The sequence below is a fragment of the Streptomyces sp. NPDC058000 genome (assembly GCF_042886435.1).
GTDB lineage: Bacteria > Actinomycetota > Actinomycetes > Streptomycetales > Streptomycetaceae > Streptomyces.
This window is the reverse complement of record NZ_JBHVQS010000009.1, coordinates 169,398-224,918: the sequence shown is the minus strand read 5'-3', so window position 1 is coordinate 224,918 and position 55,521 is coordinate 169,398. Positions and strand designations below refer to the sequence as shown.

General features: G+C 70.8%; 54 protein-coding genes, 1 tRNA gene and 2 pseudogenes (1 of these 57 cut by a window edge). 28 read left to right on the top strand and 29 right to left on the bottom strand.

Annotated features, from left to right (window positions below):
• Positions 1–100: 100 nt before the first annotated feature.
• On the bottom strand, positions 101–799 hold the full coding sequence (locus tag ACFVT2_RS12825) for a response regulator (protein WP_390015966.1): 699 nt from the start codon (positions 797–799) through the stop codon (positions 101–103).
• A gap of 188 nt (positions 800–987) precedes the next feature.
• Here ACFVT2_RS12825 and ACFVT2_RS12820 point away from each other — a divergent pair, with 188 nt between their 5' ends.
• Positions 988–1,563: a hypothetical protein gene (locus ACFVT2_RS12820; RefSeq protein ID WP_390015963.1), complete on the top strand. Its 576-nt coding sequence runs from the start codon at positions 988–990 to the stop codon at positions 1,561–1,563.
• 21 nt (positions 1,564–1,584) lie between these two features.
• On the opposite strand, the gene ACFVT2_RS12815 is transcribed toward ACFVT2_RS12820, so the two are convergent.
• The 3 genes from ACFVT2_RS12815 to ACFVT2_RS12805 form a co-directional block, all read right to left on the bottom strand.
• A complete protein-coding gene (locus ACFVT2_RS12815; RefSeq protein ID WP_390015960.1) occupies positions 1,585–2,232 on the bottom strand; it encodes a CBS domain-containing protein in 648 nt (215 codons plus the stop codon).
• A 90-nt stretch (positions 2,233–2,322) separates the two neighbouring features.
• Positions 2,323–2,994 carry a CBS domain-containing protein gene (locus ACFVT2_RS12810; protein WP_390015957.1) on the bottom strand — a complete coding sequence of 224 codons (672 nt, stop codon included), beginning with the start codon at positions 2,992–2,994 and terminating at the stop codon, positions 2,323–2,325.
• A 174-nt stretch (positions 2,995–3,168) separates the two neighbouring features.
• Positions 3,169–3,852, bottom strand: a complete 684-nt coding sequence (locus tag ACFVT2_RS12805; protein ID WP_390015954.1) for a CBS domain-containing protein — start codon at positions 3,850–3,852, stop codon at positions 3,169–3,171.
• Positions 3,853–4,066: 214 nt separating this feature from the next.
• Between ACFVT2_RS12805 and ppk2 the strand changes: the two genes are divergently transcribed.
• The 4 genes from ppk2 to xylB all read left to right on the top strand — a co-directional run bounded on the left by ppk2 (position 4,067) and on the right by xylB (position 8,356).
• On the top strand, positions 4,067–4,894 hold the full coding sequence (gene ppk2 / locus ACFVT2_RS12800; protein WP_390015951.1) for a polyphosphate kinase 2: 828 nt from the start codon (positions 4,067–4,069) through the stop codon (positions 4,892–4,894).
• Between the two features lie 147 nt (positions 4,895–5,041).
• Positions 5,042–5,848: a DeoR/GlpR family DNA-binding transcription regulator gene (locus ACFVT2_RS12795; protein ID WP_390016017.1), complete on the top strand. Its 807-nt coding sequence runs from the start codon at positions 5,042–5,044 to the stop codon at positions 5,846–5,848.
• Positions 5,849–5,910: 62 nt separating this feature from the next.
• Positions 5,911–6,909, top strand: a complete 999-nt coding sequence (locus tag ACFVT2_RS12790) for a zinc-dependent alcohol dehydrogenase family protein (RefSeq protein WP_390015948.1) — start codon at positions 5,911–5,913, stop codon at positions 6,907–6,909.
• 43 nt (positions 6,910–6,952) lie between these two features.
• On the top strand, positions 6,953–8,356 hold the full coding sequence (gene xylB, locus ACFVT2_RS12785; RefSeq protein WP_390015945.1) for a xylulokinase: 1,404 nt from the start codon (positions 6,953–6,955) through the stop codon (positions 8,354–8,356).
• 55 nt (positions 8,357–8,411) lie between these two features.
• On the opposite strand, the gene ACFVT2_RS12780 is transcribed toward xylB, so the two are convergent.
• Positions 8,412–9,656 carry an MFS transporter gene (locus tag ACFVT2_RS12780; protein ID WP_390015943.1) on the bottom strand — a complete coding sequence of 415 codons (1,245 nt, stop codon included), beginning with the start codon at positions 9,654–9,656 and terminating at the stop codon, positions 8,412–8,414.
• Positions 9,657–9,780: 124 nt separating this feature from the next.
• Here ACFVT2_RS12780 and ACFVT2_RS12775 point away from each other — a divergent pair, with 124 nt between their 5' ends.
• The gene (locus ACFVT2_RS12775; RefSeq protein ID WP_390015940.1) at positions 9,781–10,716 is read left to right on the top strand and encodes a LysR family transcriptional regulator; all 936 of its coding nucleotides are present in this window, start codon (positions 9,781–9,783) and stop codon (positions 10,714–10,716) included.
• Positions 10,717–10,846: 130 nt separating this feature from the next.
• Here the strand turns inward: ACFVT2_RS12775 and ACFVT2_RS12770 are convergent, their stop codons facing one another.
• Positions 10,847–11,026 (bottom strand): DUF6126 family protein, encoded by a 180-nt coding sequence (locus tag ACFVT2_RS12770; protein WP_390015938.1) that lies wholly within the window; start codon positions 11,024–11,026, stop codon positions 10,847–10,849.
• Between the two features lie 424 nt (positions 11,027–11,450).
• On the opposite strand from ACFVT2_RS12770, the gene ACFVT2_RS12765 reads away from it, so the two are divergent.
• The 4 genes from ACFVT2_RS12765 (at position 11,451) to ACFVT2_RS12750 (ending at position 13,438) form a co-directional block, all read left to right on the top strand.
• Positions 11,451–11,837, top strand: coding sequence for an ArsR/SmtB family transcription factor (locus ACFVT2_RS12765; protein ID WP_390015935.1), 387 nt, complete (start codon positions 11,451–11,453; stop codon positions 11,835–11,837).
• Positions 11,837–12,262, top strand: a complete 426-nt coding sequence (locus ACFVT2_RS12760) for an ATP-binding protein (protein WP_390015932.1) — start codon at positions 11,837–11,839, stop codon at positions 12,260–12,262. Before ACFVT2_RS12765 ends, ACFVT2_RS12760 begins: the two co-directional genes overlap by 1 nt.
• 33 nt (positions 12,263–12,295) lie before the next feature.
• Positions 12,296–12,712, top strand: a complete 417-nt coding sequence (locus ACFVT2_RS12755) for an STAS domain-containing protein (RefSeq protein WP_390015930.1) — start codon at positions 12,296–12,298, stop codon at positions 12,710–12,712.
• Between the two features lie 375 nt (positions 12,713–13,087).
• Entirely contained in the window at positions 13,088–13,438 is a 351-nt protein-coding gene (locus tag ACFVT2_RS12750; protein WP_390015927.1) for an ArsR/SmtB family transcription factor, read from the top strand.
• A 261-nt stretch (positions 13,439–13,699) separates the two neighbouring features.
• On the opposite strand, the gene ACFVT2_RS12745 is transcribed toward ACFVT2_RS12750, so the two are convergent.
• Positions 13,700–14,023: a putative quinol monooxygenase gene (locus ACFVT2_RS12745; protein WP_390015924.1), complete on the bottom strand. Its 324-nt coding sequence runs from the start codon at positions 14,021–14,023 to the stop codon at positions 13,700–13,702.
• A 105-nt stretch (positions 14,024–14,128) separates the two neighbouring features.
• Here ACFVT2_RS12745 and ACFVT2_RS12740 point away from each other — a divergent pair, with 105 nt between their 5' ends.
• Complete coding sequence (locus ACFVT2_RS12740) at positions 14,129–14,452, top strand: ArsR/SmtB family transcription factor (RefSeq protein ID WP_390015922.1); 324 nt, start codon at positions 14,129–14,131, stop codon at positions 14,450–14,452.
• Between the two features lie 123 nt (positions 14,453–14,575).
• Here ACFVT2_RS12740 and ACFVT2_RS12735 read toward each other — a convergent pair whose 3' ends face one another.
• Complete coding sequence (locus ACFVT2_RS12735; RefSeq protein WP_390015920.1) at positions 14,576–15,097, bottom strand: DUF4232 domain-containing protein; 522 nt, start codon at positions 15,095–15,097, stop codon at positions 14,576–14,578.
• A 435-nt stretch (positions 15,098–15,532) separates the two neighbouring features.
• Between ACFVT2_RS12735 and ACFVT2_RS12730 the strand changes: the two genes are divergently transcribed.
• Positions 15,533–15,940: a RidA family protein gene (locus tag ACFVT2_RS12730; RefSeq protein ID WP_390015917.1), complete on the top strand. Its 408-nt coding sequence runs from the start codon at positions 15,533–15,535 to the stop codon at positions 15,938–15,940.
• Positions 15,941–15,990: 50 nt separating this feature from the next.
• Here the strand turns inward: ACFVT2_RS12730 and ACFVT2_RS12725 are convergent, their stop codons facing one another.
• The 3 genes from ACFVT2_RS12725 to ACFVT2_RS12715 all read right to left on the bottom strand — a co-directional run bounded on the left by ACFVT2_RS12725 (position 15,991) and on the right by ACFVT2_RS12715 (position 18,284).
• Positions 15,991–16,872: a GNAT family N-acetyltransferase gene (locus tag ACFVT2_RS12725; RefSeq protein WP_390015914.1), complete on the bottom strand. Its 882-nt coding sequence runs from the start codon at positions 16,870–16,872 to the stop codon at positions 15,991–15,993.
• A 290-nt stretch (positions 16,873–17,162) separates the two neighbouring features.
• The gene (locus tag ACFVT2_RS12720; RefSeq protein WP_390015910.1) at positions 17,163–17,702 is read right to left on the bottom strand and encodes a GNAT family N-acetyltransferase; all 540 of its coding nucleotides are present in this window, start codon (positions 17,700–17,702) and stop codon (positions 17,163–17,165) included.
• A 105-nt stretch (positions 17,703–17,807) separates the two neighbouring features.
• Complete coding sequence (locus ACFVT2_RS12715; RefSeq protein WP_390015907.1) at positions 17,808–18,284, bottom strand: MarR family winged helix-turn-helix transcriptional regulator; 477 nt, start codon at positions 18,282–18,284, stop codon at positions 17,808–17,810.
• A 41-nt stretch (positions 18,285–18,325) separates the two neighbouring features.
• On the opposite strand from ACFVT2_RS12715, the gene ACFVT2_RS12710 reads away from it, so the two are divergent.
• Positions 18,326–19,249, top strand: a complete 924-nt coding sequence (locus ACFVT2_RS12710; RefSeq protein WP_390015905.1) for an alpha/beta hydrolase — start codon at positions 18,326–18,328, stop codon at positions 19,247–19,249.
• Between the two features lie 206 nt (positions 19,250–19,455).
• On the opposite strand, the gene ACFVT2_RS12705 is transcribed toward ACFVT2_RS12710, so the two are convergent.
• A complete protein-coding gene (locus ACFVT2_RS12705) occupies positions 19,456–20,769 on the bottom strand; it encodes an acyltransferase family protein (protein WP_390015902.1) in 1,314 nt (437 codons plus the stop codon).
• A gap of 328 nt (positions 20,770–21,097) precedes the next feature.
• Between ACFVT2_RS12705 and ACFVT2_RS12700 the strand changes: the two genes are divergently transcribed.
• Positions 21,098–21,979 (top strand): alpha/beta fold hydrolase, encoded by an 882-nt coding sequence (locus ACFVT2_RS12700; RefSeq protein WP_390015899.1) that lies wholly within the window; start codon positions 21,098–21,100, stop codon positions 21,977–21,979.
• 188 nt (positions 21,980–22,167) lie between these two features.
• Here ACFVT2_RS12700 and ACFVT2_RS12695 read toward each other — a convergent pair whose 3' ends face one another.
• Positions 22,168–22,854 carry a class I SAM-dependent methyltransferase gene (locus ACFVT2_RS12695; protein WP_390015897.1) on the bottom strand — a complete coding sequence of 229 codons (687 nt, stop codon included), beginning with the start codon at positions 22,852–22,854 and terminating at the stop codon, positions 22,168–22,170.
• 348 nt (positions 22,855–23,202) lie between these two features.
• The gene (locus tag ACFVT2_RS12690) at positions 23,203–24,516 is read right to left on the bottom strand and encodes an MFS transporter (RefSeq protein ID WP_390015894.1); all 1,314 of its coding nucleotides are present in this window, start codon (positions 24,514–24,516) and stop codon (positions 23,203–23,205) included.
• 201 nt (positions 24,517–24,717) lie between these two features.
• On the opposite strand from ACFVT2_RS12690, the gene ACFVT2_RS12685 reads away from it, so the two are divergent.
• On the top strand, positions 24,718–25,080 hold the full coding sequence (locus ACFVT2_RS12685; RefSeq protein ID WP_390016015.1) for an ArsR/SmtB family transcription factor: 363 nt from the start codon (positions 24,718–24,720) through the stop codon (positions 25,078–25,080).
• Between the two features lie 269 nt (positions 25,081–25,349).
• On the opposite strand, the gene ACFVT2_RS12680 is transcribed toward ACFVT2_RS12685, so the two are convergent.
• The gene (locus tag ACFVT2_RS12680) at positions 25,350–25,763 is read right to left on the bottom strand and encodes a nuclear transport factor 2 family protein (protein WP_390015891.1); all 414 of its coding nucleotides are present in this window, start codon (positions 25,761–25,763) and stop codon (positions 25,350–25,352) included.
• Positions 25,764–26,111: 348 nt separating this feature from the next.
• Here ACFVT2_RS12680 and ACFVT2_RS12675 point away from each other — a divergent pair.
• From ACFVT2_RS12675 to ACFVT2_RS12650, 6 genes and pseudogenes are all read left to right on the top strand, one after another.
• Positions 26,112–26,185: transfer RNA gene (locus ACFVT2_RS12675), tRNA-Met, on the top strand.
• Positions 26,186–26,377: 192 nt separating this feature from the next.
• Complete coding sequence (locus ACFVT2_RS12670) at positions 26,378–26,665, top strand: hypothetical protein (protein ID WP_390015888.1); 288 nt, start codon at positions 26,378–26,380, stop codon at positions 26,663–26,665.
• 455 nt (positions 26,666–27,120) lie between these two features.
• On the top strand, positions 27,121–27,252 hold the full coding sequence (locus ACFVT2_RS12665; RefSeq protein ID WP_390015886.1) for a hypothetical protein: 132 nt from the start codon (positions 27,121–27,123) through the stop codon (positions 27,250–27,252).
• Positions 27,253–27,311: 59 nt separating this feature from the next.
• The gene (locus ACFVT2_RS12660; RefSeq protein WP_390015883.1) at positions 27,312–28,427 is read left to right on the top strand and encodes a methyltransferase domain-containing protein; all 1,116 of its coding nucleotides are present in this window, start codon (positions 27,312–27,314) and stop codon (positions 28,425–28,427) included.
• 274 nt (positions 28,428–28,701) lie between these two features.
• Positions 28,702–29,904 (top strand): NAD(P)/FAD-dependent oxidoreductase, encoded by a 1,203-nt coding sequence (locus ACFVT2_RS12655; RefSeq protein ID WP_390015880.1) that lies wholly within the window; start codon positions 28,702–28,704, stop codon positions 29,902–29,904.
• A 121-nt stretch (positions 29,905–30,025) separates the two neighbouring features.
• Positions 30,026–30,355, top strand: a pseudogene (locus ACFVT2_RS12650) (RNA polymerase subunit sigma-24); the annotation flags it as partial.
• Positions 30,356–30,444: 89 nt separating this feature from the next.
• Here the strand turns inward: ACFVT2_RS12650 and ACFVT2_RS12645 are convergent.
• The 10 genes and pseudogenes from ACFVT2_RS12645 to ACFVT2_RS12600 all read right to left on the bottom strand — a co-directional run bounded on the left by ACFVT2_RS12645 (position 30,445) and on the right by ACFVT2_RS12600 (position 41,455).
• A complete protein-coding gene (locus ACFVT2_RS12645; protein WP_390015878.1) occupies positions 30,445–31,554 on the bottom strand; it encodes a polyprenyl synthetase family protein in 1,110 nt (369 codons plus the stop codon).
• Between the two features lie 75 nt (positions 31,555–31,629).
• Positions 31,630–34,248 (bottom strand): MDR family MFS transporter, encoded by a 2,619-nt coding sequence (locus ACFVT2_RS12640; RefSeq protein WP_390015875.1) that lies wholly within the window; start codon positions 34,246–34,248, stop codon positions 31,630–31,632.
• Between the two features lie 235 nt (positions 34,249–34,483).
• A pseudogene (locus tag ACFVT2_RS12635) lies at positions 34,484–35,059 on the bottom strand (sigma-70 family RNA polymerase sigma factor); the annotation flags it as partial.
• Between the two features lie 17 nt (positions 35,060–35,076).
• Complete coding sequence (locus tag ACFVT2_RS12630) at positions 35,077–35,655, bottom strand: carboxymuconolactone decarboxylase family protein (protein ID WP_390015872.1); 579 nt, start codon at positions 35,653–35,655, stop codon at positions 35,077–35,079.
• Positions 35,656–35,847: 192 nt separating this feature from the next.
• Entirely contained in the window at positions 35,848–37,341 is a 1,494-nt protein-coding gene (locus ACFVT2_RS12625; RefSeq protein WP_390015870.1) for an MFS transporter, read from the bottom strand.
• A 220-nt stretch (positions 37,342–37,561) separates the two neighbouring features.
• Positions 37,562–38,116: a DUF3291 domain-containing protein gene (locus tag ACFVT2_RS12620; RefSeq protein WP_390015868.1), complete on the bottom strand. Its 555-nt coding sequence runs from the start codon at positions 38,114–38,116 to the stop codon at positions 37,562–37,564.
• 32 nt (positions 38,117–38,148) lie between these two features.
• On the bottom strand, positions 38,149–38,883 hold the full coding sequence (locus ACFVT2_RS12615; protein WP_390015866.1) for a helix-turn-helix transcriptional regulator: 735 nt from the start codon (positions 38,881–38,883) through the stop codon (positions 38,149–38,151).
• Between the two features lie 232 nt (positions 38,884–39,115).
• On the bottom strand, positions 39,116–40,051 hold the full coding sequence (locus tag ACFVT2_RS12610; RefSeq protein ID WP_390015864.1) for an immunity 49 family protein: 936 nt from the start codon (positions 40,049–40,051) through the stop codon (positions 39,116–39,118).
• 88 nt (positions 40,052–40,139) lie between these two features.
• Positions 40,140–40,394, bottom strand: a complete 255-nt coding sequence (locus tag ACFVT2_RS12605; RefSeq protein WP_390015862.1) for a hypothetical protein — start codon at positions 40,392–40,394, stop codon at positions 40,140–40,142.
• A gap of 113 nt (positions 40,395–40,507) precedes the next feature.
• Positions 40,508–41,455, bottom strand: a complete 948-nt coding sequence (locus tag ACFVT2_RS12600) for a LysR substrate-binding domain-containing protein (protein ID WP_390015859.1) — start codon at positions 41,453–41,455, stop codon at positions 40,508–40,510.
• Positions 41,456–41,550: 95 nt separating this feature from the next.
• Between ACFVT2_RS12600 and ACFVT2_RS12595 the strand changes: the two genes are divergently transcribed.
• From ACFVT2_RS12595 to ACFVT2_RS12585, 3 genes are all read left to right on the top strand, one after another.
• Positions 41,551–42,645, top strand: a complete 1,095-nt coding sequence (locus tag ACFVT2_RS12595; RefSeq protein ID WP_390015856.1) for a YeiH family protein — start codon at positions 41,551–41,553, stop codon at positions 42,643–42,645.
• A gap of 294 nt (positions 42,646–42,939) precedes the next feature.
• Positions 42,940–43,311, top strand: a complete 372-nt coding sequence (locus tag ACFVT2_RS12590; protein WP_390015854.1) for a YciI family protein — start codon at positions 42,940–42,942, stop codon at positions 43,309–43,311.
• On the top strand, positions 43,308–44,522 hold the full coding sequence (locus ACFVT2_RS12585; protein ID WP_390015851.1) for an RNA polymerase sigma factor: 1,215 nt from the start codon (positions 43,308–43,310) through the stop codon (positions 44,520–44,522). The genes ACFVT2_RS12590 and ACFVT2_RS12585 overlap by 4 nt, the downstream gene beginning before the upstream one ends.
• 63 nt (positions 44,523–44,585) lie before the next feature.
• Here the strand turns inward: ACFVT2_RS12585 and ACFVT2_RS12580 are convergent, their stop codons facing one another.
• The gene (locus ACFVT2_RS12580) at positions 44,586–45,362 is read right to left on the bottom strand and encodes a class I SAM-dependent methyltransferase (protein ID WP_390015847.1); all 777 of its coding nucleotides are present in this window, start codon (positions 45,360–45,362) and stop codon (positions 44,586–44,588) included.
• Positions 45,363–46,127: 765 nt separating this feature from the next.
• On the opposite strand from ACFVT2_RS12580, the gene ACFVT2_RS12575 reads away from it, so the two are divergent.
• Positions 46,128–50,408, top strand: a complete 4,281-nt coding sequence (locus tag ACFVT2_RS12575) for a molybdopterin-dependent oxidoreductase (RefSeq protein WP_390015844.1) — start codon at positions 46,128–46,130, stop codon at positions 50,406–50,408.
• Positions 50,409–50,437: 29 nt separating this feature from the next.
• Here ACFVT2_RS12575 and ACFVT2_RS12570 read toward each other — a convergent pair whose 3' ends face one another.
• Both ACFVT2_RS12570 and ACFVT2_RS12565 read right to left on the bottom strand, forming a co-directional pair.
• Positions 50,438–51,886 carry a sensor histidine kinase gene (locus ACFVT2_RS12570; RefSeq protein WP_390015841.1) on the bottom strand — a complete coding sequence of 483 codons (1,449 nt, stop codon included), beginning with the start codon at positions 51,884–51,886 and terminating at the stop codon, positions 50,438–50,440.
• Positions 51,883–52,623 carry a response regulator transcription factor gene (locus tag ACFVT2_RS12565; RefSeq protein WP_390015839.1) on the bottom strand — a complete coding sequence of 247 codons (741 nt, stop codon included), beginning with the start codon at positions 52,621–52,623 and terminating at the stop codon, positions 51,883–51,885. Before ACFVT2_RS12565 ends, ACFVT2_RS12570 begins: the two co-directional genes overlap by 4 nt.
• Before the next feature lie 144 nt (positions 52,624–52,767).
• On the opposite strand from ACFVT2_RS12565, the gene ACFVT2_RS12560 reads away from it, so the two are divergent.
• The 3 genes from ACFVT2_RS12560 to ACFVT2_RS12550 are packed head-to-tail and all read left to right on the top strand — an operon-like array spanning position 52,768 to position 55,333.
• The gene (locus ACFVT2_RS12560; RefSeq protein ID WP_390015836.1) at positions 52,768–54,129 is read left to right on the top strand and encodes a ferric reductase-like transmembrane domain-containing protein; all 1,362 of its coding nucleotides are present in this window, start codon (positions 52,768–52,770) and stop codon (positions 54,127–54,129) included.
• A 9-nt stretch (positions 54,130–54,138) separates the two neighbouring features.
• Positions 54,139–54,579 (top strand): FMN-binding protein, encoded by a 441-nt coding sequence (locus ACFVT2_RS12555; RefSeq protein ID WP_390015833.1) that lies wholly within the window; start codon positions 54,139–54,141, stop codon positions 54,577–54,579.
• Between the two features lie 34 nt (positions 54,580–54,613).
• Entirely contained in the window at positions 54,614–55,333 is a 720-nt protein-coding gene (locus tag ACFVT2_RS12550) for an FAD:protein FMN transferase (protein ID WP_390016013.1), read from the top strand.
• A gap of 77 nt (positions 55,334–55,410) precedes the next feature.
• Here the strand turns inward: ACFVT2_RS12550 and ACFVT2_RS12545 are convergent, their stop codons facing one another.
• Positions 55,411–55,521, bottom strand: partial view of a hypothetical protein gene (locus tag ACFVT2_RS12545; protein WP_390015831.1) — the 3' end only. Its footprint extends 1,053 nt past the window's final position; the window shows 111 of its 1,164 coding nt (coding positions 1,054–1,164); the start codon falls outside the window, past its right edge; its stop codon occupies positions 55,411–55,413.

The following is a 55,521-nucleotide window of genomic DNA, read 5'->3' as shown; positions in this document are numbered from 1 at the left end:
GAGGCGTCGCCCGCGTGCCGGCTCGTTGCCTGAGCCGTCGCAGTCGCCCGCGTGCCGCCGCCTGGCCCGAGCCGTCGTCGCCGGATCCGGGAGGGCGTCCCTAGGGGGCCCGTTGCGTGCCGGTCCCCACGCCGCGCTGTGTGGCCAGTACCGCCGCCTGGATGCGGCGCTCGACGCCGAGTTTGGCCAGTAGGCGGGAGATGTGGTTCTTGACGGTTTTCTCGGACAGATAGAGTCGCGCGCCGATCTGACGATTCGTCAGCCCTTCCCCGATCAGTTCGAGGATCTCCCGCTCCCGCGCCGACAGCCCGGACAGCGCGTCCTCCTCGGGCCGGGTGTCGTCCTCCTCGCCCCGCAGCCGGCGCATCAGCCGCGCCGTGGTCGCCGGGTCGAGCATCGAACGCCCCGTCGCGACGGTGCGCACCGCGGCGACCAGGTCCGCCCCCTTGATCTCCTTGAGGACGTATCCGGAGGCGCCGGACATGATCGCGTCGAGCAGCGCGTCGTCGTCATCGAACGAGGTGAGGATCAGGCAGGCCACCCCCGGCAGCCGCGAGCGCAGCTCACGGCAGACGGAGACCCCGTCGCCGTCCGGAAGGCGAACGTCGAGCACTGCCACGTCGGGCCGCAGCGCGGGTCCCCGGGCCAGCGCGTGGTCGGCCGTCCCGGCGTCGCCCACCACCTCGATGTCGGGCTCCGCATCGAGCAGGTCCTGTACGCCGCGTCGGACGACCTCGTGGTCGTCGACCAGGAACACCCGGATCGGCCGCCGCGGTGAGAAGGTACCCGTCTCGCTCATGAGGCCCTCCGTTCCGTGAAACCGGGCCCCCGCTCCATCGTGGCTCCGCCCGAGGTGGTGTGCCAGGGCCGAACGGTCCCGGCCCGGTTCCGCCGAGCGCATACCGGCCCCCGTTCCGGGACCGTTCGGCCCTCTCCCGCCGCGGCCCGGGATGACACGCTCGGGGCAGCAGCGGAAAGGGGTGCGCGATGCCTCTGCTGAAGCCTCACCCGCCGTGGCGGCGCGACTCCATGCGGCGGGGCACGGACGTGGCGCAGTCCTGGATGACGCTGATCGCCGGGCTGCTGATCGTCGTGGGAGCGCCGACCGTCGGGGTGACGGCCGGCCGTGCCGTCGCGACGGCGGCCCAACAGCAGCGCGCGGAGTGGCACCGCGTCACCGCCGTGGTGACCCAACAGCCGCCCGCCCGCCTCAGTTTCGACACCGGGGGCGGCGCTGGTGGCCGGGTGCACACGACGGTGCGGTGGGTGGCCCCGGACCACAGGGCGCGGACGGGTGAAGCGGCCGTGCCGCCCGGCGTGCACGTCGGAGATCGGACGCCGGTGTGGTTGGACCGGCACGGAGCGCTGGTACGGGACCCCAGTACACCGGCGGACACCATGGCCATGAGCGTGGCAGCCGGCACCGTGGCCGCGTGCGGCGCCGGTCTGCTGGTCTTCGGTGCGGACAGGGCCGGCGGCCACCTGCTGGATCGCAGGCGCTCGGCCCAGTGGGAGCAGGAGTGGGCGGCACTGGACGCGGAACGACGGCACCACCGTCAGTGACCGTACGGAGGCCCGCGGCAGTCAGGGCAGCGGGTCGCCGCGGCCCGCGGTCCCCCCGGGTCCCCCGTACGCGCCCTCGTACCGGTGGGTGAGTCGGCTGACGACGGCGGTGACTCCGTCGATCTGCCGGGTCATCCGCACCAGGACGGCCACCTGGCCACTGCTGTCCAGGCATCCTGCGAGCGTCACCACGCCGTCGTGGACGGCGACGTCGATGCTCCGTGGCCCCAGCCACATCATCCGCACCACGATCTCGTCGATGACCTCGTCCCGGATCTCGTCGTCGGAGCGGGCGAAGAGCCGGAGCACATCGCGCCGGGTGAGCATGCCGACGAGGCGGGCCTCCTCGTCCACGACCGGGAGCCGCTCGATGCCGTACGAGGTCATCAGGCGGGCGGCCCGGATGACCGAGTCGTCGGCGCGGACGGTACGGGCCGGAGCGGACATCAGGGCCTGCGCGCAGCGGTCCGGGGAACTGTCTCCGGTACGCCGCGCCCGTTCCAGGTCCGTCGCGGAGACGACCCCGATCACCTTGTCGTCGGCGTCGACCACCGGCACGCCGTTGATGCCGAACTCGGCCATCCACCGCACCATTTCGGCCACCGACGTCCCGCCGTACGCGCGGACGACGTCGCCGGTCATGACGGCCCCGACCCGTCGGCGCTTCATCTCGGTTCCCTTCTCCACGCGGTGTGCCGACCCTCGCCGGTCCCGCGAGGTGCGCCGTACGCCCGCGTTCCGCGCAACCGGGCCGCCGCCTCAGCCGGCCACCGTGCGCCGCTCCCCCGCCGGAACGATATGGACGTCGAACGTCACGTCCACCACGCCCTCCACCGCCCGCACCAGACGGGCCGCGACGGGCAGCAGCGCGCTGGCGCGGATCGGTCCGTGCAGTGTCACCACGCCGTCCACGACGCGCACTTCGACTGTCCCGGGCGTACCGGTGAACAGCCGGTCGACGATCTCCGTCCGCACCTCCGCCGCCAGTTCCTCGTCGGAGCGCAGGAAGACCTTCAGCAGGTCCGCGCGGCTGACGATGCCCTCCAACATGCCGCGACTGTCGACCACAGGCAGTCGCTTGACGGACTTGCGCACCATCGTCCGCGCCGCCTGGGCGAGGGTGTCGCCGGCGTGCACGGTCAGCGCCGGGGCGCTCATCACGTCACCCGCGGTCAGTCCGCCGGCCTTGCGCAGATCGTCCAGCCGCTGCTGCTCCACCCGTTCCGGTACCGCGTTCCGGAACTCCTCCTTGGGCAGCAGATCGGCCTCGGAGACGACGCCGATCACCCGTCCCTCCCCTGCGAGCACCGGCAGGGCACTGACCTTCCACTGCTCCATGATGGCGACGATCTCCTTGAAGCCGGCCCCTTGACCGACGGCGACCACCGTCTGGGTCATCACCTCGCCGACGGTGTGCGGGTTGTGCGTCATGACGCCTCCTCCCCACGGCTGCGGTCGTCCCGGGGCCGTGACACCTTCAGCGTGCGGTCGCCCGCCCGCCCCCGGCAGGGGCCGTCCGGCCCTACCTCCCGCCGATCGGCCGGGGCGCCCACCGCAGAGGCCACAGGGGCCACAGAACGAACACAGTCACGGAGGTCACGCAGGTCACGGAATCGACCCCTGCGCAGGCGGAACGACAGGCACCGACGCAACGCCCGTCACGTCGTACTCCACGTCGACCACCCCCTCGATGCTGCGCACCAGACGTGCCACCACAGGCACCAACGACCGGTCACGCAGGTGCCCGCTCAGTGTGACCACCCCGTCCGCGACCACGACGTGCAAGTCCTTCGTCGGCACGGCGAAGAGCTTCGCGAGCACCCCCCGCACCTCTTGCGCGAGGTCGTCATCGGACCGCAGGAACACCTTCAGCAGATCGGCACGGCTGACGATGCCCACCAGCAGCCCGCCGCCGTCCACGACCGGCAGCCGTTTGACCGATGCCTGTGCCATCGTGCGCGCTGCCTGGGCCAACGTGGCGTCGCTGTGCACCGTCACCGCGGGGCTGGTCATCAGCTCCCCGGCGGTCACGGCCTCCGCCCGGCGCACGTCATCGACCAACCGCAACCGCTCAAGTACGTCCGCCTCCGCCTCCCGGAACCCCTCCTTGGGCAGCAGATCGGCCTCGGACACCACGCCGACCACCCGCCGCTCGGCCGAGACCACCGGCAGGGCGCTCACATGCCACCGCCGCAGGGTCTCGACGATCTTCTTGAAGCCGGCCGCCCGGTCGACGGCCGCCACGGGCTGCGTCATGACGTCGCTGACGCGGTGCGGGGTGTTCGGCATGGTGGCGGGCCTCCTCGGGAGCAGCTCCGCGCCGCACGGTCGTCGGGTGGCCGAACGGCGCGCCCGGTCGGGCAGCACTCCCCAGCCTGCGTCCCGGCACGCCGGTCGGAAAGGGCCGTCCGGCCCCACATCGGATGAGGACACCGACCCGCCGGCGCCCCCATTCGGCCCCCACGCCCGCCCGCACCGGCCCAGGACTCCGTACCGTCGACGCATGGCGGACGACCACGGAGGCAGGAGTCGGGTACCCGGGAGCCTGTCGAAGGCACGGTACGAGCGCGAGCTGTACCGCCTCCAGACGGAGCTGGTGAAGCTCCAGGAGTGGGTCCGCGCCGAGGGCGCCCGGCTCGTCGTGGTCTTCGAGGGGCGCGACGCGGCCGGCAAGGGCAGCACCATCAAGCGCGTCACCGCCCCCCTCAACCCCAGGGTGGCGCGCATCGTCGCGCTCCCCCGGCCCACCGAACGCGAGCGCACCCAGTGGTACTTCCAACGCTATGTGGAGCATCTGCCCGCGGCGGGCGAGATCGTGCTGTTCGACCGCAGCTGGTACAACCGGGCCGGCGTCGAGCGGGTCATGGGATTCTGCACACCCACCGAGTACCAACGCTTCCTCCACCAGTGCCCGGTCTTCGAGCGCATGCTGGTCGAGGACGGCATCCTGTTGCGCAAATACTGGTTCTCGGTCAGCGACGACGTGCAGGAACAGCGCTTCCGTCAGCGCCTGGACGACCCCACCCGCCGCTGGAAACTCTCCCCGATCGACCTCGAATCACTGACCCGTTGGGAAGACTACTCACGGGCCAAGGACGACATGTTCGTCCACACCGACCTCCGCGAGGCACCGTGGTACGTCGTCGAGAGCGACGACAAACGCCGAGCCCGCCTCAACATGATCGCCCACCTGCTGTCGACGGTGCCGTACCGCGACGTCACCCCGCCCGTTCTCGAACTACCGCCCCGCCCACCGAGCACCGGCTACCGACGACCACCACGCGACCTGCAGACCTACGTTGCCGACCATTGCGCCGACCTGGAGACGTGAAGCGGGGGCGAGGGAACGCCGGAGCGCAGTGGCCATCAGGCCAGCGATCTCACAGATAATTTCAAGAGCTTCACATAAAGTGTGTGATGTCTTAGGGTGAGGGCACGGCGGAGAGGCCGCTGCGGAAACGAACGGGGCGTGCCCACGATGCGAGCGAGTCGCGGCTCCGAGGCCGAGGTGGAGGAGCGCCGGCAGGCGGTCCTGCGCCACGTCGCCCAGGAAGGCGAGATCCGGATCGCCGATCTCGCCGAGCGGATGCGCGTCAGCGTGATGACCATGCACCGGGACCTGGACAACCTCCACGAGCGGCAGTTGCTGCGCAAGGGCCGCGGAGTGGCGACGGCCTTCTCCAACGTCACGATGGAGAGCGCGCTGCGCTTCCGGGAGAACGCCAACGTCGCGCTCAAGACCGCCATCGCGGACGCGCTCGTGGCGGAGGTCTCCCCCGGTGACACGGTGCTGATCGACTGCGGCTCCACGCTCTTCCCGCTCGCCCGCCGGCTCACCTCCGTCGAAGGGCTCCGCGTGATCACCAACTCGCTGCGGGTCACCTCCCTCCTGGCCGGCTCCCCGGCCGAGGTCACGCTGCTCGGCGACCGCTACTACGAGGACTTCGAGTCCTGCGCCGGACCGCAGTCCCGCCGTCAACTCCAGGACATCCGGGCCACCATCGCCTTCGTCACCGCCACCTCGGTCCGCGACGGCCGGCTCTACCACCCGGTACGCGCATACGCCGAGACCAAGCAGGCGTATCTCCAGGCCGCCGACCGCGCCGTACTCGCCGTCGACCACAGCAAGTTCGGCCGCACCGCCACCTACCCGTACGGCGACGTCAGCGGCTACGACCTGCTCGTCACCGACGCCGACACCCCGGAGCGCGAACTGAAGCCCGTCCGGGACCTCGGCGTCGAGGTCCGCACCGTCGACGTCTGCACCGACGTCTCCCAGAGCTGAGCCGATTCGAACCGCGGCTCACCCCCGCCCCCGGCGCATCCCCCGAGAGAGGCCCCGAGTCCATGCGTGCTGTCGTCATCCACACCCCCGGGCACTACGAGGTCACCACCGTCGACGATCCCGCCCCCGGCCCCGGCGAGGTCGTCGTCGCGCCCGCCGCGGTGGGCATCTGCGGCACCGATGTGCACATCGTCCAGGGGGAGTTCGCCCCCACCCCGTACCCGATCATCCCCGGCCATGAGTTCACCGGCGAGGTCGTCGCGCTGGGCGCGGGCGTGACCGGAGTGCGCACCGGGGAGCAGGTCGCCGTCGACCCGTCACTGTTCTGCGGGGCCTGCCACTACTGCGCGAACGGCCACGGCAACCTCTGCGAGAACTGGGGCGCGATCGGGGACACCGTGGACGGCGCGATGGCGGAGTACGTCAAGGTGCCGGCCGCCAACTGCTACCCGCTGCCGGAGAACGTCGACGTCACGCACGGCACGCTGATCGAGCCGCTGTCGTGCGCGGTGCGCGGATTCGACGTCCTGCCGCGCCGCCTCGGCGACCACTACCTCGTCTACGGCGCCGGCACCATGGGCCTGATGATGCTCCAGCTCGCCAAGGCCGCCGGCGCGGCGTCCCTCTCGGTCGTCGACATCAACAAGGACCGGCTGGAGATCGCCGAACGACTGGGCGCGGACGCCACCGCGACGGACGCGCCCTCCCTGAACCGGCCGCAGGGCTGGGAGACCGTCATCGACTGCACCGGTGTCATCCCCGTCATCGAGGACGGTCTCACCCGGGTCCGGCGCGGGGGCACCTTCCAGCAGTTCGGCGTCGCGCCGTCCGCCGCCACGGCGTCCTTCTCGCCGTTCCGGGTCTACAACGACGAGATCACCATCGTCGGATCGATGGCCGTCCTGCACAGCTTCGGCCGCGCCGTCGACCTGATGGCCAAGGGCGTCATCGACGCCGACACGATGATCACCCACCGCTACCCCCTGGACGAATTCGGCACCGCCCTCCGGACGTTCCGCAACGGCTCCGGCCGCAAGATCCAGCTCCGTCCGCAGCCCTGAACTCCCCTACCCCCCCGTCTCGTTGTACGGAAGCGACTTCGTCATGCCCACAGTTGCCGGGGTGGACTCCTCTACCCAGTCCTGCAAGGTCGTCGTCTGCGACGCCGGCACCGGAGAGATCCTGCACCGCGGCCGCGCCACCCACCCCGAGGGCACCGAAGTCGCCCCCGAGACCTGGTGGCAGGCGCTCCTCGAAGCCGGCGACGGCCTCCTGGAACACGTGGATGCCGTCGCGGTCGCGGGGCAGCAGCACGGCCTGGTGGCCCTGGACGCGGCGGGGCAGCCGGTGCGCGACGCCCTGCTGTGGAACGACACCCGCTCCGCGCGGGCCGCGGCGGATCTCGTCGCTGACCTCGGCGGGCCGGAGAAGTGGGCCGAGGCGGTCGGCACCGTACCGGTCGCGGCCCTCACCATCGCCAAACTGCGCTGGCTGGCCGAGCACGAACCGCGGCACGCGGACCGCACCGCGCGGGTGCTGCTACCGCACGACTGGCTGACCTGGCAGCTGTGCGGCGGGCCCGGGACGCGCGTCGAACCGGTCACCGACCGCGGCGACGCCTCGGGTACGGGCTACTGGTCCCCGGCCGAGGGCGCCTACCGCCCCGACCTCCTCGCCCTCGCCTTCGGCGGCCGCACTCCCGAACTGCCCCGCGTGCTCGGCCCGTACGAGGCCGCTGGCCGCACCCCGAACGGCGCCCTCGTGGCGGCGGGGACCGGCGACAACATGGGCGCGGCCCTGGGACTGGGCATCCAACCGGGCGACGTCGTCGTCTCGTTGGGCACCAGTGGCACGGCCTTCGCCCACTCCGCGCACCCCACCGGCGACCCCACCGGCGCGGTCGCCGGTTACGCCGACGCCACCGGCCACTTCCTGCCGCTGGTCTGCACCCTCAACGCCGCCCGGGTCCTCAGCTCCACCGCCCGCATGCTCGGCATCGCACTCGACGACCTCGGCCCCCTCGCCCGGGCGGCCGAGCCCGGCGCCGGCGGCCTGGTGCTCCTCCCCTACCTGGGTGGCGAGCGCACCCCCAACCTCCCCGAGGCCGCGGGCAGTCTGATGGGCATGCGCAAGGCGAACATGCACCCGCCGAACCTCGCCCGGGCTGCCGTCGAGGGCATGCTGTGCAATATGGCCGACGCCCTCGACCGGCTGCGTGCCCAGGGCGTCAGCGCCGGGCGCGTCCTCGTCATCGGAGGGGCCGCCAAGTCACCCGTGGTCGGTGAGATCGCCGCCGAGATCTTCGGCGTCCCCGTCACCGTGCCCGAACCCGAGGAGTACGTCGCCCTGGGCGCGGCCCGCCAGGCTGCCTGGGCACTGGCCGGTACACCCGAGCCACCACACTGGCCGCTCGCCGCAGCGCGCCGGATTCCCGCTCCGGCCGACCGCACCACCGGCCGCCGCATCCGCGAGGGCTACGCGCAGGCCCGGTCGCTGGTCTACGGATAGGCCCGGGACGGGAGTCCGGGGCCGACTTCGGGGAACGGTGTCGAGCCGCGGTGTGTCAGGTGAGGCTCGTGGCCTGTTCCCGGGCCTTCTGGGGCGCGTTCTCGCGGCGCGGGAGCAGCAGCGGGGTGGCCAGGAGGAGGACTCCGGCGGCGGCGATCGCGGTGCGGGGGCTGGTGAGGGCGGCCAGCAGACCCCACGCGGCGGTCAGGGCCGCGATGGTGGCGCTGCTGCTGACCGACCACGCGGACAGGGTGCGGGCGACCCGGTCCGCCGGTGTCTGGTCGAGCCGGTAGGTGGCCAGCACCGGGTTGAACACGCCACAGCAGGTCACCAGGCCGAGTTGGAGGGCGATGACGAGCGCGATCCCGGGAACACCGGGCCGGACGAACGCCAATCCCACCGGCCAGCACGCGCGCAGCGCACCGGCGGTGACGATCACCTTGTGCCGCCCGAACCGCGCCACGAGCGGGCGTGCCAGGCGTGAGCCGATGAGTCCGCCGATGCACGGCGTCGCGAACGCGAGACCGTACTGCCAAGGTGTGAACCCGAGGCGGCCCAGCATGAGTACGGCGAGCAGCGGCTCGGAGGCCATGATCAGACCGTTGCCCACGATCGCGTTGAAGAACAGCGGGCGCAGCCCGGGGTGGGTGAGGATGGAGCGCCATCCGGCGAACAGATCGCCTGCCCGCAGCCGCGGCGCGCCGGTCCGCACGGGGTGCGGTTCCGTCCCGCCGATGGCACGGATGCCCAGCGCCGAGAGCAGGTAGCTGACCGCATCGGCCACCACGGTCGTCATCGGGCCGAACATCCCGATCGCGGCCCCGCCGAGCGGTGGTCCGACCACGGTCGAGGTCCACATCGTGGACTCGAACCGGCCGTTCGCGACGAGCAGGTCCTCCGGCGGCACGAGCGCCTTCAGATACGCACCGCTGGCCGCGTTGAAGGCGATGTTGGCCGCGGCGACGACGACGGAGACGACGAGGAGCTGGGCGACGCTGAGCCAGCCGAGCGCGAACGCCGCGGGGACGCTCAGCAACGCTGCGAACCGGGCCAGATCCATCGCCACCATGACCGGCCGCTTACGGCGGAACTCCACCCACGGTCCGAGCGGCACCGCCACCACGGCCCCCACCGCCCGCCCCGCGGCGGACAGCGCCGCCACCTGGGCCGGCCCGGAGTGCAGCACGACGATCGCGATCAGGGGAAACGCACCGAACCCGAGCCATGTGCCGTACGAACTGACCGCATACGCCGACCACAGCCACCGGAACTGCCTGCCCAGCCCCCGCCTACGTGTCATACCCAACACACCTCACGCCGATCCGAACAACCACACGCTGACCCCCGGCATCAAAGCGGGTAGGGGTGGCAAGCTCAAACAACCGATCGGCCAGGAAAGCACAACCTTTCGTTGTGTCGTTACCATGGTCGGCGTGGATCTTGATGCTGTGCGCACCTTCATGGCTGTCGCGGACGCGGGGCGGTTCCAGGACGCTGCCGCCGAACTGTCGATCACCCAGCAGGCCGTCTCCAAACGCATCGCCACGCTGGAGAAGATCCTCGGCGTGCGGCTGTTCACCCGCGCCCCGCGTGGAGCGAAGCTCACCATCGACGGGCAGGCGTTCCTGCCGCACGCCCGCGACCTCGTACGGGCCGAAGCGCGGGCAGTCGCCTCCGTGTCTCCCGGCCGCCGCGCGTTGCGCGTCGACGTGATCGGCCGGCGGCTCGCTCCGGCGTCCCTGATGCGCGACTTCCATCGCGCGCACCCCGAGGTCGAGCTCGATGTCGTGACCCTCTTCGATGCCGACGCGGCCATCAACGCCATCCGGTCCGGCACCATCGACGCGTCCTTCCGCGCCGTCACCATGCCCGGCCGGCAGCTCCCCGACGACATCAGGGCCGCCCGGGTCTTCGACGAGCCCATCCAGCTCCTCACCGGACCGGCCCACGAGTTCGCCGCCGTCCGCGCGGTCACGCCCGCCGAACTCGTCGGGCACCGGATCTGGATGCCCGGTCTCGTCCCCGGAACCGAATGGGGTGCCTACTACGGTGACCTCGCCGCCGCGTTCTCGCTCACCATCGAGATCACCGGCCCCGACTTCGGCACCGAGCCCCTGCTGGACACCATCGCCGACTCCCGGTCACTGGCGACCTTCGTCGGCGAGCAGACACGCCTCGTCTGGCCCGCCGACCACGGCCTGCGACGCATCGCCGTGCGCGACCCGGCACCGGTCTACCCGCATTCACTGGTATGGCACCGCGACAACCCGCACCCGGCGCTTGCCGCACTCCGCGACCACTTCCGCTCCGAGCAGTGCGACCGCTCCGACACCGAGACCTGGACACCGACCTGGGCATAGCGGTCAGGACCACGGCGTTGCCCGGCACCAACAACATCGTGGGCCGAGAACACGTCCGGCCTCCGGCGACGCCACCCCCGTCCGTGTCCCGTGCCTGGCGCGCCGCACGTCCCCTCCGCTCGCCGGCCGGCTACTTGCCGGCGTGGCTGCCGACGTAGAACAGCAGCGCCAGGAAGCCCAGCAGAAGGTGGCTGCCGGCGATGTAGATGAACACCCGCCAGGACGCGCCCCGCTCCTTCCGCTCTTCGGACATCCCGCCCCCGAAGGACGGTGTGGACGGTGACTGGTTGTTGGCCGGTGCGTCAGGCACGACTGCACTCCTGAGTGCTTCTGGTATCCGGTGTCTGGATTCGATGGTCTGGCATGCGGGGCAGACGTGGCACGGCGAGAACCGGTCCGTCTGGATCACGACGCCCTCACCAACGTCGGGCATGACGAGCGCCGTTGGACCAGGGAATCTTCGTGACCAGCCGGCGGCTTCACCGGAATCCGCCACACCGCCCGCGGGAACTCGGCTACATCGCTGCCCACTTTCCTCCCCCCCCGCCCATCGGACCTCCACGCGCGCATACACGCACGAATGATTGACTATCGCGGCAACTAGTAAATGCTGAATTGCAAAATTTCGCAATTGCCTAGATTCTGTTTCCGTTCGGCTGTGCCCGTACACGGCCGTGGGCACAGCCTTGCGCGCGTGCCCCGAGCGGGCTGCGGTCGGGGAAGTCTGAGGGGTTATGTCTGTTCCGCTGTACCAGGCCAAGGCCGAGTTCTTCCGGATGCTCGGGCACCCCGTGCGGATACGGGTGCTGGAGCTGCTCCAGGACGGACCGAAACCCGTACGGGACCTGCTCGCGCAGATCGAGGTGGAGCCCTCGGGCCTGTCCCAGCAGCTGGCCGTGTTGCGCCGCTCCAGGATCGTCACCTCGACGCGGGAGGGTTCCACGGTCGTCTACGAGTTGGCCGGCGGGGACGTCGCCGACCTGCTGAAGGCCGCGCGTCGGATCCTGACCGAGATGCTGGCCGGGCAGAACGAACTGCTGGCCGAGTTGCGGCATGCCGGGAGCGCGGCCGGGCCGGCGCCCGCGGTGATCGGCTCGCGTCTCACCGGTACGGAGGCGTGATGCTCACACCGTTGGAAACGTTGCCCTACCGGCACGTGCTCACGCTGCCCAGCGAACCGTCCGCCGTCCGGATCGCGCGCGAGACCGCCGAGCTGGCACTGACCGGATGGGGCATTTCGCTGCGCCACCCCACGGTGGACCCGGCGCTGCTGATCCTGAGCGAACTGGTCACCAACAGCATCCGGCACGCCGCCGAGCTTTCCCCGCAGGTCACCGTGGTCTACGCGGCCAGCCGGGACTGTCTGGTATTCGCCGTCCACGACTCCCACCCCCACCAGCCCTCGCTGTACGGGCCCGTCGCCGGCACCGATGGGGGCGGGCTCGCCACGGTGATGGAACTCGTCCTCGGCCTGGGCGGCACGGCCGTCGTACGTGCGGATTCCCCGGTCGGTGGGAAGGGTATTTGGATCACCCTCCCGCTCTGACCCCGACAGACCGGCCGCACAAAGGAGTTCACCGTGACCATCGAATGGCGTTACACCGTCGAGGAAGACCTCGGCATCCTGTCGGTCGCCGGACATCTGGGCCCGGACGCAGCCCGTCGGTTCACCGGCGCGGTCGGCTGGGTACTGGCCCGGGGCACCGGCCCGGTCATCGTCGACCTGAGCGAACTGCGCGGTTGGTCGGGCGAGGGGCAGCAGGCCATCGCCGACGCCGCGCGCCGTCTCACCGAGGCGGGCCGCAGCATGGAACTGGCGGCGATCCCCGCCGACGGCTCCCTCGTCCCGGCCGGCGACTGCCCGCCCATTCCGGTCCACGCCGACCTGAACACCGCGCTCGCCACCCACGGTGCGCCACAGCCCAACGGACACGGGACGGAACGCCACGAGTGGCGCACCAGCGGATGGCCGGCCGGGACGGAGCAGCGCGCATAGCGGCAGGTCGGGCGGCGAAGGGTAACGGTCACGGCCGTCCCGAACAACGGCCGCGGAACGGCACATGGGGGGCGCAGGCGACCTGCGAACCAGGCGGCACCACTACCGCACCGCAAGGTGACGCCTGCGCATTCCGCCTCCCTCCCCTTCCTCCCCACTCACACGCTCAGCCATTGCCCACATTCGTAATTGCCGGCGTCTTCATTGCCGGGGTCTTCGATGCTGGATACAGCGGCGCGGTTCTCCGGTGCGGATTCGGTTCGACCCGGTTCCGCAGGCGAGGATGGTCCGCATGTTCTTGACGAGTGGGTGGATGCGATGCGCCGGGATCCGGCCGGTGGGGCTGTGCTGCCGTATCGGGGAGGCGACGGCGCGATGAGTACGCCGCTGTACCGGCTGAAGGCCGAGTTCTTCAAAACTCTCGGCCACCCCGTACGCATCCGTGTCCTGGAGCTGCTGAGCGAGCGCGAGCACGCGGTGGCCGAAATGCTGCCGGAGGTGGGCGTCGAACCCGCCAACCTCTCCCAGCAGTTGGCCGTGCTCCGCAGGATGAACCTGGTCACGACCCGCAAGCAGGGCTCGACCGTGTACTACTCGCTGACCAGCCCGCACGTCGCCGAGCTGCTGAGGGTGGCCCGCACCATCCTGTCGGGAGTCCTGGCCGGACAGGCCGAACTCCTCGCCGACCTCCAGGCTGCACAGGAGGAGGGGAATTCGCCGTCGTAGCAGGCAGGCTCGAACAGTGGAGCATCAGGAAAGTGGGGTAACGCCGTCCGTGGGGTGGCCTGTTGGCCAAGGACACTGACAGGAGCGAGCGGCCGCTGAACCACCCCCAAGCGGTCCAGGAACCGACAGGTGCACCCACGCGGCCTGCCTGCCACGCGGCGCTCTGGAGGTCCGGGCCGGCAGGCCGCTCGCCGCCGGTCACGGCGTCGTCAGCGGCCTCGGCGGTGGCGTCTTCGGCGGCGCCGACGGGGCCTCGCCGGCTTACGCGCGGTCCGCCCTTCCCTCGTAGGGGCTGTGCATCGTGAGGTACCGGATCTCCAGGTCGCGCTCCAGGTACTCCATGCGCCGCTCCCAGAAGTCGCGGAGGTGAGGGAGGGTCAGGTGAGCGTCCAGGTCGTGCTGGCTCCGCCATGCCTCGTAGAAGACGAACACGCCTGGCTCGTCACGGTCCTCATGGAAGTGGTATTCGAGGCAGCCGGGTTCCTGTCGCGTCGGTTCGACGAACGAGAGCAGGAGCTGCCGCAGATCCTCCACGCGCTCGGGCTTGGGTCGGGCGGTGCCGACGAGGGTGAACGGCTGATGCATGAGCGACTTTCCTTCCATGGCACATAGGTATGACTTGCGTCGTACCTAAGGGACGCTAACGGCACACCAAGGTACGATGCAAGCCGTACCTTGGAGGTGGTGGTGATGCCCGACGACGAGGGGCACCCCGGACGTGCGGAGATCGAGCTCGGCAACGTGCTGTCCGCGCTGGCCGACCCGCTGCGGCGGCGCGTCGTGCGGGAACTGGCAGCCGGGCCCGACGGCGAGGAACGCACCTGCAGTTCCTTCGCGCTGCCGGTCAGCAAGGCGACGGTCACCCACCACTTCCGCACACTCCGCGAGGCGGGCCTGATCCGCCAGGTCAACCGGGGCAACAGCCGGATGGCGACCCTCCGCCGGACCGACATCGAGCAGCGGTTCCCCGGCCTGCTGGCACTACTGACGGCCGAAGCCACCAAGGACGCATGACCGCGCACACCCCACCCGCACGCCTCCCTTTGGCTCAACCCCGGGGCCCGTTGCATGTCGGGCCGGTCAGGTCAGATCGGTCGGTGCTCTGCGGGATGCCGCCGAGGCGTGCGGGGAGGGCGGTCAGGCGCCGGGCCGGACCGGACCGATGACGGTGCCGGCGTCGACGGTGAGGTGACCGTAGGCGGTGGACTCACCGGGGATCACACCTCCGGGAGCCTTGAGGGTGAAGGCCGCCTCGTCGGCGGGAGCGCCGCCGGCACTGTTGGGAACCTGGATGTCGAAGTGCACCGGGTGGCCCGGGCCGAAGTTCACCGCCGTGCGCTGCGGGCCGTACCGCCCGGCGGTGACCCCGTTCAGAGAACCGTGGCGGTAGAACCGCACGTCGGTCGGCGACCCCGCCAGCTCGCACGGTTCGTACCCGGGCGCCGCGGTCAGGGTGACCCGGTAATGGTGATGCCCCGCGCTGGCAGGACCCGCAGTGATCTTCGCGGTGTGGTTCGCCGGACGGCATGCGGAGGGAACCTGATCGCCGGGCGTCGTGGTCACGGCCGTCGTTGACGACGCCTGCGCCGCTCCCCCTCCCGCGGCACCCACCAACACGACAGCGGCAACGGTGACGATGATCTTCCGAGTGGTACGCAACGCGAACACTCCCTTCCTGCTCGGCGGTCCACGGTGTTCCGCCAAAACCCTGGTCGCCCCCATTCCTCCCCTTCAGCCGGACCGACAAATGTCCTGAAACCGTCACGACTACGCCAACCACCCCTCCCCCACGGCAGAGACGTCTCCGCGTCGATGAGGTTCGGCACCTGTACCTCCTGGGGTGCTCGTGTACCGGTGGGTCCGGTCGCACATTGCGTCAACTGTCGCCCGCAAGGCCCGGGAGAAGATCTCCCGGGCCGACGAGTCCGCGCGGGTCAGGTCTGCTTCACCCTTGGGCAAGCCCTCCAACTGCTTGGTCACCATGGGGTTCCCCAGTCACCGAAAAGTGCGTTCTTCCATGTCAGCAGAGGCTCTCTTACCGTTCCTGAGTAACCACAAGAGACCACTGACTCTCACGACAAGGAGGCAGGCAGCATGGCCATCACTCTGGTGAACCCCAGCGGATTGCCCAAGATCGACGTCTACCGGCAGGTGTCGATCGCATCCGGGTCGAAGCTGATCTTCATCGCCGGGCAGGTCGCCTGGGACGCCGAGGGGACCACGGTCGGCGCGGGCGACCTCACCGCGCAGGTCGAACAGTGCTACCTCAACATCGGCACCGCCCTGGCCGAGGCCGGTGGCTCCTTCGACGACGTGGCGAAACTGACCTTCTACGTTGTCGACTGGACCCCCGACAGGATGCCCCTGCTCCTGGAAGGAATCTCCCGGGCGGCCGTGAGGCTGGGCGTTACTCCGGTCCCGCCGGCCACGCTGCTGGGCGTAGCGGCACTGGACGTCCCCGACCATCTCGTCGAGATCGAAGCCACCGCGGTCCTCGACTGAACAGCTGGCCGGACCTGGGTGAGGACCAAGTCCGGCCCGCCCTTTCGTCTTTACAGATCGAGCTGGTACAGCAGCTCCTCGTGCGTCGGCGTGTAGCCGAGGCCGTCGTTGATGTGTCTCATGTGCGTGTTGTTGTCGGCGGTGTCGGTCAGGAGGCCGGCGAGGTCCGGACAGCGGGTCCGGGCCTGGCTGATCGACTCGGCCTTCATCCACAGTCCGAGGCCGTGACCGCGGTGCTCGGGCAGCACGGCGGTGCCGTAGTGCTGGCCGTCGCCCTTGCCCTTGCCAGGCACGACCAGTTCTGTGAATCCGGCGATCGAACCGTCGGACGTGTCGATGGCAACGACCGTGTGCAGGTGGTCTCCGCGCTCCTCGACGCTACGGGACACGGCCCGAACCCGGTCCACGTCCCAGGTCATGGTGCCGTAGTCGGTGTCGTCCATCGGCATGTCGTCCATGGCGCGGCGCGAGGCGGCGAACGTTTCGGCGAGTTCGTCGGGGACGGTCCCGCGCCACGACGCCAGCCGGTAGCCGGGACGCGCCCGCTCAACGATCCGCGCGAGCGCGGCGACGTCCACATCGGCCAACGCCAGGCGGGTGTACCTGAAGGTGAGGGCTTTGCGAAAGCCCCGGGCCGACAGGAAGCCTGCGCCGGGTGACCCGGCCTCGGTCTGCGCGATGACGGCGCGTCGGGCGTCGTCCCGGGCGGCCGCCACGGCGACGTCGAGGAGTCGGGAGCCGATGCGTCCCCGTCGCTCCACCGGGTGGACGTGGAGGGCCAGTTCGGCGAGGTAATCCTGTCCACCATCGGTGAACAGACGCAGGAACGCCGACCCGACGGGGCTGCCGGCGGCGTCGGATGCCAGCCAGGCGAGGCGCCGACTGTACGGGCTGCTGTCGGGGTCGGTCAGTGGGGTGATGCGCAGGGACAAGGCGTCTCCGTCGTGAGGAGGTGGATGCAGTCAGCGGTCGAGATCAGCTGCTGGACAGTCCTGCGCATGTGCTCTACACCTCCTTGTTGACGGCGCCGGTCGGGAACGACGCGGCGGCCGAAAACGTAACGGTTCCGCCAGCCCTTCGCAATGGGTTAACGGGGGTGGTGGGGGTCTGCGGTGTCTGCAGCGAACCGCTCACCGCAGGGGCAGGGGCAGGCGGGTGGGGGCGCGACCGCCAGTACTCTGCCCTCGACGAGGAGCGCGGGCCGTGGATCAGGCGGAGAAGGTCAGTTGCTCGCATCACGGGTGATGCGGTACAGCACGTTGGGACGCAATGGTCCTTCGGGCGCGGTGGGGTCGTCGAAGTCGTCGGCCGGGTCCCGGGTCATGCCGATTCGGCGCATCACCGCCTGTGAACGGAGGTTGGTGGCCGTTGTCACGGCGAGGATCTCGGGAAGCCCAAGGGTGTTGAAGCCGTAGGCCAGGACTGTCAGCGCGGCCTCGGTGGCGTAGCCCTGGCCCCAGGCCGAGCGGGCGAGCCGCCAGCCGATCTCCACTCCCGTGAACGGCATGTCGTCATCCACCCGGTCCAAGCCCGCGAAGCCGATGAACTCGCCCGTGGCCTGCACCTCAACCGCCCACCACCCATAGCCTCGCTGGTCGAACTCGGCCTGGAAACGCGCCACGGAGGCGTCGCTCTGTTCACGGGTGAGCAGGTCGCCCAGGTGCTCTCGAACCTCGGGATCGGCATTCATCGCCGCCCATGGTGCAAGGTCGGAGTCGCGCCATCGACGAAGGTTGAGGCGATCGGTACGCAGTTCGGCCATGCTGCCCAGCCAACGTGACCTCGGGCCTCGGGGCAACCGCTTTCCGTCCTCCTCGGCCGGTCGCGGCGGCCTGTTGCCGGGTTTTCCGACCGGTACGCATGCCAGTCACCCTGTGGGCAGGCCGATCTGGTCGCGTTCGAGCGCGGACCGCAGTGCCGAGAGTGCCTGGGCAGCGGCCGGTCCCGAGGAACTGCCGAGGGCGCCTCCGACCAGCTCGGCCAGTCCATCGGTGAAGGTGCCCTCCGCCGCATCGACGAGCCGCAAGCCGGCATCGGTCAGGGCGAGCAGTGATGATCGGCGATCCGATGGATTCGGTTGCCGCATGACCCATCCCTGCTTCTCCAGGCGGTCGACGCCTTTGCTGGTCGCCCCGATTCCGACGGCGAACTCGGTGGCGAGGTCCGCCACCCGGGCCCCGGGGTGGTCGCGCAGGAAGCGCAGGAACTCGAACTGCGAGGTGACGATCCCGTGTTGCTCGCGAAGGCGGTCGTTCAAGGCGTTGTAGAGGCGCGTCTCGCACCGGACGAGGTCGGCGAAGAAGCCCGGGAGGTCGACCGGGTCACTGTTTGATTTAGATGCCACGGCATATAGTGTACCGGCATGTACTTACCGTGGAGGCGACAATGAGCAGGGAACAGCGCGCGAAGATCGACGCGATGGTGCGGCAGCCCCGACCCGAGGGCCCTCAATCGGTGGAGGCAATCCGCGCGGGATTCAGCGCGATGATGGCCGAAATGATCGTTCCGACGGGGATCCGCACGGGCGCTACGGCGCTCGGCGACCGACCCGCGGTGCTCGTCGAGCCCGCCGACGACCCGAGAGCCGGGACGATCCTGTACTTCCACGGCGGCGGCTTCGTGTTCGGCTCACCCGAAACGGCGATGTCGCTGACGGGGAACCTGGTGACCAAGACCGGGTTCAGGGCTTTCTCCCTGGACTACCGGCTTGCCCCCGAGCACCCGTTCCCGGCCGCGATCGACGACGCGCTGAGCGCCTACCGCGCACTTCTCGACAGCGGCGAAGAGCCGTCGGCGATCGCGTTCGCCGGGGACTCAGCCGGTGGCGGCCTCACCATCACCACCTGCCTTGCCGCCCGCGACGCGGGCCTGCCGCTGCCCGCCGCGATCGTGGCGTTCTCCCCCGGACTCGACACGACCCGGACGGGCGAGAGCATGGACACCAAGGCGGGCGCCGATCCGTTCTTCACACGCGAGTCCCTGGAACACACCGGGGCCATGTACCTCGCGGGGCGGGACCCGCACCACCCCATGCTCAGCCCCGCCACCCTCGCCGACCTGACCGGATTCCCCCCGATGCTCCTACAGGCGGGTACCAACGAAGTGCTCCTGGACGATTCCACGCGGATGGCCGCGCGCGCGAGGGCGGCCGGAGTGGACGTCATCCTCGACATCACCGCCGACGTACCGCACGTGTTCCAGTCGTTCACCGGCGTCCTGGACGAAGCCGACCAGGCACTGGATCGCGCGGCCCTCTTCCTCAGCCAGCACATCCGCACCCGGAACACGGCGCACACGCCAGCCACGTAGAGCCGCCCAACAGCCTCACCCGGCTACGACCTCTCTCCCCCCGAGCTTCGGCTCATCGTTCCTCTTCCAGACGGCCCGAGGTCTCGACCACGTTGGTTGGGACCTCGGGCGAGGACGGCGCCGCCGACGGCCGGGGCGGCACGGTCGCACGAGGTCGACCCCGGTCAGCTTGGCGCTCGCGCGGTCACGGGGCGGCACCGCTCGGTTCACGCGTCGGTTCGGACACTGCCGGTGTCCCGTTCCGTGACCGGTCCCGCGGTCTGTCCCGCGGGTGCGGGCAACTGCCGCCAGGGGCCGGCCTGTTCGCGCTGATTCCGCACCGTTGTGGCCGCCGATCGTTGCTGAGGGCTCATTCCGCGTGCGAGCTGGCGTCGCAGCACGCGGCCGAGGGGGCCATCGACCAAGTGGTAGACGACAGCCGAAAGCAGCAGGGAAAACGTGACTGCCACAGCCATCGACGGGAGGACGCCGAGCACGGGGACCTTCTGCAGCAACCCCTTGGCCACGGGTATGCCGATGCTCTGGTGCACCAGGTAGAAGGGGTAGGTGAGCGCGCCGGCGGTCACCAGCCACCGCCACCGCAGTCGGGCGAGCGGACCGAATCCCGCGAGCGCGAGAACGGCGAGGAAGAAGGTCAGCACCGCGGCACAGACGGCCCAGGAGAGCGCGCCCCCTTCAGCGGGCCGCACGGCGTGGGCGGCCACCCGGTCGTTGAGGACCGTGAGTTCGTAGCACCAGGCGAATCCGGCCAGCAGCCACAGCACGAGGTTCTGTCCGAACCGGTGCATCAAGTAGAGCGCTATTCCGGTGACGAAGAGGCCCGCGTACTGGCTGACGAAGAACTCGTCGAGTACGGCCGAGTCGAGTTCGCGGGCGGCGACCGCGAGAGTGAGCCAGGTCCCGCAGAAGGCGATCATGCGGCGATAGGTGAGCCCGAAGAACAACATGACCGCCATCAGCAGGTAGAAGCGGGCCTCCACCCAGAGTGTCCAGGCGACTCCCTCGATCAACTGGAGTCCCAGCGGCCCCGGGACCATCGTCAGGTTCCCCAGGACCGTTCGGAGGTCGATCGGCGTGGCTGCCTGAAGATGACCGAGCCGGGCGATCAGGACCAGGCCGACGGCCATCAGCACTGCGCACCAATACGACGGGAACAGCCGGGAGACGCGGGAGACGACGAACTGCACGGGGGTGCGTCCCCAGCAGCTCATACAGATCACGAATCCACTGATCATGAAGAAGAACTCCACGCCCAGCCAGCCGTAGCGGCTGATCTCGTGCAGCGCCGGAGCGAATTGCCTCGGGTCGTTGTCACCCCAGAAGCGAGGGGTCGTCGTGCCCAGGTAGTGGAAGGCGGCCACCGCGACGGCGGCCACGAGGCGCAGTCCGTCGATGGCGGCCAGCCGCGTCCTCCCGACCGGCCCGCTCGACTTCCCCTTCCGCTCGCCCCTCCGACCTGCGGGAACCTCGTCGAGGCCGGGTCTCTGTCGGACGGAAAGGGTCGAACTGTCTTTGCGCACGGTGGGTTCTCCAGACCGGGTGGCAAGGGTCGCCGAGCAACGGACCCGCCGACTATGATCTGCATGTATACACGCAACGTATAGAGGGGTGGCAAGCCGGGCCCTCAGTTCAGCGCGATGGCGAGGGACATGGCGCCGGGCGAACCAGCTCTGCGGCAGGGGTGGCGCGAAGTCCGGTTCGTCCGCGCCGCGTTCGCGGTCCCGACCCTCACCCGGCGCGGACTGATGGCCACAAGCCCCTGCTGCGCGCGTCGCTGCCACAGCTCCCCGACGGGCGACACGAGTAATCCCGATGCGGTCCGGCAGCCGATCATGACAGGCTCCGCGTATGCCGCTCGTTGACGTGTCACCCGGAGTAACCCTCGCTTACGAGGGCTTCGGTGATCCCGGTGACCCCGCCGTTCTGCTCGTGGTGGGTTTCGGCGCCCAGATGCTCTCCTGGCACGAGGACTTCTGCCGCGCGCTGGCAGATCGCGGCCGCTACGTGATTCGGTACGACAACCGCGACTGTGGACTGTCCACCAAGTTCGACGACCACCCCGTCGACGTGGGCCGGTTCATCACCGCCGTGAGCTCGGGAGACCTTCCTTCCGCCCTCGCGATGGTGCCTTACAGGTTGCCGGACATGGCCGCCGACGGCCTGTGCCTGCTCACCGCGCTCGGTATCGCACGAGCCCACGTGGTCGGAGCCTCGATGGGCGGAATGATCGCCCAGACGATGGCCATCACCCAGCCGGAGCGGGTACTGACCCTGACGTCGATGATGTCCTCGACCGGCGAGAACGCATACGGCCAGTCCAGTCCGGAAGCCCAGGCAGTGTTGTTCGCCCCGAAGCCGGCGGACCGCGCGGGATACATCGCGGCGGCGGACCGGGACCTGGTGTGGGCCTCCAAGCGCTACGGCGACCCCGCGGTCCTTCGCGAACTGGCTTCTCACAGCTACGACCGTGCCTACTACCCCGCCGGGGTCGGGCGTCAGCTCGGAGCGATGGTCCTCAGCGGCTCACGCGCGGACGCACTCCAAGAGCTCCAGGTACCGACCTTGGTGATCCACGGCCTGGATGACACGCTGATCGACCCCAGCGGTGGGCAACGCACCGCGGACCTGGTGCCCGGAGCCGAGCTCCTGCTGATCCCCGACATGGGACACGACCGCCCGCGCGAGCTCTGGCCCGAGATCATCGATGCCGTGGAGGCCCACACCAGCTGAGCGTCTACGACGGCGAGACGACGCTCCGCTCCCATTACCGTGCCGTGATCTCCCGGTTGCTCTGATCACCCTGGTCGCCCTCGTCGCCCTCGTCGCTCCGATCTCCCTGATCTCCCTGTTGGGCGTCGTCCACCTCGCCATCTGCCCGTGGACGTACCCGATGCTGATCGGGGTGGAGGTCGGCGACGTCAGCGTTCGGCGAGCGGTGTCCAAGTCGCCCGCGCTGCCGGCGTGTTGGTGTCGGCTGCACCGAGCTGAAGACCGAGATAGGTCCAGGCCACTCCCGGGCGTCCGTGCGGGTCCTCGCGCTCTGCGAGATGAACGACGCCCAGCCCGCACTTCCCGGCGAGGTCGATGGTCTCCTGTGCGGAGACCGGAAACATGCGGCGGCCGGCCGGGACCGGGCCGTGGCGCAGGGAGAGAATCACTCGCCCCCCGGGTTCGAGCAGACTGACCAGGCGGGCCATGGCCGAGGCGCGCTGCCGTTCGTCGAGGTGCATCCAGACCGCAGTCAACAGGATGAGGCCGAAGCGACGCTGCCGTACGCCCAGGACCGGCAGCTCGGGGAGCGCGTCATCGACCCATTCGATCTCCTGGTCGGCGTGGATGCGCTGACCCAACGAGCGGAGCTCGGCGGTGGGTTCGACGGCGACGACCCGGTGTCCCCGGAGAGCCAGAGCCGCCGCGTCCCGCCCGCTGCCCGCCCCGATGTCCAGGACCGAGCTCGGCCGGGAGGGGAACAGATGCAGGACCTCGCGGTGCACCTCGGCGAAGGTCACGCTCTCGTACTGCTCGGCCAGTGCCTCGGCCGCCTCACCGTATCCGGCGGTGCTGGCCCGTACACGCAGCCGCTCGCCGACCGTTTCACTGTTCACGACACCGCACCCTATGACTGATCCGCCTCCATGACCATGACGAGGCTCAGTTGCCTGGCTGGACTTCCTGCCGCGCAGGCCATGTATGCCAAGTAGGCCGCGCAGGCCGAACCTTCACAGCATCCGGCGATTCCCTCACCCGCCGCCCGCCCGCCTGACTGGCTGGCCGCCTGGCCGCCTGGGTGACTGGGTGACTGGGTGACTGGGTGACTGGCCAAGGATCGCTGCCGGCTGGAGGGTTCACGCGGCGAGCAGTGCCGTCAAACTCCCGTCTGCCTCGCGGCGCCTCCCAGGTCACGCTGGGAGGCGCCCCGGGCACGCATCTCGCTGGGTTTTCGACGCCCGGTCCTAGCCGCGCGGCTCGCCGCCCCGTACCGCGACCAGCGCCGCGCCTGCCACGGCCAGGGCGGCGACCGCGAGGCCGAAGGCGGTGGCGGCCGCCGGCAGGCCGATGGCGTCACCGAGGAAGCCGTCGGCGACGGGGAGGACGCCGGCGAGGAGGTAACCCCCCGCGTTCATGGCCGCGTTGGCCTCCGCGCGGCGGGCGGCCGGCACCTCACGACTGAGCAGGGTGAGTCCGCCCAGCTGACCGGCGCCCTGGCCCGCGCCGGCCAGCACCGCCGCGGCGACCAGGGGGGCGAGCGAGACGGTGTGGACGGCGGTGATCAGCGCCAGGGTGGCGGCGACGGTGGCCGCACCGGAGATCAGCAGGACGGTGCGGACGGCCATCCGCCGCAGCGCGAACTGCACGCCGGTGGCGGACAGGAACATCGTCAGCGCCATCCCGCCCGCCAGTACCCGGTTCGTGGTACCCAGCAGGCCGGTGAGCAGCGACGGCCCGAGCGACAGCACGAAGGAGGTGGCGCTGATGCCCGGAGCGAACGCAGCCAGCCCGAGGACGAGATGACGCCGGTTGGCCTTGGGTACGGCAGGCAGCCGTACCCAGGAGCCGGACGCGGCGGCGCCGGATCCGCGGTCCCGCCGGGGCAGCGGCATCCTGGCCACCGCCGCCAACGCAGTGATCAGCAGGACGGCTTCCACGACGAAGACGGTCACGGTCGGTCCGGGCACGGTCTCCGACAGCACCCCGGCCAGTACGGGGCCGATCCCGGCGCCCAGGACCATCCCGGTGGATGCCAGCAGCGGCCCGATGCTCCGTCCAGCGGCGATGTCCGTCACCGCCGCCATACCGGCCGATACGGCGGCGCCCGTGGCCACGCCGGTCACCAGGCGGGCGACGACCAGGGCGGTCACCGAGGGCGCGGTGGCGTAGACGAAGCAGGCGACGAGACCCAGGAGCAGCGCCGGCACCAGGACCGGCTTCCGTCCGACGCGGTCCGAGGCGACCCCTGCCACCAGCAGCGCGCCCAGCAGCCCGACCATGTAGGCCGCGTAGATCAGCGTCAGGGTGCCCGACCCGAAGGCGAGTTGGCGCTGCCAGACCGCGTACAGCGGCATCGCGGCGTTCGACAGGATGAAGAGGGCGACCACCGGCCAGGCGGCGAACCAGATCTCCCTGGTCGGCGGCGGCGCCGCGGCCCGGACCGCGGCGACCGGTCCGGTCGTCGGCTGGGGTGCCGATCGAGGTGCGGGCACCGCACGGGCCGCGGTCGGGCGTGGCGTACCGGTTCCGGGCATGGGTGCCATACGGGTTTCAGGCATGGGTGTCCCCTCCTCATCCAGCCAGTACGAGATGATTCGTACAAGCAGTACGAGAAGATTCGTACAGGCAACTGCAGTACGATGCAAGTCGTACTAGGGATGAGGTCGTCGAACGAGAGGAGCGCCGGGATGAGCGCAAGGACGTCGTCCACGACAGCGGGGCGGACCGGACCGCGGTCCGGCGAGGCACACCAGGCAGGTATGCCACGGCCCGACATCGCCGCGTTCCAGCGGCCCGTTCCGGCCGGCGCGCCCGAGCCGCTGCCGGAACCCAAGCGGGACGCCCTACAGCTACGGGTCGTCATGGGCGCGCTGAGCGATCCGCTGCGGATGTGGATCGTGCGCACCCTGCTGCTGGAGTCGGAGGACTTCGACCACACCTGCGGCTGGTTCAACTTCGACCGCCCCAAGTCCTCACTCACCCACCACTTCCGGACCCTGCGGGAGGCCGGGCTGATCCGTCAGCGGCAGTACGGGCTGGAGCGGCGCAGCCACGTCCGGATCGAGGATCTGGAGGCCCGCTTCCCCGGCCTGCTGGCCCTGGTCGCCGACTGGCGGGAGTGAGAGCGGGCTCGGCGGCGTCCGCCCGCACCGCCGCCGGCGAGTTCGTGGCGTTGGGCGAGCTCGGTGGTGGTGCGCGGAGTCGCCAGGTCGGCGAGGAGTATCGCGCGGGTGGCGTCGGGGAGTTCGTCGTTCACCGGTGCGGCCGGGGGCAGGTCGTGGCGTAGGAGCCGGGCAGGGGCGAGTACGGACGCGGTCGACGCGCCTCCTGCCGAAGAAGCCACCGAGGCCCTTCCCGTACCCCGCCCCCGAGAGGCCACAGGCCCGGCGGTTCAGGACGGGTCGGCGACCAAGGCGCGCTCCCAGTGCTGGGTGTCGGCATACTCGCGCATGTTGGTGATCTTTCCGCCGCGGACGGTGAAGACACCGATGTTCCTCTGGCGGTACGGCCTGCCGGTCTTACCAGTCGCCCACGAGTCCCACTCGACGAGCACCTGCTCACCCTCACCGAAGACGTTGGTGACCCGCACGCCAACCTCCTGGTCCGGGTCCAGATGAGCGAAGGCCGTCCTCAGGAAACCGTTGATCACCTGGTCCCGTCCCTGCCAGGTGCCGGAGATCGGCAGGTCGCCGCCGTACCAACAACTGCCGTCCTCGGCCCAGGAGTCCCAGATCACGTCCTGATCGCCAACCGCCAGCGCGTCGAAGTAGCGCTGCACCACGTCCCTGGGTTCCGTGCTCGACATGAGGTATTCCTGTCACTCCGCTGAACCGGGCGGTCCTTCCGCCCAACCACAGTCAAGCCGCAGGCACGGCACCAACCAAGACGCACTCCGCGAACACACCCTTCACGAACCGCGATCAATCCCCGCCCGAACCGGCCAGGCCCACCGCCTCAGGCACTGGCACGGCAGCCCGCCCCGCTCGGCCCGAAGAGGTCGGACGCACCGACAAGCCTGGCTCGGCCGGCCTTGCGGAGGCAGAGGCTGGATCATGCTCGTGACCTGCCGACGGTGCTCACGAAAGCGGCCGCCGCCCCGGGCGAACGTCGATTCGGTTTAGCCGGGTCGATGCCGTACAGTTCAACCTACCGACGCGGGGTGGAGCAGCTCGGTAGCTCGCTGGGCTCATAACCCAGAGGTCGCAGGTTCAAATCCTGTCCCCGCTACTAGATCGAAGGTGAAGGGCCTGGTGAAAACCAGGCCCTTCACTGCGTCTGGATAGCCGGGCACGGCGCCTTGGCCACTTGAACGTGCTCTTCGGGCGGCGAGCGCCACGGGTACGACCTGTCCGACGGGTCGCCGCTGGGTTCTGAGCCGTTCCACGCCCACTGCGATGCCCGTCTTCGTTCGTCGCCGTCATGATGCTCGTATCGGCCGTGCCGGAACGCAATTCCCTCCGGCAGGTCATGGGACGCCGTGTGGTGACGTCACCGCCGTCGGCTCGTTGGCAAACCATGACAAAAACACGCCGTACACTCGCCGGTTTCGCGCTTGCGACGCTGCTTCTTGGCCCCGTGTCCGCACAGGCCGCGGCAGAGCCGAAGGACGACACTCCCATTCAGTCCCACATCAAGATGCCCCTGAGCGGACTCTTCACGGACCACGGCATTCCGGTCGATTGGAGCATCCTCGGCACCCGTCTCTGACCCATCGGGCGGGCTCTACGGCGGTCCACGCGGTCCACCGGTCTTTTCGCTCGGTGTCGGGTGTAGGTCCAGGCGGCCTTGATCGGCGGCATGCGCTCGGCGGGGGCTCCGATCGATGGGCTCCAGTGGGTGCGTCAACGGTTGGCCCGAGTCCGTGCCGCCCAGGACCGCCGTTTGGGCCTGCCATCCGCCCAACCGCAAGAGCCACACCCCTCCGCACTTCTCCTCAACTCCTCCTGCCAGCAGTGGTGTTGGTCGGACAGGTGGTTGGGCAGTTGGCACACCGTCTCGGGGGCGCCTGTTTCCTGAGGGGAAGTGCGGTTCAGGGCAGCCGTGGGGATGCGGGATACCCCGGCCGGCTACCCGGCCCGTGTGCCTACGGCACCGCTCCGCCGTCTTGCGGAGCGGCTGCCGGGTGCACCAGGCTGGCGGCCTGACAGTTGGAGGGAGACGCGATGCGCCTGCTGTACGCACTCCGCAACGGCGGCGAAGAGGGTGACGACCTGCCCGGAACTCCATGGACGCCCGATGAGCCGAGTCCCGACGGGACGACGCCGCCCGGCGACGGCACCCATCGCAAAGAGTGAGCGTCCTCCCCGTGTCTGCGGACCGTCCCGGCCGTGAGCGGCTGGGACGGTCTCTCTCCATGGCCGGCATCCTGCACCCGGACTGGCAGGCAACGTTCGATGCCGTCGACCGCGCGCAGTTCCTACCCGACGTGATGTGGCCGTGGGACATGACTCGCCGGGCGAGCGTCCCCGTCGACAAGACCCTGAATCCGGAAGCCTGGTACGCCGCCACCGACTCCGACCAGCCGATCGTCACGCAATGGGACGACGGCCGGCACGCCGGGACGGCCCCGGGGAAGACCGCGACCAGTTCGTCATCCATGCCGTCCGTCGTCTACCGCCTCCTCCGCGAGCTGGACGCTGACGCGGGCATGAACGTGCTCGACGTGGGCACCGGAACGGGCGAGACCGCCGGCGCCCTCGCCCACCGCTGCGGCCAAGGCAACGTCACCACCGTGGAAGTCGACCCGGCCATCTCCCGGCATGCCAAGCAGCGCCTGCATGCAAGGGGACTCGAACCCACCCTTGCGGTAGGGGACGGCGCGGCCGGCTACCGGCCCCGGGCCCCTTACCACCGGATCCTCGTCACCTTCGGCCTGCACCAGACCCCCGGAGCGCTGATCGAGCAGACCCGTCCCGGCGGCCTGATCGTCGCCCCCTGGGGAACGCACTACAGCCACGCCGATGCCATCGCCCGGCTCACGGTCACCAACGGCATCGCGTCGGGGCACTTCACCGCGGGGGTCGAGTTCATGAAGAGCCGGGCCCAGCGCCGCGCCCCAGTCGATCCACGCGACTACGTCCCGCCCACGGGTGTCGAAGGTGCCGACGAGTCACGAACGAGCATCACCGACGAACGGTTCGCCGGCGGCCGCCGCGGCGTCCTGCCGTTCGTGCTCGGTCTCCGGGTGCGGGGCTGCGTCCAGGCGGTAGCCGACAAGCGCGGTAACGCCCGACCCATCTGGTTCTACAGTCTCATCGACCGGTCGTGGGCGGTGGTGATGCTCGGCAACGACCAGGCCGGATCCCGCGTCTGGCAGTCCGGGCCGCGCCGGCTTTGGGACGAGGTGGAAGCGGCCTACGACTGGTGGACCGGGCACGGCTCTCCCGGGTTCGAGCGGTTGGGCCTCACCGTCGCCCCCGACGGCCAGCGGGCCTGGCTGGACGATCCCCGACAGTCCTGGCCCCTTTGACCGGCGCAGACGAGAAGGGGCCGACGACGGGCGGGGGCTGAGGAGCTGTCCGCCTTCCGCGAGCCCGATGTCGAGAGCTCCGGGCGGGACCGGTTCACCCCGCGCCCGCCGTCCAGTGGTGCGTAAGGTCCGGCACCCGGGAAGTGGACAACCGCCTGCGGGGGGCGGCTGCTCCGGTTCGAGCACACCCGTGGAGTGAGGTGGCTCACACGTTGTCACAATGAGCGGTCGCGCGGTGTCTTGAGGGCGAACCCCTGGAATCGGAGGAGACACCATGACCGCGAACACCACCGATGTCGTCGTGATCGGCGGCGGATACGCCGGCGTCATGGCGGCCAATCGCCTGACGCAGCGCGACGACGTGACCGTGACGCTGATCAACCCGCGCCCGAACTTCGTCGAGCGGATCCGGCTGCACCAACTGGTGGGCGGGTCCGACGACGCGGTCGTCGACTACCGAAAGGTCCTGGCCAAGGGCGTCCGGCTGGTGGTCGACAGCGCGGCACGGATCGACGCGGCCGAGCGCAGCGTGACGTTGGCGAGCGGCGGCACGGTCGGCTACGACTACGTGATCTACGCGGTGGGCAGTGGCAGCACCGACCCGAGCGTGCCCGGAGCGGCCGAGTTCGCCTACCCGATCGCCGACCTGGAGGAGGCGGAGCGGCTGCGGGCAGCCGTTGAGGCCGCGCCGGCAACGGCCGCGGTGACGGTCGTCGGAGCCGGTCCGACCGGTATCGAGACCGCCGCCGAGCTGGCGGAGGGAGGCCGGACCGTAACTCTGGTCTGTGGTGGGGTACTTGGCCCGTATCTGCACCCCCGGGGTCGGCGTTCGGTTGCCAGGCGGCTGGCCGGGCTCGGGGTGACCGTGGTCGAGGGCTCCGGCACGAAGGTGACGGCTGTGACGCGCGATGTCGTGCGGCTCGGTGACGGCCGTACGCTGCCGAGTGAGGTGACCATCTGGACTGTCGGCTTCGGGGTGCCGGACCTGGCCGCGCGCAGCGGGTTGAGCACCGATGCCGTGGGCCGGCTGCGCACGGACGAGACGTTGACGAGCGTGGACGACGTACGTGTTGTCGCGGCCGGGGATTCGGCGGCACCGTCTGACCTGCCGTTCCGGATGAGCTGCCAGGCCGCGGTTCAGCTGGGCCCGCAGGCCGCCGAGACGGTGCTCAGCCGGATAGCGGGTGAGCGGCCCGCGCCCATCGACGTGGGGTTCGCCGGCCAGTGCATCAGTCTGGGGCGTCGCTTCGGCTTCTTCCAGTTCGCCCACAAGGACGACACCGTGAAGCGGCTCCACCTTGGCGGCCGCACGGGCGCGAAGCTGAAGGAGGTCGTCTGCAAGAGCATCGTCTGGCAGCTGGCGTACGAGGCGCGCAAGCCCGGTGCGCGCACCTGGTGGGCCAAGGATGCCAAGCGCCAGCAACTGCTACAGGCCAAGCGCGCCGAGGCGCCGGCCGTCGCTGAACGGACAGCGTAGCCAGGCATCGTGGCCGATCCGGTCGACTGCCGACTGCCGACCGTTGGACCGTCGACTGTGGGACTCGCCTTTGGGACTCGACTGTGGGCCGTCGACGGTCAACGGACCTGGACGGCGCCGCGACCTACAGGGCCTCCTCGACACGCTGACTCCCGAGGTCGTCCTCATGAGCGACGGGGGCGGCATCAAGCAGGCCGCGCAGCGGCCGATCGTCAGCGCCGACAAGGTGGCCCGCTTCATCATCGGCGGCACCCACAAGGCCGAAGCCACGCTCACCACTGTCCCCACCATGGTCAACGGCAACCCTGCGCTCGTCCTACGCCTGGACGGTGAGATCGACGGCGTCCTGGCGATCCGTGTCGAGGACGCCCGCATCACCGGCCTCTACTACGTCCGCAACCCGGAAAAGCTGACCCGCGTCGAATCCGAGACCCCGCTCACCCTGCGATGAACACCGGCGGTCGAACAGCCGCCTGGGAGCGAGGTGCACCACCTGGATGGCGCGCGGTGGCTGACGTTGTGACAGCGGGCCCGCCCGGCTCAGCGTTGCGAGTTCGCGTCCTCGTCACCGGCCGTGGCCACCCGAGCCATGCGCAGCGGCAGGTGCGTGAACAGTCCGACGGCCTCCTCTCGCCACCACTCGCCCCAGCCTGACGCCTCGGTGGCGGCACGCTCGGCATAGCGGCTCAGGTCGGCGCGGAGTCGGACGTCGGTGCCCTGACGGCGGGCGATGTTCCGGACGCGTTCGACGCTGTCGGGGGTGCAGTTGGGGTCGCCCAGAACGGCTTCCACGACGGCCCGGTCAGCCGCATCGGCCCGGTCCAGGATCGCGCGGAGGGCGTAGGTGCGGCGGCCCGCGCGGAGGTCGCCGCCCGGGGGCTTGCTCAGGGCCGCGTCGTCGCCGAAGAGGTCGAGGTAGTCGTCGCGCAGCTGCCCGCAGATTCCCACCAGGGTGGCGTAGCGGCGCAGGCGTGCGTCGTGACGTTCGAGGTCCTCGCCCGCGGCGAGGAGTCCCAGGCGCAGCGGGGCCAGGACGGAGTACCGGGTGGACTTGTACTCGGTGACGGCGTGCAGGAGCTCTTCGTCCGGCAGGTCCTCGAAGTCCCGCTCCAGGTCGAGGATCTGGCCGGCGATCGCGTCGGTGGCCGCACGGGCCTGTACGTCGAGCATGGCCTGTCGCAGCGGGGCGGGGACGTCCGCCTCCAGCAGCACCCGCAGCGACAGGAACGCGGCGAGGTCCCCGGCCAGCACGGTCAGGCCCAGGGCGGTGCGCTCGTGGTCGGGGAACGCGCTGCGGTAGGCGTAGTAGGTCGAGGGGCCACCGCGGCGCACGGGCGAGTCGTCGATGACGTCGTCATGGATGAGCCCGTGTGTCTGGAGCAGTTCGATGCTGAGCGCGGCCTCCGTGAGGCCGGGTACGTCCTCGGTGGTCACCAGGCGGGCCGCCTCGTACAGCAGGACCACACGCAGCCGCTTACCGCCACGCAGGGACAAGTCCCGTAGCAGTTCCAGGCATTGGGGCGTGAAGCGGCCCTGCGGTGGGACGTCGAAGGTCTCCCCCAGGCGCGTGAAGTACGTCTCGAAGGCGGCGTCGAAGCGTCGCCGATGTGCGGCAAGGCGCTGTTCGGCGGCGGCTGCCAAGGGGTTCATGAAGGCCATCCTCCTGATGGGTACGTGCCCAAATGTACGTGTGCGGCGACGGGGTCCCATCAGGAGGGCGCGGGATCAGCGGGTGGCCTGCTGGTCGTAGCTCGGGAGGGGCGGTCCGGTGAGCTGGGGGGTGGCCGGGTCGGTGGACCTGACGAGCAGCGCCGCGACCAGGCCCGCGAGCAACGTGATGCCGATCGAGCACCACAGGGCGACGCTGTAGCCGCTGAGTGCTGCCTTGTTGATGACCGCCGCGAGCTGTGGCGGAAGCCCACGCCCGCCGAGGATGCCGCCACTCCGGGCCGCACTGGCGATGGCCGGTGGGAGCCCGGGTACCGCCTGCAGTCGGGCGGCGATGGCCGAGGACAGGACGCTGCTGAACAGCACCGTGCCAAGCACCCCACCTACCTGGTTGGCCGTGCTGGTCACTGCCGCTCCCCCGCCGGAGTCCGGCGCGGCGAGGCCGGCCGTCGCGATGGAGTAGAGCGGCATGAGGGCCATGCCGAGGCCGAGGCCGGCGAGGAGCATGCCGGGCAGGAGCAGGGTGGCGTATCCGCTGTCGGGTGTGAGGAAGGTCAGGAGCAGCAGGCCGAGCGCGGTGAGCAGCAGGCCCGGCACGATCAGGTTGCGCGGCGATGTGCGGTGCAGCAGACGGGCGGAAACCTGGGTGGAGCCGATGACGATCGCGGCGACCGTGGGCAGGACGGCCATGGCGGTGCCGAACGGGGAGTAGCCGCCGAAGTTCTCCAGGTACGCCGTCAGGGTCGGGAAGAGGGCGAGCGTGCCCACGCCGGCCAGGAACAAGGTGAGGAAGGAGCCGATGCGGTTGCGGTCCTTGATGGCGTACGACGGGAGGAGTGCGGTGGCGGTAGCGACCTGCCACCACCCGAAGGCCAGGAGCAGGACGACGCCGACCGCGAACAGGGCCAGCACCAGGACGTCGGTCCAGCCGCGCGGGCTCGTCTCCTGGAAGCCGTAGACGAGGGCGAGGAGCCCGCCGGTGCCGAACACCAGGCCCGGCGCGTCCAGGCGGGGGCCGGTGCGGACCGGGCGGTCGTGCACCAGGGTGGCGGCACCGAGCAGGGTGATCAGGGCGAGAGGGACGGTGGCGTACAGGCACCAGCGCCAGCTCAAGTTGACGAGCAGCCAACCGCCGGTGAGCAGGCCCACCGCCGAGCCGCCGGCGGCGATCGTGGCGTAGACCCCGAAAGCCCTGCCACGTGCCTTCGGGTCGGTGAAGTTGGCCGTCACCAGGCCCAGTGCAGCCGGCGTCAGCAGCGCGGCGAAGACGCCCTGTAGGGCGCGGGCCCAGGCCAGGACGCCGGGCGTGGGGGCCGACCCGCCGATCGCGGCGGCCACCGCGAAACCGGCCAGGCCGATGATCACCATCCGTTTGCGGCCCGCCAGATCCGCGAGGTGCCCACCGAGCAATAGCAGCCCGACGAAGGCGAGTTCGTACCCGGTGAAGAGCGAATTCAGGTCGTCGGCGCGTACGTGCAGCTCGACCATGATGGACGGCAGCGCCATGCGCAGGGACGTCGCATCGAGCAGGACGAGCAGCTGCACGAGGGCGACCACCACCAGGCCCCACCAACGCTTGGGGTGCGGGAGCGGAGAATCCTGCGGGTGGGGCGGGAAGGGAGGTGTCGGCCAGGCGTGGGGGGCCATGCCCGGGGGTGGTCCGAATCCCTGCGGGGGGACCAGGCCCGCCGGGGCCGTGGGCGCGTACGCGGGCGGCGGGGGTGTGTCGGGGACGGGAGTTGCACCGGGCGTGCCGACGGTCGTCTCCGGGGCGTAGTCCAGCAGCTTGGCGGCGTGACGGCCGAGTTGGGCCAGTACCGCGCCCGGCAGCCACTCCCCCTCCGCGTCGGCTTCCGTGTCCGCCGCCGTGCGGGCCGCGACCTGTTGGAGGGTGGGCCGCCCGGCCGGGTCCTTGTCGAGGCACTGGCGTACGAGAGCAAGTAGCGGTTCCGGTACGCCGGTCAGGTCCGGCTCCTCCTCGGCGATCCGGAAGAGGTGGGCGTTCAGGCCGGTCTCGGTGGCGCCGAAGAGGAGGCGTCCGGTGGCGGCGTAGACGAGGACGGCGCCCAGGCAGAACACGTCGCTGGCCGGGGTGAGTTCGAGGCCGCGTACCTGCTCGGGCGACATGAAGCCGGGGGAGCCGATCAGCATGCCGGTGCGGGTGTGCAGGCTGTCCCCGGCGAGGCTGTCCATGGCCCGGGCGATCCCGAAGTCGATCACGCGCGGTCCGTCGACGGTGACCAGTACGTTGGACGGCTTGAGGTCCCGATGGATCAGGCCCGCCTCGTGCACCGCCTGGAGGGCGAGGGCGAGGCGGTTGGCCAGCACCCGCACGGAGTTCTCGGGTAGCGGCCCGAAGTCGTGTGCGACCACGGTGGTCAGGTCGGGCCCCGGGATGTACTGGGTGGCCACCCAGGGCACCGCGGCCTCGGTGTCGGCGTCGAGCACGGCCGCCGTCCAGGAGCCGCCCACCTTCCGGGCCGCCGCCACCTCGCGGGCGAAGCGCCGACGGAACTCCGGATGCTGTGCGTGCTCGGCCTGGACGACCTTGACCGCAACGGTCCGCCCGGCCTCGGAACGACCCAGGTAGACCAGGCCCATACCGCCGGCCCCCAGACGGGCGATCAGTCGGTACGGGCCTATGTGCGTCGGGTCTGAGGAGATCAACTGGTCCACGGGGGAAAGATAATCCACGGTCCGGGCCCCGGCACCGGCTTCCACACTTCCTTGCCGGAAAAGCACGAGACATACCGCGGTCCCACGATGTCGCGAACCCACCCTTCCGCGAACCCACGACTCTGCGGCTCCAGATGTCGCTTCAGTCCGACGGATAGGCCGTTGCCGGGCGCTCGTGGGTGTTCCGGGCGGTTCTCACCGTCCGGAACACCCACGACGCCACGCCGGTAGCGGGCTGCAACTGCCCGGTGCGCAAGGCGGCCAGGAACCGCTCCACCACGGCCTGCTGCTCCGACCGGCTCACCCGCGCACGCGGCCGTCGAGCCGCCACATGCTCGCGCGAGCGCCGCGCGATCTGCCGCACCGTCGCCGCGGACTTTCCCACGGCCTCGGCGATCTCGCCGTACGGCATCGCGAACACCTCTCGGAGCACGAACACCGCCCGCTCCGCCGGCCCGAGCGTTTCCAACACGGTCAGCATCGCGATCGAGACACTCTCCGCGAGTTCAACGTCCTCGGCGACATCAGGGCTGGTCAGCAGCGGTTCCGGCAGCCACTCCCCCACATACTCCTCGCGGCTGCGGGACAACGTTCGCAGCCGGTTGAGCGCTTGCCGGGTGACGACCCGGACGAGATACGCCCGCGGGTCACGCACCTGCGAGCGGTCGGCGTCGGCCCACCGCAGCCACGACTCCTGCACCACGTCCTCCGCGTCGGCCGCCGACCCGAGCATCTCGTAGGCGACCGTGAACAGCAGACTGCGACGGGCGACGAACGGGTCCTTGACCGGGTCGAACGGGTCCTCGGGCATTCCGAACGGGTCCTCGGTCATGCCGTCGACGCCGGGCCGGAGTTCTCAGGGCGCGCGGCCAGCGGAATCTCGCAGGCAGCGGAGAAGCCCTGCGACTCGATCCCGAGCGCCGCGTTGTTCCTGGTCGCCAGGTTGACGAAGGCGATGAAGGCGGTGAGTTCGACCATTGCCGCCGGGCCGAGCCGGTCGAGCAAGCGCGCCGACAGCTCGTCGGTAACGGTCGGCGGCGTGTTCGTCATCGCCTCGGCATACTCCAGTACCTCCCGCTCCAGCACCGTGAACACCTCCGACTCCCGCCACCGCGGCACCTGGCTCGCCTTGGCGAGGTCCAGCTTCTGGTTCTGCGCCTGGAAGTAGCCGGTGTCGAGGCACCAACTGCACCCGACCTGCGCCGCGACGGCCATGTGCGCGAACGACTTGAGGCTCTCGTCGACCGCGGCCCACTCGCTCACCCTGGCCCCGAACTCCAGGTTGTCCTGGGCGACTTCGGGGCTGTGCCACGTCACCTCGACGGGTTCGGGCACGGCACCGAGCTGCTCGATCATGCTCTCCGTGAGCCCGGTGGGAAGCTCCGCCTTCGGAACGCGTAGCGCCATGATGTTCTCTCCCTGCACGTTGGCCTGCTTGCCTGTCCGCCATGAAGACACCGCCGGGCCCGCGGATGTGACAACCACCGCTACCGCAAAGGCGCCTCGTACGTGCGGTGTGCGGTCGGACATCCGCGGGGGCTCGGCGAGCAGTGGGGCCAGGTACGGCCAGGCAGGGCAGGCAGGGCGGGTATCGGCGTGCTACGCGCGGGTCGTTTCGTAGTCGAGGACTGCGGGCGGGGCGGTCCGGGTTGTCGGGCGCATGATCAGGATCAGTACGGCCAGCCCGGCGAAGATGACCGCGGCGGCGACGCCGATGACGTGCAGGCTGGCGGTGAACGCGGCCCGCGCGGTGTGCAGCAGTTCCGCGCCCCGGCCGGCGGGGAGGTGCTGGCTGGCGGCGACTGCGCCGGCCAGCGAGTCGGACGTGCCACCCATCCGGCTGCGGTAGACCACCGCGGCCACCACGCCGAGCAGCCCGAAGCCGAGCGAACCGCCGAAGTAGTTGCCGGTCTCCGACATCGACGCAGCCGAACCGGCGCGCTCCGGCGGTACGGACCCGACGATCAGCCCGGTGCCCAGCGCGAACAGCGGGCCGGTACCCAGCGCCAGTACGGCGATGCCGGTCATCACCATCGGGAGGGCGCTCGCACCGGCGACGCCGACCAGCAGCAGGCTGCCCAGCGCCGACCCCACCAGCCCGCCGGCGATCGCGGTCGTCGGCTGCATCCGCCGGGCGAGCGCCGGCGCGCCCAGGGTGCCGACCGCCACGCCCAGGCCCATCGGTGCGAACAGCACCGCCGACGCGACCGGCGAGAAGCCCAGCACGCTCTGTAGGTACTGGGTCACCACCAGGCCCGTACCGGCCATGGCGATGCCGGCGAAGACCAGTCCGACGAGTACCGCCGTGAACGGGCGGTTGCGCAGCAGCCGCAGGTCCAGCAGCGGCGTCGCCAACCGCAGTTGCCGGCGGACGAACAGGAAGCCGAGGGCCGCGCCGACGACGAGGGCCACCGCCGGCACGACCGGCGCGCTCTCGACGGTCAACTGCTTGATGCCGTAGACCATCGCCAGCACCGCCACGAGCGACAGCCCGACGCTGGCCGGGTCCAGCCGGCCCGCCTGGTCGCTGCGGAACTCCGGCAGCAGGACCGGCCCGGCACACAGCAGCAACGCCATCGCCGGCACCGCGGCCAGGAACACCGATCCCCACCAGAAGTGCTGGAGCAGGAATCCGGCGAGTACGGGTCCGAGCGCGCCGCCGGTGAACTGGCAGGTCGCCCAGATCGCGATGGCCCGCCCGCGCTGCCGTTCGTCGCGGAACATGTTGGTGAGCAAGGCGAGTGTGGAGGGCATCAGGGTCGCACCGGCGACGCCCAGCAGCGCCCGCGCGACGATCAGCATCAGCGGGCTGACCGCGAAGGCGGCCACCACCGACAGCACCGCGAACGCCGCCCCGCCGATCATCAGCAGCCGTCGGCGGCCGATCCGGTCGCCGAGCGTGCCCATCGTGATGACCAGGCCGGCCACCATGAGTCCGTAACTGTCGCTGATCCACAGCTGCTGGACGTTGGTGGCACCCAGGTCGGCGCTCAGCTGTGGGAGTGCGAGGAGCAACGCCGTCATGTCCATCGCGACCAGCAGTGTCGGCAGCATCAGGACGATCAGTCCCAGCCATGCCCGGTTGACTCGCATCTTCGCAACTCCCAGATCTCTCGACGTATCGCCCCTTGGTCGGAGCGGTCGAGAGCTTCTTGACACCGGTACGGACGGAATTCCCTCCCGTCCGCCACGGCGGGGTTTCCCTGGTTGTGGAGGATGGCGCCGAGCCGGTTGGTCGCATGGATCGTGTCGCGTGGATCGTGGCGATCGGGGAGACCGATGCCGTCGCCCTGTTGGACCGGGTGTCCCTGCCCTACACCGCCGCCGCGTCCCCGGCCGGCGACGGCCGGCCGCTCCGGGCGGCCTGCTCCGGCTGTGCCGGCGACACGGCCTGAAGGTGCTGGGTGGCCTCGTCGGCGGTGTGGGCGGAGGCGAAGGTGAACGCGCGGGGGGACGGCCCGTGCGCCCGCAGGTCCGCCAGCCGCTCCAGGCCCTCGTCGACGGTCGGCAGGTGACCGGCGGGGACCCACCAGAGCACCAGGTGCGCCTCGACGTGCCGCGCGAACCATTCGCGGCGCCGCTGCATCGCCTCCAGGTGCCCGCTGCGGTAGGTGAATTCCCACAGGGCTTCCGAGGTCTCCCACACCGACATGGTGACGATGACGTTCTCGCCCGCCGGGCGCAGGCCGGTGGCGTCGGCCTCCCCCTCCTCCGCGAACCGCCACACGAAGCCGGGCGCATCATCGGCGGCGGCGTTGACCGGGTTGAGCAGCTCGACGAACGGCGCAATGCGCGGGTCGTCGAGGGGGTGATGGAGCGTGGCGACGTTGAGCTGGGCGAGGTGGGCGGCATGCGTGGATGCGGTCATGGCCTCATCCCAGCACGGTCCGCTTTTCTATGTCAATGATGATTGTTTTTAGAAGCCTCGACCACCACACAGCACTCCCCCGGCCTGGCGTCCATGCGGGCGCGAACGGGACCGTCCGCGCCGAGCAGCCCTTCCAGCAGCGCGAGATTCATGCCGCAGACCAGCGGCGGGAAGCGTTCGGCGACGGCATGGAAGGGACAGTTGCGCATACGGACTACGCGGGCGGCCACCCCGGACGCCCCCTTGGCGTCTTCGGTGTCTGCGGCGTCTGCGGTGTCTTCAGCGTCTGCGGCGCCTGTGGTGTCTTCCAGGTGCGGTTCGTAACCGCGGGCGGCGAGCATCTCCATGGCCTCTTCGAGACCGCCGCAGGGCGCCGCCGAGCCGCGTAGGGCCTCACCCCTGCGACGCGCGGCCGCGCAGAGCCCGGCATCCAACCCGGCCTGCTCGGCGGCCTCAGCGAGCAACTCGGCGGCGGTGCGGTAGTCACGGGCCGGCAGCGACACCGTCCGCTCGCCCCGCGCCCGCGTGTACACCTTGGCGGGACGACCCGCCCCCGGCCCCGAGCGGCCCGTCAGGCGGCGGCTACCGCTTTCCAGCAGCCCGACCTCGACCAGCCTGTCCAGATGGTGCGCCGCGAGCGTGCGCGCCACCCCGGCCGCCTCGGCGGCCTCGTTGCGGCCGACCTCGCGGCCCTGCGCCGCCACGTACTCGTACAAGCGGCGCCGCACCGGATCCTGCAACGCCGCGATCGCGTCGATGTTCTCCACCCAGCCATTCTACGAACAACGCAGGTTGGAGATAGAAGGGCGGAACGCGACCCCGACCGGTGCGCCCGGAGGCCCCCAGCCGGTCGGCCGCACCCTGTTGGCTTCCATCGACCCGACGGCCACCCTGGCGACGTTCGGCTCGGTGTGGGCCGTGCTCTCTGTCGGCCACAACCTCGCGGACCACGTGATCGGGCAGACGGACCGCCAGGCCGCGGGGAAGGCGGCGTGTCCCCTAGCCCAGGTCATTCACGCCGGCGTCCGCCGGTCGCCGCAGTGCCTCCGGGGAACCCAACAGGCCGTGCGGCAGATAGCCGGACTGGACGCCCAACTCCCACCCGTGCACCTGAACCGCGAGAGCAGCCAGCGCAAGGGCACCGAGCGGCAGCAGACTCCTGGGGGCGGGATCGGATCCCACGCTCTCCCGGTGCTCGCGGAGCCGCGCCACGAGAACCTGCTCGAAAGCGTGTTGGTCGTCGTCGAGGAGCACGCGAAGGAGGCGCTGGTCCGGTGTCAGGGGGCCGGCTGTGTCCAGTCGTCGGGCCGCCTCGGCGCGCTCATCGGCATCCGGCTTGCACAGGGGCATGGTGGGCCAGTCGTGGGGCAGGTGCCCGGGCGCCTCGGTCAAGTAGCCGCACAGTGCGTCCATCGCTGCAAGGTCCGCCGGATCCGATGTCGAGTTCAGCTGCGAGCACGGCAGGCCGTCGCGGATCTCCTCCGCGAACTCCCGCAACAGCAGACCGATCACCCGCTGCCATTCCCGCACCAGGTCGCCGACCAGGCATATCGCGAACGTGCCGGCCCAATCCCCGGCCGTGGGAGCCTGCTCAAGTACGTCGCCGAAGGCGATGTCCTCGCTGCTGAGCTGCTCGCCGATGAGCGGGAAGCCGATCTCCTGGTCGCCGTCGGGGAAGCAGCCGATGCTCAGAGCCCCCAGGGAGCATTCCGCCGCGGTCCGCAGGGCCGTGTGCGCTGGCTCGTCAAGCGCGAGGTCCTCCAGGGTGCGGGCGGCGACGTGGTCGAGGAGCTCGTCGCACATCTCCTGCAACTTCTCCGGGGACGGGTCGTCGTAGCGCATCCCGTGCCACCGCCGCCGGGTCCGCTGGCTGATGTCGTCGAGCGCCTCGGATATGCGCCGTCCGTTCACCTCGTGGCGCGTCACTTCCTGCACAGCTGCTGCCCTCTCATGATCTTCTTGGCCCGATACGGCACGCTACCAGCGGGCTCGGACAGTGCCTGGGCGGAGACAACCTTCGCAGTCAGCGCTGGGGATTCCTCCGGCCCGGGTTCTGCCCAGTCAACCGCCGGCACATGACGATCAGTTGGTGCGGATCGGCGATCACCGTGGCGGTCTGGCCCCGGGCCGCCTGCGCGAAGGCAGTGCGGACGACTTGGCTATCCAGGTACGGATACGTCGGCTGGATGCCGAGCGTCTGACCGTACGGGGCCCAGCCGCGGGCCGCGGCACCCACCCACCGCGGGGCCGCCCGCTGGCCAAACTCGTCGCCGAACACGGGCTGCTGGTCCCCGGCGGCCTGCCGGCCGACAGTCGGGGCGTACGGAGAGCCTGCGGCGGGCACGGCGAGGCGGGCGCCGCCGTCCGTCGGGCCCTCGCGTGGGCAGGCCGTCAGACGGTGGCCTCCCGCCTGGCCACCGTTACCAGTTCGGCCGCCGGTCCCACCAGGCGCCGCCCGGTGGGCCAGATCGCGCGCAGTTCGCGGGTGAGGTCGACACCCGCCACGTCGACGCCGGTCAGCCGACCCTCGGCGATGTCCCCGCGGACGGCCAGCTCGCTCAGGACGGACGGCCCGGTGCCGGCGATCACCGCACCGCGCACGGCGGCCGTCGAACCGAGCTCGACCAAGGGGCGGGCACGTTCACAGCCGGCCAGATGCAGGGCGCGGTCCAGGGTCTGCCGCGTGCCGGAACCGCTCTCCCGCAGCACCAGCGGCGTACGGGACAGTTCCCGCGCCGACAGCGGCTCGCGTCGCCGCGCCCACGGGTGACCGGGGTCGACCACGACGACGAGCCGGTCCTCGGCCACCTGCCGCGTGGACATCACGCGGGGCAGGTGCGGTCCCTCGATGAACCCGATGTCGGCCTCGCCTGATTCGACCAGCTCGGGCACGTGCTCGCTGTTGGTCACCTGCAACCCGATGTACAGCTCCGGCCGGCGGCCTCGCAGTTCGCTGATCCAGGCCGGCAGCAGGTACTCCGCGATGGTCAGGCTCGCCGCGACGCGCAGTTCGGCCTCCCGCCGATCGCGCAGCTTGCCGGCGCCGGTGAGCAGCTCGTCCAGCTCGTCCAGGACACACCGGGCGTGTCCCGTGACGACCTGCCCGGCCAGCGTCAGTCGGGAGCCGCGTCGGGTCCGGTCGACCAGCACCAGTCCCAGCCCGCGCTCCAGCGTCGACAGCCTGCGGCTGGCGGACGGTTGGGAGATCCGCAGCCGCTCGGCCGCGCGACCCAGGCTCCCCAGGTCGGCCACGAGGACGAGGAGCCGCAGCGACTCCAGGTCAGGCGTGCGCAGGGCGAGGCGAACGGTACGGCGATCCGGCACGGAGGAGTCTGTCACAGCCCCAGCGTATGACCAGGTCATACGCCTCGGCTATGAGCTCCTGCTCGATCAGGGGCTACAGGGCGAGCGTGGGGCCGCCCAGAGTGGTGATCATGAAGGACACCAGCCTCTCCCGGTCAAGGACCGCCCGCCCACCCCGCCTTGCCCCCGCCGGAAAGCCCGGCACCGCCCTCGCCGACCGGCTGCCCGGGCTCGCCCTCGCCGTCGCAGTCGCCCTCGTCGCGACCGCCCTGGGCCGGCTGGTCCCCGTCGTCGGCGGGCCGGTGAGCGGAATCGTGCTCGGGGTACTGGTGGCGGTCCTGGTGCGGCCCGGCGAACGGATGCGGCCCGGCATCGCCTTCGCCGGACGCGGAGTGCTCCAGACCGCGGTGGTGGTACTGGGCGCGCAACTGTCCCTGGGCCAGGTGCTGCGGGTCGGTGTCAGCTCGCTGCCGGTGATGATCGTGACCCTCGCAGCCTGCCTGGCGGCGGCGTACGGCATCGGACGCCGCCTTGGTGTCGTCCGCGACCTGCGCACCCTGATCGGTGTGGGCACCGGCATCTGCGGCGCCTCCGCGATCGCCGCGGTCACGCCGGTCATCGGCGCGGCCGAGGCGGAGGTGGCCTACGCCGTCTCCACCATCTTCGTCTTCAACATCGCCGCGGTGCTGGCCTTCCCCGTCCTCGGGCATCTGCTGGGAATGGGCCAGCACGCCTTCGGCCTGTTCGCCGGCACCGCGGTCAACGACATGTCGTCGGTCGTCGCCGCCGCCACCACCTATGGCAGCCCGGCGGCCGACTACGCAGTGGTGGTCAAGCTCGCCCGCACGCTGCTGATCATCCCGATCTGCCTCGGCCTCGCCGCCCTCGCCCGCCGCCGCGCGCGGACGGCCGACGCCGGCACAGCTGGTGTGGGGCAGGGACTTCCCGGCCCGGTGCGCGTCGGCCGGCTGGTGCCGTGGTTCCTCGCCGGCTTCCTCGTCCTGGCGGCCGTGAACACCGTCGGATTCGTCCCGTCCGCCGCCCACGGCCCGCTCAACACGCTCGCAGGCTTCCTGATCACCGTCGCCCTGTCCGCGATCGGCCTGTCCACCGAACCCTCCAAGCTGCGCCGAGCCGGCGCCGCACCCCTGCTGCTCGGGGGCTGCCTGTGGCTGGTGGTGTCCGCCACCAGCTTGGCCGTCCAGTTCCTGGCCCGGTACCTGTGACCGTCGCACGCACAAGGACGCACGGCCCCGGCGGGTACCGAGACAGTCCCCCGGGCACCAAGGAGCTGCCCTCAGGTGGTTTGAACTTGAGAATGAGTCCGGGACCCTCAATACGGCCCGGACCGACGCGCGGACGCGACGGACGCGACGGACGCGACGGACGCGACGGACGCGACGGACGCGACAGTAAAAGCTCATGCGAAAGTTCCGGTGGGGATGTCAAGACGGCGGCGGCGGCTCCGACCAACTGGTCGAAGGCCCCCGCCGGGGCTCGCGATCCACGAGGAGTACGAGATGAAGTTCCTGATCAGCCTGCACATCAACCCGGCCGTGTTGGACGCGCTGACCGACGAGGAGAAGGCGGCGATCGGCGAGGGCCACGCCGCGTTCATGGCGGCGCTGAAGGAGTCCGGTGAGCTGATCACCACGCAGGCGCTGGTCGACCCGTCACAGGCCGCCGTGGTGTCCGTACGCAACGGCCAGCCGGTGGTGACCGACGGGCCCTTCCTGGAGTCCAAGGAGTACCTGGGCGGCTTCTACCTGGTCGACTGCGAGAACAAGGAGCGGGCGATCGATCTCGCGGCGCAGATCCCGGACACCGCGATCGAGGGTCTGGGCGTCGAGGTGCGGCAGGTGATGTTCGCCGAGGGACACTTGGAGGCATGACAGCGCCAGGAGTCATCGAGGACCTGCTGCATGAGCTCGCGCCGCAGGTCCTCGGCACGTTGGTCCGTCGGCACGGCCAGTTCGAAGGGTGTGAGGACGCGGTACAGGAGGCCGTCCTCGCCGCCACAGTGCAGTGGCCGGCCGAGGGAGTGCCGAACAACCCGCGCGGCTGGCTGGTGACCGTCGCCTCCCGGCGGCTCATCGACCAGCAGCGCAGTGACCACGCGCGCCGCGAGCGGGAGTGGGCGACGGCCACCGAGGTGGTGCCCGAGGACGTACCGGACACCGACGACACACTCGTCCTGCTGTTCCTGTGCTGCCATCCGACGCTGACCGCGGCCTCCCAGACCGCCCTGACGCTGCGGGCCGTCGGCGGCCTGACCACGGCCGAGATCGCCCGCGCGTTCCTGGTGCCGGAGGCCACCATGGCGGCCAGGATCAGCCGGGCCAAGCAGCGCATCAGGGCCGCCGGCAGCTCGTTCGGCCTGCCGGACGGGGCGGAGCGCGAGGAGCGGCTACGGGTCGTCCTGCACGTGCTCTACCTGATCTTCAACGAGGGCTACACCGCCTCGTCGGGCAGCGAACTGCACCGCGCCGACCTCGCGAACGAGGCGATCCGGCTGGCGAGGATGGTGCACGCGCAGCTGCCCGAGGACGGCGAGGTGACCGGGCTGCTCGCGCTGATGCTGTTGACCCACGCCCGCCGGGAGGCACGGACGACGACGGCCGGCGACCTGGTGCCGCTCGACGAGCAGGACCGTACGAAGTGGGACCGCGGACTGATCGACGAGGGGCTGGAGTTAGTCAAGGCGTCGCTGGCCGGTCCGGAGCTGGGGCCCTACCAGCTCCAGGCTGCCATCGCCGCCACGCACGCCGACGCGGCCACGGCCGGGGAGACCAACTGGCCGCAGGTGCACGCCCTTTACTTGATCCTGGAACGGATCGCGCCCAACCCGATGGTCACCCTCAACCGGGCCATCGCACTCGCCGAGACCGAGGGCCCGCCGGCCGGCCTGGCCCTGCTGGCCACCTTGGACAGTGACGGGCGGATGGCCGGGCATCACCGGCTGCTGTCCGTACGGGCGCATCTGCTGGAGAAGACCGGCGACACGACCGGGGCGTACGAGCTCTACCGGCGCGCCGCGAAGTCCACCGCCAGCATCGCCGAGCGGCGCTACCTGGAGTCCCGGGCCAGCCGAGTGAAAGGGTGAATCCGGCCCGCAGCGTTCTTCTCCGGGCCGCCGGGTACTGCCGTGGCGCTGTTCCTCCTCGGCTTACGGGGTCGCACGTACGATGACGAGCGATCCTGCGTACGTCGGCTGCTTGCGCAGGTGGCCGAATTCTTCGTCCCAGGCACCGGAGTTCAGGTCGTGGCGCAGGGTGGCGTCGAAGTGTTCGCGAACGCGGTCGTCGACGAAGCTCCAGGCCGAACACGCCTGGCGGGCCGCCGGGTCGAGCAGCATCTCGGGACGGCCGTAGTACGCCTCGTTGAAGCCGTCCGTGCAGTCCAGGGGGATGGGCACGGTCTGGATCGTGCTGGTGCCGCCCAGGGCGGCGGTCAGCTGCTCGATGGGCGGGTAGCGGCGGGCCTCGGTATCGAGGACCTCGGGCGCGTACCGGTAAAGCCAGAATTCCCGTACCACGTTGGGATCGCAGGTGAGGAGGACGACCGGCCCGCGGGTCACGCGCCGCATCTCGCGCAGGCCGGCCTCGGCGTCGGACCACTGGTGCACGCTGAACAGCGTCATCGCCCCGTCGAACTCCCCGTCGGCGAAGGGCAGGTCCTCGGCGACGGCGTCGATCGCCAGGGCGAGCTGTGTGGGCCGCTGGGCGCGCATCGATTCCGAGGGCTCGACCGCCGTCACTTCACGCGCCGCGCTCTCGTAGGAGCCGGCGCCGGCGCCGACGTTGAGCACCGTCCGGGAGTCGCCCAGGGTCTCGGCGATGAAGCGGGCGATCCGCACGTCCGGCCGGCGGAAGGAGGCGTATCCGGAGCCGATCGCGCCGTAGTCGACGTCGCCGGCGCTGCCGTCCTGGGTTCGTGTGGTCATGGGGCCTTACCTCGCCTCGTGAGCAGGATCAGGGGAAGAAGAGCCCGCGCGCTCCCGGTTGTGTGCCGGTCGGCGCGCACGGGCCTGTGACGGTGCTATGAGCGGAGTGGGAGCCGTTCCCGGCCGCCATCGGATCGTTCGCAGCCGGGTGCGGGCGCGGCTCTGCGCTCTGCCGGAACGCGGCGTCGGCCGGTGCGGGATGCGGTCCAGACGGAGTCGAGGCCCAACAACCATGTGCGGTCCCCGCCTTCGTATCCGCTGTCGGCCACCCGACCCGCCTCCTTCACACCGGTGCCTGTACATGCCCATCCTGCATCTGCGGTGCGGATTCAACAATCACCTGCCAATTGCTTGGCCAATCACCCAAATTGCGATGCAGGCGGGAATGGGATGTTGGAGGTAGTGACAGTCGGCACCAGGTCCAGGAGTGCGGCGCGGTCGGTGGCGGTCGCCCGGGGCGGTTGGTGGGCGTAGCGGGAAGGGTTCGGGCCGTGGGTGGGACGGCGTGGCGCACGGATGTGACGGACAGTGCGACGGGTCGAGGGGTTGGTCGCAGCTCGGGAGGAACTCGGGGTAAGACGCCGCGCGGGGCCGCTCGCCTCACACGGCCCTGTTGCGGCGTGTGCGTGGGGCGTAACCCCAGACGCTCCTGTCGCGTGACGGGCCGGAAATTCGATCTTTCTACGGTGCTGGTCATGGGGCTGCTCGCCACCGGCGGGACGGTCCCGGCTCGGTAAGGCACACACACCGCGGGGTGGGGTTTCGGTGGCATCTGGCTCGAAGGACGGCAGTGTCCGCACGGTCTGCTCGTACTGCGGGGTCGGCTGCGGGATCGTGCTGGACGTGGCGCGGGACGCTGCCGACGGCCGCCGCCGCGCGGCGAGGGCGTCCGGGGACAAGGCGCACCCCACCAACTTCGGCCGCCTGTGTACGAAGGGGGCGACGAGTGCGGACATGATGGCCGCGCCCGGGCGGGCGGAACGGGCACTGGTGCGAGCCGAGCGGGGCGCGCAGGCGGTCGAGACGGATGTGGACGAGGCCATCGTGTCGGTCGCCGGTCGGCTGCGGGCGGTCCTGGACGAGCACGGGCCGGACGCGGTGTCCTTCTACGTGTCCGGGCAGATGTCCTTGGAGGCGCAGTACCTGGCGAACAAGCTGGCCAAGGGCTTCGTGCGGACCCACCAGGTCGAGTCGAACTCGCGGCTGTGCATGGCCTCGGCCGGGTCCGGTTACAAGCTGTCGCTGGGCGCGGACGGCCCGCCCGGCTCCTACCAGGACTTCGACAGCGCGGACGTGTTCTTCGTCATCGGCGCCAACATGGCCGACTGCCACCCGATCCTCTTCCTGCGCATGCGGGACCGGGTCAAGGCCGGCGCCAAGCTCATCGTCGTCGATCCCCGCCGCAGCGCCACCGCCGACAAGGCCGACCTCTTCCTCCAGATCAGGCCCGGCACCGACCTCGCCCTGCTGAACGGCCTGTTGCACCTGCTGGTCGCGAACGGCCACACCGACGAGGAGTTCATCGCCGAGTTCACCGACGGCTGGGAGGAGATACCTGCCTTCCTCGCGGACTATCCGCCCGAGCGGGTCGCGGAGCTCACCGGCCTCGCCGAGAACGACATCCGGCAGGCCGCACAGTGGATCGGCGAGGCCGGTGAGTGGATGAGCTGCTGGACCATGGGCCTGAACCAGTCCACCCACGGCACCTGGAACACCAACGCCCTGGTCAATCTGCACCTCGCCACCGGCGCCATCTGCCGCCCGGGGGCCGGCCCCTTCTCACTGACCGGCCAGCCCAACGCCATGGGCGGCCGGGAGATGGGCTACATGGGCCCCGGCCTGCCCGGACAGCGCTCCGCGCTGGTCGCCGCCGAGCGCGCCTTCATCGAGAGCCTGTGGAACATCCCCGAGGGCTCCCTGCGTCCCGAGGCCGGGCGCGGCACCGTCGAGATGTTCGAGCGGATGGCCGCCGGCGACATCAAGGCATGCTGGATCATCTGCACCAACCCGGTCGCCTCGGTCGCCAACCGCAAGACCGTCATCGCCGGTCTGGAGGCCGCCGAACTCGTCATCACGCAGGACGTCTTCGCCGACACGGAGACCAACGCGTACGCCGATGTCGTCCTGCCCGCGACGCTGTGGGCGGAGTCCGACGGCATCATGATCAACTCCGAGCGGAACCTCACCCTCGTACAAGGGGTCGTCGACCCGCCCGGACAGGCACTGCCCGACTGGCAACTGATCGCCCGAGTGGCCTGCGAGATGGGCTTCGCCGACGCGTTCACCTACGCCTCCGCGGAGGAGGTGTTCGAGGAGCTCAGGCAGGCGTGGAACCCCAAGACCGGCTGGGACCTACGCGGCGTCACCTACGAGCGGCTGCGCACCACACCGGTCCAGTGGCCGGCACCCGGCGTCGAAGGATCGGACCGCAACCCGATCCGCTACCTCAACGACGGCGTCAGCCAGACCCTGCTGGAGCGCGAGGACGGCACGCGCCCCCGCCTGGCCTTCCCGACCGCGAGCGGACGCGCTCAGTTCTTCGCCCGACCGCACCTACCGTCGGCCGAACTCCCCGACGACGACTACCCGTTCGTCCTCAACACGGGCCGCCTCCCCCACCAATGGCACACGATGACCAAGACCGGCAAGGTCGCCAAGCTCGCCAAGCTCAACCCCGGCCCGTTCGTGGAAGTCCATCCCGAGGACGCCGACGCCATGGGGATCGCGGAGGGCGATCAGATGGAGATCGCTTCCCGCCGCGGGCGGGCCGTCCTTCCCGCCGTGGTCACCGACCGGGTCCGGCCCGGCACATGCTTCGCCCCCTTCCACTGGAACGACCTGTTCGGCGAGTACCTCAGCATCAACGCCGTCACCAACGACGCCGTCGACCCGATCTCCTTCCAACCCGAGTTCAAGGTCTGCGCCGTCGCCCTCACCAAGACAGCCGCACCCGCCCCGGCGGCCCACCCCCACACACAGCCCGAAGCCGCCCCGACGGCCGCCGCGCAGCAACCGGCGCCCGCGGTCGCCCTACCCGCCCCCGCGGACTCCCCCGTCCACGCGCTCGCCAGCGTCTTCGGCATCACCGACCTCGCCCCCGCGCCCCTGGCCGAGCCGGAGCGCCGCTACCTCTCCGGCTATCTCTCCGGTCTCGCCCTGGCCCCGCCCGACGGGCGTGTCCCCGTACTGCCGCCGGACGCGCCCTTCGCCCCCGCCTCCGCACTGTGGGTCGACGGCGTCCTCGCCGGCATGTTCTCCCGCACCGCCGCGCCCGCCACCGCCGCACCTACCCCCGCCGCACCTGCCCCCGGGCCCGCACGGACCACCGCATCGGTGGCCGGCGCCGCCGTACCGCCCCGTCGCCTGGTCATCCTGTGGGCCTCGCAGACCGGCAACGCCGAGGAGTTCGCCGCCACCGCCGCCGCACACCTCACCGAGGCGGGCCGCACCCCCGAACTGCTCTCCATGACGGACCTCGCTCCGGGACAGCTCGCCACCGGCACCGACACCGACCTGCTGGTCGTCACCAGCACCTTCGGCGACGGTGACGCCCCTGACAACGGCGCCGACTTCTGGCAGGCGCTGTCCGCCCCGGACACCGGACCGCTGGAGGGAATCCGGTACGCGGTGCTCGCCTTCGGCGACTCCACCTACGACGACTTCTGCGGTCACGGCCGCCGGCTCGACGAACGGTTCGACGCCCTCGGGGCCAGTCGGCTCGTCGCCCGCACCGACTGCGAGCCCGACTTCGAGGAGGCCGCCGCGCAGTGGCTGGGCCAGGTGGTCACCGCCCTGGTCGCGGGCGACGACCGGCCGGCCGGGGCCGCGGGCGGAGTCGCGCCTGCCGCCCCCGATCCCGTCGTCACCGCGGCCGTCGCGCCCGCACCCGTCGTCGCCTCCGTGCCGCCGGCTCCCGCACCGGCCGGCTACACCAAGGCGTCACCGTTCGCCACCCTGCTCATCGGCAACAGGCTGCTGAGCCTGCCCGGTTCCCAGAAGGAGGTACGGCAGTTCGCCTTCGACACCCGCGACGGCGAACTCGCCTACGAAGCGGGGGACGCCCTCGGCGTATGGCCGGTCAACGGCGCCGGTCTCGTCGCCGAATGGCTCGCCCTCACCGGACTGGACCCCAACGCGCCCGTCGGCCTCGGCGACGGCAGACACCTCTCCTTCGAAGACGCACTGCGCACCCGCCTGGACATCGCCCGCGTCACCACCGGCCTGCTCAAATGGATAGCGGACCGTAGCGGCAGCCACGATCTGAAGCGACTGCTGCGGCCGGACAACAAGGACGCGCTCGCGAGGTGGAGTTGGGGCCGTCAGGCCGCCGACGTCGCCGCCACGTTCCCCGTACGCGCGTCCGCCGCGGAATGGTCCGCCGTACTCAAGCCCCTCCAGCCCCGCCTGTACTCCATCTCCTCCAGCCCGCTCGCGCACCCCGGCGAGGTCCGTCTCACCGTCTCCGTCGTCCGCTACACCAACGACCTCGGCCGCGACCGCACAGGCACCTGCTCGACGTACCTCGCCGACTGTGCGGACGACGGCCCGGTACGGGTCTTCGTGCAGCGCTCACCGCACTTCCGCCCGCCCACCGACCCCACCACCCCCATGATCATGGTCGGTCCCGGAACCGGTGTGGCACCCTTCGTGGGCTTCCTCGAAGACCGCCGGGCCCGCGGTCACACCGGCCCCAACTGGCTCTTCTTCGGTGAACAGCGCCGGTCCACCGACTTCTACTACCGCCAGGACCTGGAGACGTACCGGGCATCGGGCCACCTCGACCGCCTCGACCTCGCCTTCTCGCGCGACCAGCGCAACAAGGTCTACGTCCAGGACCGGATGCGCGAGAACGGTGCCCGCCTGTGGCAGTGGCTCCAGGACGGCGCCCACTTCTACGTCTGCGGCGACGCCGGACGCATGGCCAAAGACGTCGACCAGGCACTCAGGGACATCGCCGCAACCCACGGCGGCCTGGACAACGACGACGCCACCGCCTACGTCAGGCGCCTCTCCACAGACAAACGCTACGTCCGCGACGTCTACTGACACGCGGCGACGCCGCACGGCCTACCGACTCAATGGCCGTCGGCGCCGAACGTCGTCCGAGGGAAGGTCACGGTGAATTCGGTATGCCCGGGGCGGCTGTTCATCACGACCCGTCCGCCGTGCGCGGTGACCACGGCCTCGACGATGGCCAGCCCCAGTCCGGTACCGCCCGCCGCCCGCGAGCGGCTGTGGTCGACCCGTACGAAGCGGCCGAAGATGTCGTGTTGGACCTCCTCGGGCACGCCGGGGCCGTCGTCGGCCACCGTCAGCCGGGTCCCCTGGTCGTCGGCCGCCAACCGCACCGTCACGGCGGTCCCCGGCGGGGTGTGCATCCGGGCGTTGGCGAGGAGGTTGCCGACGACCTGGTGCAGGCGGTGTTCGTCCCCGGTCGTGGTCACCACCGTCTCGGGGAGGTCGAGCAGCCACTGGTGGCGTGGACCGGCCGCCCGCGCATCGTCGGCCGCATCGAGCACGAGTCGCGTCAGGTCCACCGGCTTGCGCTCCAGGGCGCGGCCGGCGTCGAGGCGGGCGAGCAGCAGCAGATCGTCCACGAGGCGGCTCATCCGCACGGACTCCGCCTGGATCCGTTCCAGGGAGCGCCGGACCTCGCCGGGCACCGGCTCTTTGTGCCGGAGGGCGAGTTCCGCATGGCCGCGGACGTTGGCCACCGGGGTCCGCAGCTCGTGACTGGCGTCGGCGGCGAAGTGCCGCAGTCGTTCCTCGCTCGCGTGACGGCGCTCCAGGGCGTTGCCGACATGACCGAGCATCCGGTTGAGCGCGGTGCCGACCTGCCCGACCTCGGTTCGCGGGTCGGCCACCGGCACCGGTGCCGGCATGGCGACCTCGCCGCTGGCCAGCGGCAGTTCGGCCACGCTCGCCGCCGTGGTCGTGACCCGGCGCAACGGACGCAGCGACAGCCGCACCCACAGCGCCCCCAGGACCCCGGTCACCACGAGGGCCCCGCCGAACACCGCCGCCTCGACCGCCTCCAACCGGTGCACCGTCTCCTCGACCGGGCGCAGCGGCAGACCCGTGATCAGGACGTCGCGGTCGTCGCCCACGACCGCGTTGACGCGGTACCGGCCCAGTGCGGACAGCCGGATGCCGTGTCCGGAGCCGTCGGCCGGGAGGGCGGCCAGCGCCCTGCGGTCGTCGGCGGACAGCGGCACCGCGGCATCCGTCCGGTCGCGTACGACGGCTGCCTGGGTCGGGGTGCCGCGCAGCAGCCGCGCGCCGAAGGTGCCCTCGGACTGACCGCGGGTGTCCGGCTGGTTGTCGGCGTCCGGCCTGGCCTCGTGTTCCAGGCTCGCCGCGAACCGGCCGGCGGAGGCGAACAACTGCTGGTCCAGACGCCCCACCAGGAACCCTTCGAGCGCGACGACCGTGGTGACGCCGACCGCCACGCAGGCCAGCGCCAGGAGCGCGACCAGACCCGCGGTGAGCTGACTGCGCAGGGTGCGGGGGCGGAGCCGCTTCACGAGTGCTCCGGTTTGAGGACGTATCCGACGCCGCGGACCGTGTGGATCATCGGGGTCCGGCCGGCGTCGATCTTCTTGCGCAGGTAGCTGATGTAGAGCTCGACGACGTGTGATCGACCGCCGAAGTCGTAGGACCAGACCCGGTCGAGGATCTGTGCCTTGGACAGCACCCGCCGGGGGTTCCGCATCAGGAAGCGGAGCAGCTCGAACTCGGTGCGGGAGAGTTCGATCAGTTCGCCGTCGCGGACGACCTCCCGGGCCTCCTCGTCCATGACGAGGTCCCCGACGACCAGCTGGTCGCCGTCGCCCTCCGGCTCGTGCGCCATACCGGCCCGGCGCAACAGTCCGCGCAGCCGTGCCAGCACCTCTTCCAGGCTGAACGGCTTGGTCACGTAGTCGTCGCCACCTGCGGTGATGCCCGCGATCCGGTCCTCGACGGCGTCACGTGCGGTGAGGAAGAGCACGCAGACCGTCTTCAGTTCCTTGCGCAGCAGGCGCAGCACCTGGAGACCGTCGGTGTCGGGCAGCATCCAGTCCAGGACGACGGCGTGCGGGCGGAAGGTCCGGGCCACCGCGAGCGCGGAGGCGCCGTCGGCCGCGCTGCGGACCTCCCAGCCCTCGCCCGCCAGAGCGCCGGAGAGCACTTCGGTGAGGTCCGGCTCGTCGTCGATCACGAGGACGCGTACCGGCGAGCCGTCGGCGCTGTGCAACGGGGAAGGGGGGCGGTGAGTGTGCATGGTCACTCCAGCATCCCTCCTGTGGGGGTGTGCGCGGGTATGAGCCGGCTCTGAGTTTCCTGTGAATCGTGCGGCGGGGCGTCGCTCAGAGGGTCTTCAGAGGTTGCGCTGCGACGCTGGCGCCGACCACGGAAGGAACGACCCATGAGCACCATCTCGCACACCCGTCGCAGTGCCCGCGGCAGTGCCCTGCCACACCGGCTGGCGTCCGCGGCTCCCTTGCTGGCGCAGGGCGCCATCGGGGCGGGGGCGGTCGGCGTGCTGGCCCTGTGGTGGACCGGCACGGCGTCCGTGGTGGGTCCGGCGGGCTGGCTCACGGGCGCCGGCCGGATCACCGGTCTGCTGGCCGGCTACGCCTGCGCGGTGCTCGTCGCGCTGATGGCCCGCGTCCCGCTGCTCGACCACGCTCTGGGCACCGATCGCCTCGCGCGCTGGCACGCCACGAGCGGGCGCTACACCCTCTCGCTGGTGCTGACCCACGTCCTGCTGATCATCTGGGGCTACACCCTCACCTCGCAGAGCGACGTCCTGCACGAGACGACCACGCTCGTCCTCGACTACCCGGACATGCTCAAGGCCACCGCCGGCTTCCTCCTGCTGGTCGGCACCGGCGTCCTCTCGGCACGCGCCGCCCGACGCCGGATGAGCTACGAAACCTGGCACTACCTGCACTTCGCCACCTACCTGGCCCTCTTCCTCGCCTTCGGCCACCAGCTCTCCAACGGTGCCGACTTCGTGGGCCGGCGACCCGCCCAACTCGGCTGGTACGCCCTGTACGGAGCCGTGGCGATGCTGATCCTCTGGTACCGCTTCGTGGTCCCGGTACGGCGGTCGCTACGCCACCGGCTCCGGGTCGCCGACATTCGCCCGGAGGCCCCGGGCGTGGTGTCGATACACCTCACCGGGGAGCGGCTGACCGAACTCGGCGCCCGACCGGGCCAGTTCTTCCGCTGGCGCTTCCTGGCACCGGGCCTGTGGTGGACCGCCAACCCCTACTCGCTGTCCGCCCCGCCACTCCCCCACCATCTGCGCATCACCGTGAAGGAGGCCGGCGGGCACAGCTCGGCCCTGGCGCGGCTTCGGCCCGGCACCCGGGTCTGGGCCGAAGGTCCCTACGGCGCCTTCACCGAGGCGCGTCGCCGGTCGGCCAAGGTGCTGCTGCTCGCGGGCGGCGTCGGCATCACCCCCCTGCGCACGCTCTTCGAAACCCTCCCCGGCGACGTCACACTCATCTACCGGGCACGGCGCCCGGAGGACCTCGCCCTGCGCACCGAACTCGATGCCATCGCCGCGGCCCGCGGCAGACCCGTCCACTACTTCGTCGACGAACCGGCCACGCACTCCGCGCCGTTGACCGCCCGCGCACTCAAGCACCTGATCCCGGACCTGGCCGCCCACGAGGTGTACCTGTGCGGTCCGCCCGGCATGACCAGCGCCGCCCGACGCGCCCTGCGCGGGGCCGGGGTGCCCCCACACCACATCCACCACGAATCGTTCGAGTTCTGAGGAGCCGCCGTGCGCCGAGCCGTTCTGACCGCAGCGTCGACCAGCGCACTGGTCGTCCTCCTGCTCTCCCTCAAGCCGCACCAACCCGCCGGCCTCACCGGCGACCTGGCCCAGGGGGGCGCCGCACCGGCCCCGTCGCCCACCGGCCGTCCGCCGCACGGCACACACCCGGCCAACGGCACGTACACCGGTGCCCCGGTCAGCACCCGCTACGGCACCGTGCAGGTCGCCGCCACCGTCAACGCCGGCCGGCTGACGGCCGTCAAGGTGCTCCAGGCCCCGTCCGACAACGGCCGTGACCGTGAGATCGCCACCTACGCCCTGCCGCGCCTGACACAGGAGGCGCTGAGCGCGCACAGCGCCGGCATCGACGCGGTGTCCGGCGCCAGCTACACCAGCGCCGGCTACATCCGTTCGCTCCAGAGCGCCCTGGACCAGGCCGGTGCCTGAACCCCGCCGCGGACTGCGCCATGTCGAGCGGGCCATGGGCACGGTCTTCTCGTTCGACATCCGCGACGCCCGCACCCCCGCCATCGAGTCCGCGCTGGTCAACGCCGTCGCCTGGCTCCACCACGTCGACGCGGTCTTCTCGACCTACCGTCCCGACAGCGCCGTCAGCCGACTCGCCCGCGGCGAAACGGCACTCGACGACTGCCCCGCGGAGGTACGCGAAGTCCTCAACCTCTGCGAACAGGTGGGGCGCGCCACCGACGGCTGGTTCAGCCTCACCGCCAACGGCAGCCTCGACCCGACCGGACTGGTCAAAGGGTGGGCGGTCGAACGCGCCGCACAGATCCTGCGGGCCGCCGGCGCCCACCACATCTGCGTGAACGGCGGCGGCGACCTCCAACTCAGCGGAGCGGCGGCACCCGGAGTGCCCTGGCGCGTCGGAATCGCCCACCCGCACCGCCCTGGCGAACTCTGCACCGTCGTCACCGGACACGACCTGGCCGTCGCCACCTCAGGCACCGCCGAACGCGGCGCCCACATCCTCGATCCCCACACCGGCGCCCCCGTGACCAGCCTCGCCTCGCTCACCGTCGTCGGCCCAGACCTCACCACCACCGACGCCTACGCCACGGCCGCCTTCGCGATGGGCCCGGGCGCCCGGGACTGGCTGGAGGGGCTCGACGGTCACGAGGCGTTCGCCGTCACCCGGAACGGCGGGACCTGGCACACCCGGGGATTCCCCGGAACGCCGTGACGTCGCCCCGGCCGGGCGGTCCTGACTGCGCGCGCATCGTGGACACCGCCGTGCCCCACGGAAACCCGGCCCTCCGGTCAGGGATGAGCCTGGCCCAGGACGGAGGGCGCGGCGTCGGCGTTCTCCGCGCGGCCGCCCGCCACCCGCAGCGTCACGGCAGCCGCGACCCCCGCCACCAGTCCGCACGT

Coding starts and splice junctions, on each gene's coding strand:
- ACFVT2_RS12740 (WP_390015922.1), top strand. CDS start 14,129: ATGCCCGACGACGAGGGGCACCCCGGACGTGCGGAGATCGAGCTCGGC.
- ACFVT2_RS12810 (WP_390015957.1), bottom strand. CDS start 2,994: ATGACGCACAACCCGCACACCGTCGGCGAGGTGATGACCCAGACGGTG.
- ACFVT2_RS12795 (WP_390016017.1), top strand. CDS start 5,042: ATGCGAGCGAGTCGCGGCTCCGAGGCCGAGGTGGAGGAGCGCCGGCAG.
- ACFVT2_RS12565 (WP_390015839.1), bottom strand. CDS start 52,623: ATGCACACTCACCGCCCCCCTTCCCCGTTGCACAGCGCCGACGGCTCG.
- ACFVT2_RS12825 (WP_390015966.1), bottom strand. CDS start 799: ATGAGCGAGACGGGTACCTTCTCACCGCGGCGGCCGATCCGGGTGTTC.
- ACFVT2_RS12590 (WP_390015854.1), top strand. CDS start 42,940: ATGAAGTTCCTGATCAGCCTGCACATCAACCCGGCCGTGTTGGACGCG.
- ACFVT2_RS12745 (WP_390015924.1), bottom strand. CDS start 14,023: ATGCATCAGCCGTTCACCCTCGTCGGCACCGCCCGACCCAAGCCCGAG.
- ppk2 (WP_390015951.1), top strand. CDS start 4,067: ATGGCGGACGACCACGGAGGCAGGAGTCGGGTACCCGGGAGCCTGTCG.
- ACFVT2_RS12625 (WP_390015870.1), bottom strand. CDS start 37,341: ATGCGAGTCAACCGGGCATGGCTGGGACTGATCGTCCTGATGCTGCCG.
- ACFVT2_RS12560 (WP_390015836.1), top strand. CDS start 52,768: ATGAGCACCATCTCGCACACCCGTCGCAGTGCCCGCGGCAGTGCCCTG.
- ACFVT2_RS12780 (WP_390015943.1), bottom strand. CDS start 9,656: ATGACACGTAGGCGGGGGCTGGGCAGGCAGTTCCGGTGGCTGTGGTCG.
- ACFVT2_RS12690 (WP_390015894.1), bottom strand. CDS start 24,516: ATGCCTGAAACCCGTATGGCACCCATGCCCGGAACCGGTACGCCACGC.
- ACFVT2_RS12630 (WP_390015872.1), bottom strand. CDS start 35,655: ATGGCGCTACGCGTTCCGAAGGCGGAGCTTCCCACCGGGCTCACGGAG.
- ACFVT2_RS12775 (WP_390015940.1), top strand. CDS start 9,781: ATGGTCGGCGTGGATCTTGATGCTGTGCGCACCTTCATGGCTGTCGCG.
- ACFVT2_RS12670 (WP_390015888.1), top strand. CDS start 26,378: ATGATGCTCGTATCGGCCGTGCCGGAACGCAATTCCCTCCGGCAGGTC.
- ACFVT2_RS12700 (WP_390015899.1), top strand. CDS start 21,098: ATGCCGCTCGTTGACGTGTCACCCGGAGTAACCCTCGCTTACGAGGGC.
- ACFVT2_RS12765 (WP_390015935.1), top strand. CDS start 11,451: ATGTCTGTTCCGCTGTACCAGGCCAAGGCCGAGTTCTTCCGGATGCTC.
- ACFVT2_RS12805 (WP_390015954.1), bottom strand. CDS start 3,852: ATGCCGAACACCCCGCACCGCGTCAGCGACGTCATGACGCAGCCCGTG.
- ACFVT2_RS12710 (WP_390015905.1), top strand. CDS start 18,326: ATGAGCAGGGAACAGCGCGCGAAGATCGACGCGATGGTGCGGCAGCCC.
- ACFVT2_RS12815 (WP_390015960.1), bottom strand. CDS start 2,232: ATGAAGCGCCGACGGGTCGGGGCCGTCATGACCGGCGACGTCGTCCGC.
- ACFVT2_RS12580 (WP_390015847.1), bottom strand. CDS start 45,362: ATGACCACACGAACCCAGGACGGCAGCGCCGGCGACGTCGACTACGGC.
- ACFVT2_RS12680 (WP_390015891.1), bottom strand. CDS start 25,763: ATGTCGAGCACGGAACCCAGGGACGTGGTGCAGCGCTACTTCGACGCG.
- ACFVT2_RS12760 (WP_390015932.1), top strand. CDS start 11,837: ATGCTCACACCGTTGGAAACGTTGCCCTACCGGCACGTGCTCACGCTG.
- ACFVT2_RS12655 (WP_390015880.1), top strand. CDS start 28,702: ATGACCGCGAACACCACCGATGTCGTCGTGATCGGCGGCGGATACGCC.
- ACFVT2_RS12730 (WP_390015917.1), top strand. CDS start 15,533: ATGGCCATCACTCTGGTGAACCCCAGCGGATTGCCCAAGATCGACGTC.
- ACFVT2_RS12685 (WP_390016015.1), top strand. CDS start 24,718: ATGCCACGGCCCGACATCGCCGCGTTCCAGCGGCCCGTTCCGGCCGGC.
- ACFVT2_RS12585 (WP_390015851.1), top strand. CDS start 43,308: ATGACAGCGCCAGGAGTCATCGAGGACCTGCTGCATGAGCTCGCGCCG.
- ACFVT2_RS12620 (WP_390015868.1), bottom strand. CDS start 38,116: ATGACCGCATCCACGCATGCCGCCCACCTCGCCCAGCTCAACGTCGCC.
- xylB (WP_390015945.1), top strand. CDS start 6,953: ATGCCCACAGTTGCCGGGGTGGACTCCTCTACCCAGTCCTGCAAGGTC.
- ACFVT2_RS12660 (WP_390015883.1), top strand. CDS start 27,312: ATGGCCGGCATCCTGCACCCGGACTGGCAGGCAACGTTCGATGCCGTC.
- ACFVT2_RS12595 (WP_390015856.1), top strand. CDS start 41,551: ATGAAGGACACCAGCCTCTCCCGGTCAAGGACCGCCCGCCCACCCCGC.
- ACFVT2_RS12790 (WP_390015948.1), top strand. CDS start 5,911: ATGCGTGCTGTCGTCATCCACACCCCCGGGCACTACGAGGTCACCACC.
- ACFVT2_RS12750 (WP_390015927.1), top strand. CDS start 13,088: ATGAGTACGCCGCTGTACCGGCTGAAGGCCGAGTTCTTCAAAACTCTC.
- ACFVT2_RS12550 (WP_390016013.1), top strand. CDS start 54,614: ATGGGCACGGTCTTCTCGTTCGACATCCGCGACGCCCGCACCCCCGCC.
- ACFVT2_RS12645 (WP_390015878.1), bottom strand. CDS start 31,554: ATGAACCCCTTGGCAGCCGCCGCCGAACAGCGCCTTGCCGCACATCGG.
- ACFVT2_RS12820 (WP_390015963.1), top strand. CDS start 988: ATGCCTCTGCTGAAGCCTCACCCGCCGTGGCGGCGCGACTCCATGCGG.
- ACFVT2_RS12720 (WP_390015910.1), bottom strand. CDS start 17,702: ATGGCCGAACTGCGTACCGATCGCCTCAACCTTCGTCGATGGCGCGAC.
- ACFVT2_RS12665 (WP_390015886.1), top strand. CDS start 27,121: ATGCGCCTGCTGTACGCACTCCGCAACGGCGGCGAAGAGGGTGACGAC.